General features: G+C 51.6%; 45 protein-coding genes and 5 pseudogenes (2 of these 50 only partly in view). 15 read left to right on the top strand and 35 right to left on the bottom strand.

Features of this window, described 5'->3' with window-relative positions; translation table 11 throughout:
* Positions 1-49 (top strand): annotated as a pseudogene (locus JMJ16_RS11115) (IS6 family transposase) (its annotated part extends 272 nt beyond the left edge of the window); the annotation flags it as partial.
* 191 nt (positions 50-240) lie between these two features.
* Here JMJ16_RS11115 and JMJ16_RS11120 read toward each other — a convergent pair.
* The 5 genes and pseudogenes from JMJ16_RS11120 to JMJ16_RS11145 all read right to left on the bottom strand — a co-directional run bounded on the left by JMJ16_RS11120 (position 241) and on the right by JMJ16_RS11145 (position 5301).
* On the bottom strand, positions 241-834 hold the full coding sequence (locus tag JMJ16_RS11120; RefSeq protein WP_236601402.1) for a WD40 repeat domain-containing protein: 594 nt from the start codon (positions 832-834) through the stop codon (positions 241-243).
* A 185-nt stretch (positions 835-1019) separates the two neighbouring features.
* A pseudogene (locus JMJ16_RS54025) lies at positions 1020-2321 on the bottom strand (protein kinase); the annotation flags it as partial.
* Entirely contained in the window at positions 2279-3055 is a 777-nt protein-coding gene (locus tag JMJ16_RS11135) for a ubiquinone/menaquinone biosynthesis methyltransferase (protein ID WP_201381195.1), read from the bottom strand. The gene JMJ16_RS11135 and the pseudogene JMJ16_RS54025, both read right to left, overlap by 43 nt.
* Positions 3043-3786, bottom strand: coding sequence for a hypothetical protein (locus JMJ16_RS11140; protein WP_201381196.1), 744 nt, complete (start codon positions 3784-3786; stop codon positions 3043-3045). The genes JMJ16_RS11135 and JMJ16_RS11140 overlap by 13 nt, the downstream gene beginning before the upstream one ends.
* Positions 3787-4578: 792 nt before the next feature.
* Positions 4579-5301 carry a TetR/AcrR family transcriptional regulator gene (locus JMJ16_RS11145; RefSeq protein WP_201381197.1) on the bottom strand — a complete coding sequence of 241 codons (723 nt, stop codon included), beginning with the start codon at positions 5299-5301 and terminating at the stop codon, positions 4579-4581.
* Between the two features lie 1216 nt (positions 5302-6517).
* Between JMJ16_RS11145 and JMJ16_RS11150 the strand changes: the two genes are divergently transcribed.
* The 3 genes from JMJ16_RS11150 (at position 6518) to JMJ16_RS11160 (ending at position 12353) form a co-directional block, all read left to right on the top strand.
* Positions 6518-7372 (top strand): hypothetical protein, encoded by an 855-nt coding sequence (locus JMJ16_RS11150; protein WP_201381198.1) that lies wholly within the window; start codon positions 6518-6520, stop codon positions 7370-7372.
* Between the two features lie 500 nt (positions 7373-7872).
* Positions 7873-8820 carry a hypothetical protein gene (locus JMJ16_RS11155; RefSeq protein ID WP_201381199.1) on the top strand — a complete coding sequence of 316 codons (948 nt, stop codon included), beginning with the start codon at positions 7873-7875 and terminating at the stop codon, positions 8818-8820.
* Positions 8821-10202: 1382 nt separating this feature from the next.
* Positions 10203-12353, top strand: coding sequence for a protein kinase (locus JMJ16_RS11160; protein ID WP_201381200.1), 2151 nt, complete (start codon positions 10203-10205; stop codon positions 12351-12353).
* 421 nt (positions 12354-12774) lie between these two features.
* On the opposite strand, the pseudogene JMJ16_RS11165 reads toward JMJ16_RS11160, so the two are convergent.
* From JMJ16_RS11165 to JMJ16_RS55955, 4 genes and pseudogenes are all read right to left on the bottom strand, one after another.
* Positions 12775-13492 (bottom strand): annotated as a pseudogene (locus JMJ16_RS11165) (IS6 family transposase).
* Between the two features lie 326 nt (positions 13493-13818).
* Positions 13819-14202, bottom strand: a complete 384-nt coding sequence (locus JMJ16_RS11170) for a cupin domain-containing protein (protein WP_201381201.1) — start codon at positions 14200-14202, stop codon at positions 13819-13821.
* Positions 14203-14239: 37 nt separating this feature from the next.
* Positions 14240-14623, bottom strand: a complete 384-nt coding sequence (locus tag JMJ16_RS11175) for a YbaK/EbsC family protein (RefSeq protein ID WP_236601561.1) — start codon at positions 14621-14623, stop codon at positions 14240-14242.
* 148 nt (positions 14624-14771) lie between these two features.
* Entirely contained in the window at positions 14772-14894 is a 123-nt protein-coding gene (locus JMJ16_RS55955) for a hypothetical protein (protein WP_255553177.1), read from the bottom strand.
* A 185-nt stretch (positions 14895-15079) separates the two neighbouring features.
* Here JMJ16_RS55955 and JMJ16_RS11180 point away from each other — a divergent pair, with 185 nt between their 5' ends.
* Together JMJ16_RS11180 and JMJ16_RS11185 are read left to right on the top strand one after the other, a co-directional pair.
* Positions 15080-16114, top strand: a complete 1035-nt coding sequence (locus JMJ16_RS11180; RefSeq protein WP_236601404.1) for a helix-turn-helix domain-containing protein — start codon at positions 15080-15082, stop codon at positions 16112-16114.
* 374 nt (positions 16115-16488) lie between these two features.
* Positions 16489-16683, top strand: a complete 195-nt coding sequence (locus JMJ16_RS11185) for a hypothetical protein (protein ID WP_201381203.1) — start codon at positions 16489-16491, stop codon at positions 16681-16683.
* Between the two features lie 58 nt (positions 16684-16741).
* Here the strand turns inward: JMJ16_RS11185 and JMJ16_RS11190 are convergent, their stop codons facing one another.
* The gene (locus JMJ16_RS11190) at positions 16742-17665 is read right to left on the bottom strand and encodes a carboxymuconolactone decarboxylase family protein (RefSeq protein ID WP_201381204.1); all 924 of its coding nucleotides are present in this window, start codon (positions 17663-17665) and stop codon (positions 16742-16744) included.
* Positions 17666-19320: 1655 nt separating this feature from the next.
* On the opposite strand from JMJ16_RS11190, the gene JMJ16_RS11195 reads away from it, so the two are divergent.
* Positions 19321-19932, top strand: a complete 612-nt coding sequence (locus JMJ16_RS11195) for a hypothetical protein (RefSeq protein ID WP_236601405.1) — start codon at positions 19321-19323, stop codon at positions 19930-19932.
* On the opposite strand, the gene JMJ16_RS11200 is transcribed toward JMJ16_RS11195, so the two are convergent.
* Positions 19925-20353 (bottom strand): hypothetical protein, encoded by a 429-nt coding sequence (locus JMJ16_RS11200; RefSeq protein ID WP_201381206.1) that lies wholly within the window; start codon positions 20351-20353, stop codon positions 19925-19927. The genes JMJ16_RS11195 and JMJ16_RS11200 overlap by 8 nt on opposite strands.
* Before the next feature lie 46 nt (positions 20354-20399).
* Between JMJ16_RS11200 and JMJ16_RS11205 the strand changes: the two genes are divergently transcribed.
* On the top strand, positions 20400-20756 hold the full coding sequence (locus JMJ16_RS11205) for a hypothetical protein (protein WP_201381208.1): 357 nt from the start codon (positions 20400-20402) through the stop codon (positions 20754-20756).
* Here JMJ16_RS11205 and JMJ16_RS11210 read toward each other — a convergent pair.
* From JMJ16_RS11210 to JMJ16_RS11260, 11 genes and pseudogenes are all read right to left on the bottom strand, one after another.
* Entirely contained in the window at positions 20753-21244 is a 492-nt protein-coding gene (locus JMJ16_RS11210; protein ID WP_201381210.1) for a hypothetical protein, read from the bottom strand. The genes JMJ16_RS11205 and JMJ16_RS11210 overlap by 4 nt on opposite strands.
* 90 nt (positions 21245-21334) lie before the next feature.
* The gene (locus JMJ16_RS11215) at positions 21335-21802 is read right to left on the bottom strand and encodes a hypothetical protein (protein ID WP_201381212.1); all 468 of its coding nucleotides are present in this window, start codon (positions 21800-21802) and stop codon (positions 21335-21337) included.
* A gap of 103 nt (positions 21803-21905) precedes the next feature.
* Positions 21906-22175 carry a hypothetical protein gene (locus tag JMJ16_RS11220; protein WP_201381214.1) on the bottom strand — a complete coding sequence of 90 codons (270 nt, stop codon included), beginning with the start codon at positions 22173-22175 and terminating at the stop codon, positions 21906-21908.
* 313 nt (positions 22176-22488) lie between these two features.
* Positions 22489-23943, bottom strand: a complete 1455-nt coding sequence (locus tag JMJ16_RS11225) for an ISKra4 family transposase (RefSeq protein ID WP_201381216.1) — start codon at positions 23941-23943, stop codon at positions 22489-22491.
* A 287-nt stretch (positions 23944-24230) separates the two neighbouring features.
* Positions 24231-24614, bottom strand: a complete 384-nt coding sequence (locus tag JMJ16_RS11230) for a hypothetical protein (protein WP_201381218.1) — start codon at positions 24612-24614, stop codon at positions 24231-24233.
* Positions 24615-25184: 570 nt separating this feature from the next.
* Positions 25185-25895 (bottom strand): annotated as a pseudogene (locus JMJ16_RS11235) (IS6 family transposase).
* 105 nt (positions 25896-26000) lie between these two features.
* A complete protein-coding gene (locus JMJ16_RS11240) occupies positions 26001-28517 on the bottom strand; it encodes an Hsp70 family protein (protein ID WP_201381219.1) in 2517 nt (838 codons plus the stop codon).
* Complete coding sequence (locus tag JMJ16_RS11245; RefSeq protein ID WP_201381221.1) at positions 28510-29073, bottom strand: hypothetical protein; 564 nt, start codon at positions 29071-29073, stop codon at positions 28510-28512. The genes JMJ16_RS11240 and JMJ16_RS11245 overlap by 8 nt, the downstream gene beginning before the upstream one ends.
* 20 nt (positions 29074-29093) lie before the next feature.
* Positions 29094-30755, bottom strand: coding sequence for a hypothetical protein (locus JMJ16_RS11250; protein ID WP_201381223.1), 1662 nt, complete (start codon positions 30753-30755; stop codon positions 29094-29096).
* Between the two features lie 116 nt (positions 30756-30871).
* Positions 30872-32614, bottom strand: coding sequence for a WD40 repeat domain-containing serine/threonine protein kinase (locus tag JMJ16_RS11255; protein WP_201381225.1), 1743 nt, complete (start codon positions 32612-32614; stop codon positions 30872-30874).
* A gap of 413 nt (positions 32615-33027) precedes the next feature.
* Entirely contained in the window at positions 33028-33903 is an 876-nt protein-coding gene (locus JMJ16_RS11260; protein WP_201381227.1) for a DUF6585 family protein, read from the bottom strand.
* Between the two features lie 372 nt (positions 33904-34275).
* Between JMJ16_RS11260 and JMJ16_RS11265 the strand changes: the two are divergent.
* Positions 34276-35086 (top strand): annotated as a pseudogene (locus JMJ16_RS11265) (IS6 family transposase).
* A gap of 88 nt (positions 35087-35174) precedes the next feature.
* Positions 35175-35534 (top strand): hypothetical protein, encoded by a 360-nt coding sequence (locus tag JMJ16_RS11270; RefSeq protein ID WP_201381228.1) that lies wholly within the window; start codon positions 35175-35177, stop codon positions 35532-35534.
* 310 nt (positions 35535-35844) lie between these two features.
* On the opposite strand, the gene JMJ16_RS56930 is transcribed toward JMJ16_RS11270, so the two are convergent.
* Positions 35845-36051, bottom strand: coding sequence for a VOC family protein (locus tag JMJ16_RS56930; RefSeq protein WP_201382829.1), 207 nt, complete (start codon positions 36049-36051; stop codon positions 35845-35847).
* Between the two features lie 101 nt (positions 36052-36152).
* On the opposite strand from JMJ16_RS56930, the gene JMJ16_RS11280 reads away from it, so the two are divergent.
* Positions 36153-37769, top strand: coding sequence for an ISL3 family transposase (locus JMJ16_RS11280; RefSeq protein WP_201381230.1), 1617 nt, complete (start codon positions 36153-36155; stop codon positions 37767-37769).
* On the opposite strand, the gene JMJ16_RS11285 is transcribed toward JMJ16_RS11280, so the two are convergent.
* The 8 genes from JMJ16_RS11285 to JMJ16_RS11320 form a co-directional block, all read right to left on the bottom strand.
* Entirely contained in the window at positions 37757-38449 is a 693-nt protein-coding gene (locus JMJ16_RS11285; RefSeq protein ID WP_201381232.1) for a hypothetical protein, read from the bottom strand. The two genes, JMJ16_RS11280 and JMJ16_RS11285, sit on opposite strands and share 13 nt — an antisense overlap.
* Positions 38450-38742: 293 nt before the next feature.
* Entirely contained in the window at positions 38743-39321 is a 579-nt protein-coding gene (locus JMJ16_RS11290; protein ID WP_201381234.1) for a recombinase family protein, read from the bottom strand.
* 260 nt (positions 39322-39581) lie between these two features.
* Positions 39582-39980, bottom strand: a complete 399-nt coding sequence (locus JMJ16_RS11295) for a YxiJ family protein (RefSeq protein ID WP_201381236.1) — start codon at positions 39978-39980, stop codon at positions 39582-39584.
* A gap of 72 nt (positions 39981-40052) precedes the next feature.
* Complete coding sequence (locus JMJ16_RS11300; protein ID WP_201381238.1) at positions 40053-40460, bottom strand: DUF6262 family protein; 408 nt, start codon at positions 40458-40460, stop codon at positions 40053-40055.
* A complete protein-coding gene (locus JMJ16_RS11305; protein ID WP_201381239.1) occupies positions 40457-40636 on the bottom strand; it encodes a hypothetical protein in 180 nt (59 codons plus the stop codon). Before JMJ16_RS11305 ends, JMJ16_RS11300 begins: the two co-directional genes overlap by 4 nt.
* A complete protein-coding gene (locus tag JMJ16_RS11310) occupies positions 40624-41661 on the bottom strand; it encodes a tyrosine-type recombinase/integrase (RefSeq protein WP_201381246.1) in 1038 nt (345 codons plus the stop codon). Before JMJ16_RS11310 ends, JMJ16_RS11305 begins: the two co-directional genes overlap by 13 nt.
* Before the next feature lie 335 nt (positions 41662-41996).
* Positions 41997-42629 carry a tyrosine-type recombinase/integrase gene (locus tag JMJ16_RS11315; RefSeq protein WP_201381252.1) on the bottom strand — a complete coding sequence of 211 codons (633 nt, stop codon included), beginning with the start codon at positions 42627-42629 and terminating at the stop codon, positions 41997-41999.
* A 3-nt stretch (positions 42630-42632) separates the two neighbouring features.
* A complete protein-coding gene (locus JMJ16_RS11320) occupies positions 42633-43124 on the bottom strand; it encodes a site-specific integrase (protein WP_201381254.1) in 492 nt (163 codons plus the stop codon).
* 365 nt (positions 43125-43489) lie between these two features.
* Here JMJ16_RS11320 and JMJ16_RS11325 point away from each other — a divergent pair, with 365 nt between their 5' ends.
* Positions 43490-44056: a dihydrofolate reductase family protein gene (locus JMJ16_RS11325; RefSeq protein ID WP_201381256.1), complete on the top strand. Its 567-nt coding sequence runs from the start codon at positions 43490-43492 to the stop codon at positions 44054-44056.
* Positions 44057-44257: 201 nt separating this feature from the next.
* Here the strand turns inward: JMJ16_RS11325 and JMJ16_RS11330 are convergent, their stop codons facing one another.
* Together JMJ16_RS11330 and JMJ16_RS11335 are read right to left on the bottom strand one after the other, a co-directional pair.
* Positions 44258-47338 (bottom strand): Tn3 family transposase, encoded by a 3081-nt coding sequence (locus JMJ16_RS11330; RefSeq protein ID WP_201381258.1) that lies wholly within the window; start codon positions 47336-47338, stop codon positions 44258-44260.
* 335 nt (positions 47339-47673) lie between these two features.
* Positions 47674-49521, bottom strand: coding sequence for a group II intron reverse transcriptase/maturase (locus JMJ16_RS11335; RefSeq protein WP_201378066.1), 1848 nt, complete (start codon positions 49519-49521; stop codon positions 47674-47676).
* Positions 49522-50184: 663 nt separating this feature from the next.
* Between JMJ16_RS11335 and JMJ16_RS11340 the strand changes: the two genes are divergently transcribed.
* Both JMJ16_RS11340 and JMJ16_RS11345 read left to right on the top strand, forming a co-directional pair.
* Complete coding sequence (locus JMJ16_RS11340) at positions 50185-51066, top strand: tyrosine-type recombinase/integrase (protein ID WP_201381260.1); 882 nt, start codon at positions 50185-50187, stop codon at positions 51064-51066.
* Between the two features lie 3 nt (positions 51067-51069).
* A complete protein-coding gene (locus tag JMJ16_RS11345; RefSeq protein WP_201381262.1) occupies positions 51070-52923 on the top strand; it encodes a DUF4158 domain-containing protein in 1854 nt (617 codons plus the stop codon).
* A gap of 39 nt (positions 52924-52962) precedes the next feature.
* Here the strand turns inward: JMJ16_RS11345 and JMJ16_RS11350 are convergent, their stop codons facing one another.
* On the bottom strand, positions 52963-55968 hold the full coding sequence (locus JMJ16_RS11350; protein ID WP_201381264.1) for a Tn3 family transposase: 3006 nt from the start codon (positions 55966-55968) through the stop codon (positions 52963-52965).
* 463 nt (positions 55969-56431) lie between these two features.
* Complete coding sequence (locus tag JMJ16_RS11355) at positions 56432-56701, bottom strand: hypothetical protein (protein WP_201381266.1); 270 nt, start codon at positions 56699-56701, stop codon at positions 56432-56434.
* Positions 56702-57425: 724 nt separating this feature from the next.
* On the opposite strand from JMJ16_RS11355, the gene JMJ16_RS11360 reads away from it, so the two are divergent.
* Positions 57426-57671 carry the 5' portion of a CU044_2847 family protein gene (locus JMJ16_RS11360; protein WP_201381268.1) on the top strand. It continues 66 nt past the right edge of the window, so only the first 246 of its 312 coding nucleotides appear in the window; the start codon lies at positions 57426-57428; its stop codon lies beyond the right edge, outside the window.

Genomic DNA, 57671 nt, shown 5'->3' on the forward strand with positions numbered 1-57671 from the left:
TTTTGCTCCCTTGCTTGCAGAACACTTGCGTACCAGGCGGCGGGGACAAATACTGAAAGTCCACAAAATGCTTGACAGACTCGCGACATTTGCACCCACTCATGCGCCGCTTGCGTCGCATGATGCAATCGGGATGTCAGGTCAATCGTCGAGCGGCTGAAGCCTGTCAGGCTTAACTGCTTCTCTCTGGCCTTGATTGGCTCTTAATTTAATGCACATGGGAAAATATGTCGAGACCCCTTATGGCGCATCCCAGATCTGCACTATTTTATCGGAGGTATAGGCCAAAGCGATGCGCTTGCTATCGGGTGACCAGGCTATGATGGTTTCCGTATTTCTCTGTTCAGGATAGGTAAAGACGTTTTCCCCCGTAGGTACATCCCAGACCTGGACATCCTTGCTTGCAGAGGCGATGTGCTTGCCGTCAGGCGACCAGGCTATAGCACTCACCCCGCCTTCCTGCCCGGGGTAAGTAAAGATACTTTGTCCAGCGGCTCTATCCCAGACCTGGACATCCCCGCTAGCCAAGGCGAGGTGTTTGCCATCAGGCGACCAGTCTACGTCAGTTACCCACCCTGGTATCTCCCGATAGGTAGCGATGTGTTTCCACGTCGTTGCATCCCAGACCTGGACATCTCCACTAGCCCAGGCGATGCATTTGCCATCAGGCGACCAGGTCACGGCACTCACGAACCCCGACTCTCCCGGGTGCGTCTGTACCAGGTAGGTAAAGACAAGTTTCCCTGTAGTTGCCTCCCTGACTTCTACTCTTGTCCCATAACAGGAGACCAAGGCAATGTGTTTGCCATCAGGCGACCAGACCACGGCACTCATCGAGCCTGGCTGCGTTTGACAGAGAAGGACAGGACTCCCGGTGACTGCATTCCAAACCTGCAGTGTCCCATTTGTGGAGCCTGATGCGACGTAGCGCCCGTCGGGCGACCAGGCCACATTCTTCTCCCCCCGAAAGATCCTTGGTAACTGCAGATTTGCCTGCCATTGACAGCATCCCAGACCTGCAGTGTCCCATCCTCAGAGGCTGAGGCAATACGCTTACTATCGGGCGACCAGGCCACGCCGATCACCTTCTCTCGATGTCCTCGATAGACGTAAGAGGAGGGATGGAAATCGAGACGGGGATGGGGATGGAACGTGTTTGCCCACCAGATACTACCGACCGCTCCGCCGGCGATCAGCGTCCCCAGGCCGATCAGAACCCTTCGCCGACCGGTGCGGTGATACGGCCAGGAAGTGGGGCGCTGGATCTGGTTGGATGGGTGGCTCCCTCCAGATGCAGGAAAGTCCTGAGGTGTTGGAGGCTGCCAGAGGCGGTCCATCTCCCGACCTGTACGCCGCTGGCGAATCATTTCCAGCTCGACAACGATATTGCCTACTGTGGCAGGTCGCTCGCAGGGATGAGGCGAGCACATACGCTGTACCAGGGCAGCGAGTTGGCTTCCGCCGACTTCCTGGTCGAGACGCAAGGGAGCAAGGTCTTGGAGGTATTCCGTAGGATCCTGCCCTGAGAGCACCTTGTATAAGATGATGCCCAGGCTGTAGATATCGGATTGCGGAGTCGTCTGCGCCCGACCGAACTGCTCGGGGGCAGCGTACCCCGGCGAGCCCAGCCGCCGGGTGTCACGGGCTTGGCCAGGGCGGAAGGTGCGTGCGATGCCGAAGTCAATCAGAGAGAGCTTGCCGCTCTGAGAGCGGATGATGTTGCTTGGCTTGAGGTCGCGGAAGATAATGGAAGGTTGGCGGGTGTGCAAGTACTCCAGCACAGAGCAGAGCTGAAACGCCAGGAAGAGCACCTCGTCGATCCGGAGCGGTTTGCCCTGGGTCATGTGTGTTTCCAGATACCTCTCCAGGGTAGATCCTTCGAGATATTGGAGCACGAGGTACAAATGGCCGTGATCACTGAAATGGTCAAAGAGCTGTGGTATCTGGGAATGGCACAATTGAGAGAGAAAGCTAACTTCGCGATTGAACATGTCAGTGACCTCAATCACCTCTTGCGCACTTCGTCCATGCAGGGGAATCTGCTTGATGGCGACGTTGCGCTCGGCTTCCAGATCACGCGCACGATAGACCATGCTGAAGCCGCCAGTACCAAGAATTGCGCCGAGCTGGTAGCGTTGGTGCAACAACGCTTCATCCTGTGTAGGCTCACCAGGCGTACTGGCTGTCAGGGGCTGTCCACAGGCAAAGCAGGAGGAGGAGTATGCTTGCTTGTTGTTTGCTGCACCGCACATCGGGCAGAAATCCGTTGAGATCATGGTCATGCTTCCTTTGCTTCGAGCACTGAATGGAATCCTGTACATCCTACTTCCCGTTTCGTCCCAAGATGAATAGCTACTAAGCCCCCATTGAGATGATGAAAGCAAACATCACTCCAGCCACACGCTTCCATCATCACCTTCAAGTGCGGCGCATCGGGGAAATGCTTGAGAGAAGCTGGCAGGTATCGGTAGGCTTCAAACCTCTGGCCGAGCAGCAGACCGAAGAAGGGCGCACAGGTGTAGAAGTAGCAATGAAACAGATGCCTGAAGAAGTTGCTAGGAGGATGACTGACTTCCAAGCAAACAACCCGACCACCAGGACGGACGACGCGTCGCATCTCCCAGAAACTTTGCGGAATATCTGCAAGATTACGTACGAGAAAGGCAGAGCAACACCCATCTACGCTGTTGTCTGGTACGTCAATGGAGGTAACATCACCTCTTCTGAGTTCGATCCGATCGTGGAGTGCTAACTGTCGTAGTTTCCGCTCTCCTCGTTCGAGCATCTCAGGGGCCTTGTCTATTGCGATCACATGAGCTCCCGGTTCTGAAGCTTGTATGATTGCGATGGCGAGGTCAGCTGTCCCTGTCCCGAGATCTAAGCCTGTTTCACCCGCTTTGAGAGCGAGATACCGTGCTGCTCGATCGCGCCAGAAACGAATCAAGCCAAAGCTGATGAGCAGGTTCATCCAGTCATAGATCGGTGCTATACAAGAGAAGATATTGGGGCCAGAGCAGCTTTGGCTCTCGCGTGGGGCATCTTCTACGGTAAACATGGATAGCAACTCCTTTCCACAAGGCCTTGATATGTCCACTTGTAAACTCCTCCCGTTGCCTGCACAGCACTATCAAAGATTAATCCCCTATGCTGCCAGAGATCATCCAGGAAGCTATACTCTACCGTGGCCTGGAGGGTCGTGTACTGCGTCTCACTTTTCTGCAGATCGACTCTGGCCAGTGCCCCTGGAACGGTCGCTAGGGTATAACTTGCCTCACCCAGGTTCATGAAACGAGCGAAAGTATCAAGGGAGTCAAAAACGTGTGAGTCCAGCACACAGGGAGAGAGGGATGGCTGGAATGAGGCCGAAAACAAGCATTGGCCATCGTGATGGACACCAATCGTACGAACAGTCCCATCTTGCGTAAGAGAAGCGCACACTTTAGCGATAGGGTCCGCAAATACCCATGGCCCAAGGGACGAGATCAGCGAACGGTCTGTATAGCGCCTAAGAATATAGACTGATGGCACAGGTTGCGTGTCGGTGATATCAATCACACCACACCGATAGGCGCAGGAGATGGTCTCCAAGCCAAGCCATGATGGCAACGGCACAAGTGTTACACGATCCAACTTCAGGATACAAAACGACACCACGCTCCATCCATGAAAGACCTGAGGACAGAGAGAAGTAACAGGCAAATGGCGAGTGAGCACTTCTGACCTCACCCGGAAGTTAAAGATGAAACGTTCGAGAAGGCGAGCTTTGACTGTACGTGGTCTGAGCATACCGTATGAATCCTCCCATACACGGTGATATATTCCCTTATTGCGCTCTGATGATTTCTCGCGGCCCATAGCGCCGCGTCAGTGTTCGCTGGAGATAGATGAGTAGCACTCCAGTTGCCCCTCCTATGGGAATGGTGAGCCATCCTGTAAGGATCAGGTCCCATATGACCAACGCAATTATGGTTGACGTCCCTGGTCGCAGCAGATGATCTCCAATCCAGGTCGGCCAGGGGAGCGCAGCTATGAGTGCAGCTTCAGGAACATGAGTGGCTGAGCAAGCACACTTCCTACTATTCTAACCAGGAAGCCACGTTTGAGGGTCGCGCGTCTGGGCCGCACGATCACGATCCACCAGAGTAGTCCCCCTGCGAGCAGGGCAGCAAGGGTTGCTTGAATAAAGAGAAAACTGGCGAGAGGAATGCACAAAGAAACAAGAAAAGTAGTAAGCCCTGAAGTAAGGACAACACATAGTCCAAACAAGAGCCAGAACACGCTAGGAGGTCGGACAAATGCTATTTCAGAGGTGACATTTGACATCATCGAATTCCCTTTCTCTTCTTCGTCGCAATAGTCATTCTTTCGCTGGTAATTGCTCAGTGTTTCTCCCAACCTCTTCGCAAGCAACTAGTAACTGCCCTTTTGTCAGAGCTGGAAAGACGACGAGAGCGCGGTTGGGAGAACCACGTGTCTGTAAGAAGATGCATTTTCGGCGGCGCTTCTCCAAAACTCGATACTCGTTCCGGCTATGGCTTTGCTTTGGCAAGAAGGGTTGCATGAGAACCACAGACGGGCTTAGGGGTTGTCATGTACTCCTTCTGCGGGTAGCATTGTCAGCCTCCCATCGCCAAGTATGGGGCCGAGAATGGCAACCAGCCGGGCCAGTGTCTGCCTGACGGGCGGGAGCCAGAGAAGCGGCTGCATCAATTTGAGCAGATCGCGGAGAAACGCGAGCAAAAGGTGTGTCCTGCCAGCTTGCTTGCTCTCATCAATGAGCCAGAAAAGCACCATGGCCAGGTGCATGCCATAGAGCACGGTGGCCAAATCCTCGCACTGGGACTTTTTTGGTGCATCTTTGGCCCCCAGAATGATCTCCAAATAGGTCTTTCTGCCACGACGGCGAATATCCGCCGTGCCCTCGCTAAACACCCCTGCGTTTGAGCGAGAATTGAGGGTGACACCAAAAAGAGCGCTGAGTGCTGCACGATGGGGGGCCATCAACTCCAACTGTCTGGCAACCATCGCGTGAAAACGCTCAGGCAGCGAGCCAGGAGCAAGCTCATGTGCATAGGCTTCCAGTTGCGCACACAGGTTGTGATAGAGCTCTAACACCAGTTCTTCTTTGCTTCTAAAGTACCGATACGTGAGCCCTGGTGAAGATCCCACTGCTGCCGCAATGTCTCGCATCGTGGTCTCTTCATATCCTTTGGACTCAAACAGAAGGAGAGCGCTTTCGAGAATGCGCTGGCGCGTCAGGTCGCCTTTTCGTGTCCTTTCCCCTTCTTGCTTCTCGTTCATGATTTCTCCCACTATCTTGGTCTCTTGCCAGCCCACAAAAGTGAATGTGTTTACTTTTTAGTAGTATAGTGCCTGGGCACAAGATTGTCAAGAGAAGTAAACACGTTTATGTGTGTGAGGGGATTGGCATCTTCCCTCTTTGGGGAAGCCAGGTATACGTAGGCTGAATTAGCGCTGTGGTGTGGTAATTTCTAGTGGCCTGCCTTGGCGCGGGTATTGTCAACTTGTTTGTAGTGCGCCCTTTAACGGATGAACGTGTTGCCTGAAAAGGCCCATTTGGATACCAATCCGAGGGGAAGCGGCATGCGTCGGAAGATGGCATCTTCCGGGGTGTGAAGCCCGCTGATAATGTACCGACCTCTTTGAGCCAAACAAAGAGAAGGGCTACCCCTGTGATCTATGCTGACGAGAGGAACCTGTGTTTGAAGCGTCGTAAAGTTGAACAAGTGAAATGGCTGATACACTTGGCCCAAAAGGGAAGGTGCCTTTGCCTCGTTGCTTACGAATCAACGAGGGGTATCTCATACGTGCACCCGGCGTACAGCAGGCAGCTACGGATCGCTGGAACATGTTCACACGGAACTGGGGAACTCTGATACCGCTTTCCCGAAAGGGGTGCGAGAATGCCAGCACGCGGGACAGAGGGCGGCGGCGGCGTAGTAATCAAATGGCACGCTGTAATGGCGTGGACATAGTGAAGATCCGCCAGGGAAAGACACTTGACGAGGGGAAAAATGGACGAAGTGAGGAAAGCAGATGACAGTTTGAGTAGTGACATCATGTTCTCCAGCATAGTGGAGGTTGTCACGCGACGGGTTGTGCTGTGCTCGAACTGGTGCGCCTCACTGGGGTAACCCAAATCCATCACCTCAAACGCAAGGGCCAAAAGGTCAAGTCGAGTACTGAAACGCCGGATGCGGTGAAAGTCGCATGTCCTGTGTGGATGCGGGGAAAGAGCGTAAGCTCCTACCTATGCATACGAAACGCAATGTATTGCTGAGTTATAACGAAGAATGCGTGCGGGAGGAGTCGATGAGAGACAGGGCGAGTGGTGGTTAGGCCGCTTGTTTGATTCCGGTTATCTCCTTCCACGCCTGGAATCGGCTCTGTAAAAGAACAAGATATTCCTGTGCATGCAAACGTTGTCCCCGTAGTTGAAAATGCCCTGTGATGGGACCGAATGCCGAACGGTTTCCATACGCTTCAAGGAGATATTATGGTCTTCTTGCTTGTGATTGTTGTGCCTCTGGGGGGCCTTCTCTGCTTCCTTGGAGGTGTCCTGCTTGTGATTGGATGGGTGATGGAGCACCACAAGAAACCTCCAACGGTTGTGGATGAGGATCGAGACAGACAGAAAAGTAGTTCGAAGAACAGGGAGCGGCAGCAATCTGGTGATGCCCGTCAGCTTCTCGAGGGCATTGGTGCAAGCATACAGATTGTCTTGCTGACGATTGGAGGGGTGGTTGCGTATGGCCTTCTTATGGATCAGGTAACAGCCCATCTCTGCGTTGAGTATTTTACCCTTGGTCACATCGATTACTGGAATCTGCAAGATCCTACGTTCCTCGCCTTGGAATGGGGTGTGATCGCTACGTGGTGGGCGGGATTATGTGCAAGCATTCCAGTGGTCCTAAGCGCGCGTCTTTTCCCACAACACCCCAGGCTTTTGGCCTCTCATCTGCTTCGGCCACTGCTGGTGATTCTCATAGGTATGGCAGGCATGACCCTTGTGGCAGGAGTGGTAGGATATTGCATGGCTCAAGGAGGGGGAGTCACTTTGAGGGAGCCATGGGCTTCGTTGGTACCGCCAACCCAAAAAGCGCTCTTTTTAGCGGACGAATGGGCCCATACGGCAGCCTATGGGAGTGGTGCTCTTGGATGCATCGTTCTTTGTTGCTGGTCATGGCGTAAGCGAGGGGTGTTACAATGTCTTGAAGCGATCCCTCATCCAGGGGATGAACAGCTTTCCAATCTGCCAGCACGGTGGGAAAAGTGCCTGGCCAGGGTTCTTATGGGAATTGGTAGTGGCGGGCTTGTGGTGGGGATCCTTTTTTCTCTGCGCTCTGAATAATGGCTAAGCTCACATGTGAACAGCGAAGAGAGGGGCACGGTGAGCTTGTCTTCTGCTTTATGGGGTGCTTCAACCCACGCGATACGCAACGAGATGACGAGAGAATACGTCAAGAGAAATAAACACGTTTATTTCTCTTGACATCCTGCTCAGAAGCTGTTAGACTCATAAAAGTAAACGCGTTTACTTTTATGAGTCTAACAGCTTCTGAGCAGGATGGTTATCTCCTGGCTACAGCTGGAAGAGAGGAGTAGTTGCTCCAGAAGTGGAGGTGGTGCAGAGATGGGCCAGAACGTTCCTGCCAGGAGAGAGATTTTTATTACCAGCCGCGAAATAAGCATGCGATACGTGCTGTTTTGTCAAATAGGTGAGGAACTATTCTGTTGATATATCGCGACTTCCTTTGCGGCTGATGGTAGCAATCTTCCATCTAGCCCTGTCAGAAGCAAAGGAAAAGCACCTCTCACCCCTCTTCGCGAGGGAAAGGAAGGAACGTATTCATGTCATTCTTCTACCCTGAAATGTCGTCTGTCCGCCCTCCAAGAATATTCTGGCCATTGCTTATTCTGGCCATTGTTCTGGCAGCAGAGACTGCTGCCGTCCTCGCTTACCACACCATCTCGGGCCAGGATATGAGCAATGGAATGGTGTTCTATATAGCTGCCCCGCTAGCCGCCTTACTCATCGGTTTGCCCTCCTGGTGGTTCTATGTGGTTGAACCCAGGCGAGTGACGGTCCTGCGTGGATTCACTGTTGGAGCACTTGGGAGTCTTGTGACGCTTCTCTTGGTTGGGATGCTATTCGGGCCATTTTGGTACATAGCCGTCTTCCTGGCAGGATGGGCTACCACGCCAATCGGTGGGATAGCTGGTATCATCCTTGTCTATCTGCAGCGTACACTGACACACTTCTGGCCCTTGCCAACGGTTCCTCAACAGGACGATACCCCTTGCCAGGAGCGCGTGAGCAAGCATTCCCAGACATCGGTTGCGCGACCACACTGGGTTTTCTGGTTGCTCCTGGGGCTGGGCTACGGCCTGCTCTCAGAAGTGACCGCTCTGCTCTTTAGCCACTTTGTGACCCCCCAAAGCCTGTACTACCTGGCGATCGCTGGTCCCCTGGCATCCCTGCCGATTGGTGTACTCATCTGGTGGCGTTTCATGGTGAGATCCGGACGAGCGACCATCTGGCGCGGCATATTCACAGGGGTTTTAGGGAATACAGCCGCGTATCCTTTCATTGGGACATGCTATATATTGTCTTCACAGCCATCCTCAGGCAACAGCTTAATATATATGCTCACATCTCTACTCTTTATGCTTTGGGAGAGCCTGATCCTGTTAGGATGGATCACAGCGCCGATTGGTGGAATAGCTGGTGGACTGTTCTTCTACCTCCAACGTGTACTGACTTCTTCTCAAGGAGAGAATAGCTTGTTACGGGAATAGCAAAGGGGCATATGGAGCAAATTGGAGAGTTGGCGACTGGGTCGTCAGAGTATCGGGAGCCAAGTATGAACGGACCAGGCATATTCATGGCATGAAAGCACAAATTTGATAGATATGATGGGCTTGTTGCTCACGGTTGTCGTTTATGTTGCTTCCATCTAAGATCGAGATGGGGCCACGCTAGGGTTAATCAAAGGGACAAGACACTTGATCCGCTTGGCTCGTGTTTGGGCAGATGGTGCATACGCTGGTGAACGCTTTGAAGCTCTGCCTGGAGATGGCGCACGAACGAGAGTCTGAGACAATACCCAATCTGGCTCTGATATATTTCACGTGGGTCAAAAGAAATGAGAATGTTTCAGAAGGATTTGATGATGGAAAAGAGTCATACTACAGAATCGCGGTTCCCAATTGGCATCATTCTTCTCTTTGAGTTGCTGATTGAGACAATAGCTATAATAGGAGCAGTGTCGGCTGGCATTGTTCCTTACTATTTCCTCGGACAATATCGTGGATTGCTTGACGCAGGGGAAAGGTTCAGTCTGAACGTCGCAACAGTTCTGTGGCTGCATCCTCTCCGGTTTTTTTCTCATCATTTTCATGGCGATGGTGGATTTCTTTACAGCGAAACCTCACTTTCGTCAAGGAGTTCGCCTTCGTGTGCTCATAGAGCTGGTATCCTTTGGCATTCTGGCAGTCCTTTTCCTTCTCTGTGCTATTGGGCCTGCTGCGCCTTCCCCAGACACCATCTGCCTTTAAGAGGCCATTGAAGAAATTGAGGAGCGAAAGGGTGTCTTTATCAATTCTCGATACTCGTTTTTCGTTTAATAGTCTGTATTACTTTTTACTCCTTTCTATCAACTTGACATTTCTTCAGGGTAGGATAGCTGAAACGATAGGGGGTGTAGATCCGGTGCTAGCACTTCGTTTTTTGCTGTTGTTGGTGGTAAGAGCGAAGAGTTGACAGATTTTAGGGTAAAGAGTGATCAAGCGATGCAAACAGTAATCAATGGTACAGATGTCCCTGGAAAACCCACTTCTCATCCGGTATGCTTCTTGTGAAGAGTGTAAATTGCGTCCTATAGGGGTCCCGATCGAACCCAAGCGTTTTTTGGACAGTGGTATCGCGCTGATCGAATGCCCGGACTGCGCAAGGGCGAGCACGCTTTCCCCACGCAATGGAGTCCTCCGGTTTCCGTCTCATGACAAATGCAAAATCAATACTCCCAATACGGAGCAATGGTGGGCTATGGAAGAAACGACCTGGGGCATGGTTGGAGGATAGAACAAAGCCAGGGAGCAGATCTATCATAACGGAAAATATGATTCGTCAAAAGATTTCTTTCTTGTGAAAAAGGACATGTGCAAAACAGGGAGGGTTTATGACACTCGTAGGGAAACGGTTCAGTCACTATTGTATTCTCCAATTAATCGGAAGAGGCGGTATGGGTGAGGTCTACGTTATTGAAGATGTCCGCGTCCGGCGGCAAGTCGCAGCCAAGTTCATTCGGATGGAGATGATCCAGTCGGACCAGCAATCTACAAGTAATGCCCTACGCCTCTTCTGGCGGGAAGCGACCGCCATTGCTCAGCTCGATCACCCCGCGATCCTGCCATTGTATGACCACGGCGAGGAGATCATCGATGATGCTCACGTTGCGTATCTGGTTATGCCCTATCGTCCTGAAGGTTCCTTAACTGCCTGGCTCAGAAAACGAGCGCAAACGAGACAAACCCCACCTCTGACGCTCAAGCAAATCGCGCATCTCATCCAGCAAGCTGGACAATCTCTGCAATATGCCCACGATCATCAGGTCATGCATCTGGATGTCAAGCCCGCCAACTTCTTGATCCAGAGCAAGTCGGCAACCGACGACTACCCTCATCTGCTGCTCTGCGATTTTGGTATTGCGCGCTTAGCAAGCGCAACCTCCAATGCGAGCCAGCATGTGCGTGGCACTCCCCTCTATATGGCCCCAGAGCAATGGGCCAATCAGCCAGGCTTTGCCAGCGATCAGTATGCTCTTGCGATCATGGCCTACGAGCTGCTCACTGGCAGTCCCCCCTTTCAGGGAGCCCCCCTGAATGTGATGTTTGCCCATCTTCAGGAGCAGCCTCCATCCGCTCGCGAACGCAATCCTCTGCTACCATCAGCCGTTGACCTTGTTTTGCAACGTGCCCTGGCGAAAAAGCCGGAGGAACGCTTCCCTTCGATCACTGAGTTTGCCCAGGTTTTGCAGGAAGCCTTGCAGGAAGTGCGGAAAGAGAGCACGTTTCCCGCTCCCACGACACTCGACGCATCTTCGGCGTATGCTCCTGCGGCCAACAACGGAGCCGCATCCTCTAGCAACATGCAGCTTGCTCAATCCCTTCCTCCTATGTCAGTTGTTGTCCCTGTGCAGGAGAAGGTCACGCTTTCTTCGAGCGTCTCTGCTGAGGCAGCTAGGGTCACGGCTCCTCGTTCCCTGATTATGTCTACGCAGCCTGCCAGTGCATCTCCGAGTTCAGCTACACGTTCTCCGTCAGTATCTGTGCGTCCCACCAAGCGACGCTCTCCCCTTCTTGTTGGGGCCTTGCTTCTCCTGATCCTCGTCTTTATCGCTGGAGGGAGCTTTAGCATATGGCGTGTAGCCACTGCGACTACTCAAGCCAATGGGAAGGCCACTGCGACTACTCAAGCCAATCCTGGCAGGACGTGGCATGTCCAGACTTCTAATACTGATGCTCCCCTTCAAGATGTAGCGTGGTCCGGCTCGCAGTTTGTTGCTGTAGGGCATGACACAATTCTCACTTCATCTGATGGGCACACCTGGATAGCCCAGAACTCAGGAACTTCGCAAGAAGACCTTAATGATGTGGCCTGGTTAGACTCGCAGTTTATCGCTGTGGGGTGGAATGGGCAGGGGAGTATGATTCTTACTTCGCCTGATGGGCGCACCTGGACGACCCAGTACTTGGGTCCTCCGACGAACCTTTTGGGTGTAGCGTGGTCCGGCTCACAGTTTGTCGTTGTAGGAGGTGCGGGGGACAGCGGCACGATTCTCACCTCGCCTGATGGGCACACCTGGACGACCCAAAGCTTTGATCTTCGGCAAAATATTTGGGGTGTAGCGTGGTCCGGCTCGCAGTTTGTCGCCGTCGGAACATCTGGCACGCTTCTCACCTCACCCAATGGACACACCTGGATAGCCCAGAACTCAGGAACTTCGCAAGACCTTCAGGGTGTGGCCTGGTTAGATTCGCAGTTCATCGCAGTGGGAAAGTTCGGTACAATCCTTACCTCACCCGACGGCCACACCTGGACAGTCCAGAACTCAGAAACTCCGCGAGACCTTACTAGCGTAGCGTGGTCCGGTTCGCAGTTTGTCGCCGTGGGGTGGTCTGGAACCATGGGAGAGTCCGGTACAATCCTTACCTCATCCAACGGACACACCTGGATAGCCCAGAACTCAGGACCTCTTACTAGCGTGGTCTGGTCCGGCTCGCAGTTTGTCGCCGTGGGAGATCTTGGCTTGATCTTTACCTCGCCCTAAGCCATTTGCAGAAATATATTCTCAGTAACGCGATCTCCCGAACGCACGAATTATTTACAACATTCGGTACTGATGCCCCAGAAGGTTGAGCAGCACAACCATTGGTATTGTCAACTTATCCATCGAGGAGGATCATGTTGCTCAAACGACGCTTTTTGAAAGGAAAAGGATGGGAATAACTGGGAAAATGTTCTGATTATGCAGCGTTGTCTCCGTTGGTGATCTCACCCCAACTCCCAGATCGCTCCTGTAGAAGGGCACGATACTCCGAGGCTTTGAGATGATGTCTTCGCGGTCGGAAGTGATCTGAAATGAGGCCAAAGGGTACTGTCAACTTAACCAGAAAAATGAAGAGTATTGCTGAGGTATGGCGAAGAAAGATGCTGATGGGTCATGGAAAATGGGGAGGGGATACCTATGGTTATGCGACTCGTTTTGCTCCAGTCACTTCTTTCCATGTTTGCAATCGGTCCTGTAAAAGGGTACGATATTCCCCGGCAGTCAAACGGTGACGTCGCGGTTGGAAATGCCCAGCAATGGGGCCGAAAGCAGAGAGAAAGCGTTGGGCCTGTTTGGCTGATTTGAACCGCCGCATCTTCTTTTCACGCAGCCGCGTGGGTTGGTGGGAGTTTTCCGCTCGATTGTTTGAGCCCTTTGTGCTGGCGATGCTCCACACCAGGCAGGATCTCACGTTTCGCTGCTCCATAACTCTTCAGTTTATCTGTGATGATCACACGCGGGACGTACTGAAGCCCTTTGAGTAGCTTCCGAAAGAAGCGTTTCGCCGCTTGTTTTTTCCGTCGGCTTTGGACAAGGATATCGAGCACGTTGCCATCCTGGTCCACGGCCCTCCAGAGATAGTGCGTTTTCCCGTTGATCTTGAGGTATACTTTATCCAGGTGCCACTTGTCTCCCGTTTTCGGGCGACGATGTTTCAGCTCATTGGCGTACGTCTGGCCAAATTTCAAACACCACTGTCTAACAGTTTCGTAGGTCAACACGACCCCACGCTCTGCCATAATCTCTTCGACATCACGGAAACTCAAGGAAAAGCGGAAATACAACCAGATGCAGTGGCCGATAATCTCAGATGGGAAGCGAAAGCCTTTGGAGAGGGATGCAGATGCCTGTGTTTTCATGGCTATTAGTCTACCAGAAAGTTTAGCCGTTCAGCAAGTTGACAATACCGGTGACTGAGAGAGGAACCAAACGATGAAGAGGAAAGGCATCTGAATCATGATGGGGTCTTGCCATAACAAGAGAATCCTCCTTTGGAGAGGGCTGAGGCCTTTGACGTCGAGATCTCTCCTCAGCCTTTTCCAGAACAGACCATGAGGTGCTAATTCCTCTCACCCTTCTCATTCGAGCAGTTTCGTGGCTATTAAAAAAACGGTGCATAGAAAAGCCCGTCATGTCAGCCATTGCCATGGCAATGGTGGTAACGACAGCAAGAGCTTTGCCATGTTCAGTCGCCGGTTGGGATGACTCCAGCTCCCTCTATCATGAGAATCACTGTGCGCTCTGGGGCTTGTGTCCGATGCATCACCCCTTTGGGGATCGTGAATCCCTGTTGTGGCGCGAGTTCAACCGTTTGGCCCTCTAACTCAATGAGGAAACGTCCTTCGAGGACAAAAAAGAATTCATCTTCCATCTCATGCTTATGCCAGTGAAAGACTCCCTGCATAATTCCGAGTCGCACGACGCAATCATTAATCCGACTGAGAGTCTGGTTGTACCAGGAGTCTTGACAAGCGTTCACAAGTGTCTGAATGTCAATGCGTTCCAAAGGAGCATAGTGTGTATTTACATTGATCGCATAAGATGCGTGTGCTTCATGTGTATTCATCATGGCCTCCTGGCTGATCTCGTAAGAAGAAAACGTGTTTTCATGACAAAGCCGTCCTCTCTAGAGAAGAAACTCCTTCCGATAGGGTTCTTCGATCCAGGATAAGGCGTCCCAGACGAGGTTTGGCTACCGTGATATAGTCACTGGTTCTCAACACCATTGAGCGGTCTAAGCGCGCCGCATTGAAGTAGATCTCATCGTTTTCGAGCAGCGAGGGATCGACGACCACCTCTAATTCTGGGCTGAAGGAGAACGGAAGGATCGTTCCTGTCACACTGCCTGCGAGCCGTTCAGCGATATCCGATGAGGCGAATGCCACGTAGGTTCCCTTCATTAACGTTTTGACTGCTGGTAAGTCTACCCTTGCATCACCTGGGATAACAGCCAAAACGTACCTGGTGACTTTTTTGCCGAGTTTCACCATCAAGATAATGCACTTTGCGGCCTGGGAGAGTCTATTCCCCCGCATGGTACTGACGAGTTCTGTACGCCCTTCGGGCGCGTGGTCGATAAGCTGATAGGGTATCCCTGTTGATCGAGCAGGGCAAGGAGACGTGTGTAGGTATCTTCCATCAGATCCATACCTCAGCGATCCTCTCTCGCTCGCCCAGCGAAAGCTTAGGCAGTTCGGTCACGCCAAGAGCAGCGCACGCGTGCTCCCCAGCCTCCCCAAGAGTCGTGTCTAAAAATGACATACATGGAACTCCTTTTGTCTCTTCATTCGACTTTCGTCTGTTCGTTTTCCTGACTGGGATCTCCCCCACGCTCACGACTCTAGCAGTTTTCACGCACAGCCTCTGGGGGCGGGAAAATGCTCCCACGTGATCCCGTTATTTGGCAGAAAACGATGGACATGTTATGATTTTGCCAGAAAGAAAACATGTCTGCCAGTGGCAGAAAAGACAAGGAGCATCAAAAAACTGCCATGCATACCGTCGCGACCATTGTGTACGATGCTGTCAATCCCTTTGAGTTGGCTGTGGCAACAGAAGTCTTTGGATTTGAGCGCCCCGAACTGGGAGTCCCTTGGTATCGCTTCATGATCACAGCTTCGGAGCCGCGACCTATTCGTACCTCTATTGGCATCTTGCTCACGACGCCGTATTCCCTTGAGCACGTAGCCTCGGCAGATACGATCATTGTTCCCAGTTCGCGCCCTGGGATTGTTCCAGTTTCAGAGACGCTTCTAGAGACCTTACGCCAGTCCTATCAACGAGGGGCTCGCTTGATTGCGTTCTGTACGGGAACCTTTCTGCTGGCTGCCGCCGGGCTGCTGGATGGTCGTCGCGTCACCACGCACTGGGCGTGGGCAGCAGAATTGGCAGCGCGCTATCCTCAAGTACAGGTCGATCCGCAAAGACTCTACATTGATGAGGGCCAGGTGCTGACCTCTGCCGGAACGGCTGCGGCGATTGACCTCTCGCTCCATGTGGTCCGCCAGGATTACGGTGCTGAGGTCGCGGCAGCAGTAGCCAGGAGGATGGTTGTTCCTCTGCATCGTGATGGTGGTCAGGCACAGTACATCGAGACGCCTCTGCTGCCTGTGTTTGATGAGGGTGAACCGTTCGGTGCAACGCTTGCGTGGATGGCAGCCCACCTGCAGGAAGATCTCACGGTGGAGCAGATGGCAACTCGATCAGCGATGAGTCCGCGAACCTTTGCGCGCCGCTTTCATGCAACCGTTGGAACAACCCCTTATCAATGGCTCCTCCAGCAACGTATTGTGCTGGCTCAGCGCTTTTTGGAAACGACAAGCGAAACCATTGAGCGAGTAGCGACCATCTGCGGCTTCAGTTCAGCAGCCACGTTTCGTTTGCATTTTCAACGCACCCTGCACATCTCGCCACAGGCCTATCGCAACGCCTTTCACCGAGAGAACAGAAAAGAAACAGCATCATCTGATCATGACAGATGAGGAACAGCAGGAGATGTCGTGTACCATTTCTTTTTGGCCTTTTCCTCACTGCTTTCCCAGAGAAAAATGCGGCCCTAGGAAAAAAAGGGAACTATGAGGAGAGGGAACAAAGGCGAGTGCTAAGGAAGGAGGCCATCGGTAAAATTGCAATATGTATATAGAAATGCATCGAAATAGAGAAAGCGATACAATGGGTTGCCAATGCCCACTGGTTTTCCCATGCTGGCATGGTGGCCCCTGGTGTTTTTCCTCTGCTCTGCTGTGTTCCCCCTCGCTGCTTCCTGCGCCCTGCTGATTACCCCAAGAGGACTCCTTTTCCCTGTTGCGCTGGTGGTAAATAGCGCGAATGTTCGGCGATTTTTAAGGCGAATGGTATGAAATCGGCGCGAAACATGGGAATCGACCCGGAAGATACTGGAGAAACGGCTCCCCATCTGGGGGATCAGCGTGCAATGGTGTCAATACATCGCCAGCGATCTCGCCTGCTGGTCATTGACCTGAAAGGTGGTTCTTCTCACGGGTTGCCCAACCTATGGGATAGTGCGCACATGGCCAGTGAATGCCATTGACATCCCATCGTTTACTGGTTGTCATCTCGTCGGGCAACGCCTTCTCCGTGCCGCGGATTTACGCTGTCTTCTGAGCCTCCTCCAACACGCCCAGCCCTCGCCAAAAACGATGCAGACCAGCCCCCAGAGCCGCTGCCATCATCAGTTCAAAAGCCGCCTTCTCACTTCCTGCCTGTTCGACGACCTTTGCCACCTGCTCATCGGTGACCTTGTAGGCGGCCTCTCCGATCTGTCGTGCGAGCTCGTCGTAGGGTGCCGAAAGCGGCGGGCCTCCGATTGCTCGCTCTGCCATCGCTTGGCGAAGGAGGGCATCGGTCTTCCCCGGCCCAAAAAGGATGCGCTGGCGTACGGCGTCGGCCAGGACACGATGATCGGGATGTGGGGGAGTCTTCCCCTTCCCAAATGCATAGCCCTGGACCAAGAGCTGCTTGGCAGCTCGATCGAAGTCTTTCTCTGAGAGCATCTGGTAATCGAGGGTATCCGCGCAACGGGTCGTGATGTGAAAGAGGGCACAGACCGCGATGGCATCCTCCAGGGCTTGGGAGGTGACCCCCTTGCAAAGGACGGCCCAGGCATCCTCCGGTGTCAGTTCGCCAGGTCTGCGAGTTAAGATCTCTAGGAAGACGAGGATTGCCTGGAGGTTGGGGGACAGCTCCACCTGCCGGAAATTCTCAAGGGTGGAGAGCACCTGTGGCCTTCCCAGCGCTCGCGCCGCGATAGCGCCATGAGCTCCAATACAGAAAGGGCACGAATTCCACCTGGCGGTTATGGCCGCCATCAGTTCCCGCTCTCCGACGCTCCAGGCGCTTTCCCCGCGCATGGCCGCATGCGTCCAAGCACTCATGGAGTCGCCACTGAACTGTTTGTGGTAAAAGGCGACCCGCGCTGCATCGGGCAGGCGCATCCCTGACATGAGGGAGAGAAAGCGGATGAGGATCTGTGAGAGAAGACTATCGCCGCGTTCGACCTCGTGAAGTCTCATAGGTTTTCCTTTCGTTCTTTACGAGCATTCCGTCCGGGCTAGTGCGAGCGAGGGGATGGCGTCGTGATGATGCCTCAAGGAGGAAGCGGAGTTGCATGAGTACAGAGATATCTGAAGTTTCAAGGTATGCAAGAAATGCTTGCTCTGTGCGAGGCAAACGGATATATTGTTCCTTGTTGCAGCGTCTTTTCTCCCTACTTTACCGGACGTGGTTTGAAGAGTGCGTCGATGTCCTCTGCCCAGCAGTACCGCTCGTTACCGAAGCCAAGTTGAAATCGCTCAATGTTGTTTTTTCTCAGAACGTTCTCCATTGCTGTGTACGAGAGAGAACCGGCTGTCCTTGCACGTCCTAAGAGCAACTGCACTTGTTTGAGTGAGTAGGCATTTCTGCCACTAATAACCACTGGCTTAATTTCAGCGCCCATAACGAATCTCCAATGTAGAAAAGCTTCTTTCTAAAGAGGGTACAATATTGCGCAACATTTGTAAACATTGGGAGTTATTAGCAGCAGTTGAGCAAGGCCCTGCCAGGGGGAGGACGTGCCCATGGTTGTGTGCGTAAAAGCGTGCGATATCGTAGAGATTTATGTGTGTTCTGTCTGAGGGTGGGCGCGCGAGGGCTCCCTTTTCCAGCATGAGGTGTGAAAGAGGTGTGTGTGTAGAGGAATGGAGTGGAGAGAGGAGTGGGCCAGGGTGTAGTGGGGTGCTGGCGCGCTGGTGAGATGTGCTATGAGGGCGTGAGTGGAAGGCTTCTGCAGGAGGTGCTTGATTGATGCTGGTGCGCTATACAAGTGTGTTGAAGTGTTTTATACTACAGATCAAACCCCACACCTATGTTGGGTGTGATCCATGTTTTTGGCGAAAGAGTGAGTCCTTGTGACTTGCTCTTTTTTTCTCGGAGCGCTTTTTCCTGGGGAAAGCGGGTCACTCTTCTGGTAATTTGCGTGAATGTTGAGCCAAAATCGGCGCGAAATGTGGGATTTTGGCGCGAATGTTGAGCAGCACAGCCATTGGTAACGAATCAAGCCGCTCCACAAGCAGATGACTGCAAATCGTTTTTGTAAATTCGGTTGCTCATTGATACATCTTTTGCTCGATGTATCTTACCAAGCCCCCGTGAAAATATGGGGCGAAGGGTCGGACATATGATCGTTCTCTTGCCAAAAATTGGTTGAAATCGGGTTACTTCTGTCCAGAATTCGAGCAATTCAAGCATGTTTCCTTTCCTGAATTTACAGCTTTCGAGAATCGTGAGCCGCTTCCGAGGCGGGTTCTCGCCCGACCAATGGTTGAGGTGCTTAATATTCGCGCCGAATTCCCATGTTTCGCGCTGAAAAGTGCTTAACATTCGTGCTATTTACCACGAACGTCCTTCATTGCTGTTATGCTTTCTGTGAAGAAGTGACATTCCCCCCTCTTGTCAACAAGCAAATGCTGTGGCTAAGATGGCTTCTGAAGCCGTTTCGCACTCTACCAACTGTATGCTGCTGCAATCTCGTTGTGCAATCCGTGGGTTCAGCGCGTTCAAGTACATACCCAATTAGGGGGAAGTATGTCCCACTATAATTGAAATATAGAGGTTATCTAAACTTCTCCGGGATAGCACCGTGCGTCCCGTTTCATGTTCCTTACACGACCACACGAAAGGAGCAGATATGTCCTATCTTTTACATTACATACGACAAACCATCATGTCCGCTCGTCAACATCATAGGCAACTGCACATACGACGAACCATTATGTTTGCTCGTCAACATCATAGACAACTGCAGGGAATGCTCCTCATCGTTGCTCTCCTGGCCAGCATGATCCTGCTTGCCCACTCCCTCGCTATCACCCAGCAAACGGCAACGCACTATGCACCCTCGTTACATCCATCTATCGGCTATCCACATGGTGCTAGTTCCCCCGCTGCCGTTCCGCAGAACTCGACCCCCCAGGTCGTCTACTCGGATGGCGCTAGCTCCCCGCTGCCGTTCCGCATAACTCGACCCCCCAGGTCGCCTACTCGCATGGTGTTAGCTCCCCTGCTGCCGTTCCGCATAACTCGACCCCCAGGTCGCCTACCCGCATGGCGCTGGCCTCCTCAATATGACCTATCCTGGGTGGACTCGCTCCTATCATCGTCTATCCTGGCGACAGCCCATCCATCGCCTATCCTGGCGACAGCTCATCCATCGTCTATCCTGGCGACAGCTCATCCATCGCCTATCCTGGCGACAGCTCATCCATCGTCTATCCATCTAGCGGCCCTTCCGCTCAGCTGAAATAGCAACCTGTCACGCAGTGTTGTTGGAAAGACGCAGAATCCCGTCGGTTCCGTTGCGACCAGTGAATTGTCACAAGCAGTTCACTGGTTTCTTTGTCTTCAAAGACCCCTTTGAGCATACCCACATTGGGCACGAATGCCAGGCGGGGTTTGAGTGCAGGAATCATTTTCAGTTCGGTATCGTAGTAGAACCCCTCTGGCCCCATCTGGATGTCCAGATGTTGACGGTGGAGACGCAAACAGGTCCGTCGAAGGTTTCGTCTGCTCCAGTCTCGCCAGAGCAGCGGAGCCGATCCCACCGGCAGAGGATGAAGCAGGAGGCTCATCTGGCGCGGTTTGGTCGTGGTGCTGCCGTTGCATTGGCACTGTTCGCGCAAGGAACACGGACGGCAATCGTGAATGCTGGCCCCATAGACCACGCGCAGGGTGCCATCGGCTTTGCGGCGGTGTTCGTGCGGGAGGAGTGTGCTGCAGCCAGGGAGGGAGACGATCGGTGTACTGGTTCATGTGGAGCGCTGTTATCTGTATGTGCAAGGGCATGTGGTGATTGAAGAGGGGAGTCAGCTCTGCGAGATTCTCGGCTGGGCTAGTGTGGTTGGTCCGGACGAGGAATTGGATGTGCTTATTTTAGGAGATGCAGCCGCGGAAGATGAACGAGCCTGGCGCTGGGTTTGTCCAACACCGGGCTCTGTTTTGCTTTTGTCCACGCATCCGCTGGCCGAGGAGAGGCATTTTCTTAAGGAATGTTCATCCAGGGCCAGGTCTGACGCTTCTGGTGTTCTGGCGCGCCGGATCCGTAGCTATAACGATCCCTCTTCTTAGAAACGGGTGGCAGGGAGAACGCTTTCTTTAGATGCCATAGGGGGTCTAGACTCAGAAGCCTTTTCTATCAGCTGCTGGCGTGTCCATGTGGCCAGTTGCTCGCGGAAATGGGAGAAGTCAGAAAGGTTCGAGGCGATGGCCAGGGCAAGCTCGAAGGCATCCTGCCGTCTTTCGTGCTCAACGAATGTCATCAGGCGATCTAGGCGGGCAACAACGAATTCTGTCTGCCACTCGGGGTGTTTCTTCACCCATTCAGCAAACTGGAGAAGATTATGCTGGTATTGGAGTGTATTGACAACGCGAAGAAGTTGCAGGATGGCGGCGTATTCTCCGCTATGAGTTGAGGAGAAGTCAGTTGTTCCCAGCCAGGTGATTAACTCATCTAATGTCTCCAATTGCTCGACACTGGCGGGATATCCCGTCAGGTTGTGGTAGCTGCAGAGACTGAGGATCTCAGATTTGAGGAGTTCTGCTATGTTTCTCTCCATCGTGTGTCTTCAACTTTCTTTTAGGTAAAATGCGTTGGGAGGCTGTTGCCGAGGGGGAGCCTCCCGGCTTTTGTTTCAGGTGTGGGCAGGTTACTGTCTCTCGTGAGTGCTGAGCGCCTCCTGGAGGAGAATACCTTCAATGGAATCAGAAGAGTAGAGGTACCATTGGCCTGTGCGAAACACATAGGTCCAGGGCGTGTCTTGCTGCTGATTCAGCAGCAGCAGCAAATCAAGGCTCCCGAGCTCCTGCGCCTGCTCATCTGTTGGCTGGCTCCGGCGGCGATCGTAGTCCCGACGTTTAAACTGACACCAGTTTTGGGTTTTCAGCCGCAGTTCGGGGTTGTGTTGTGCCTCAAAGAAATCGTGGGATTTCCCCAACTCAGGTCTCAGTCGATAGAGATTCCCTCCATCCAGCAGTTGTTGAACGCGCTCCAGTGTCTGGAAGTGCTGGAGCAGGATCTGGCCAGCAAAGGCTGGGTAGCCATCCTGGCTGAGGTAGATACAATGGACGGTCCCGTCTTGGTGAGCAATGCAGGCAGGTGTACCGATGTCTCTCAAGCTCCTTTTTGCTAAGCCGAATGCTGTCTTGCTTCGGCATGCTCATGATGTTGAGAAGCCGTGAGAGGGTGATGATCCCTCTCCATACTCTCTGCTCTGGGGGTTAGTGCATCCACCACTGCATTCTTGTCGTTTTTGTTTGGTTTGCCTGGACGAGGCCCTTGTTAATAGCTTGCTGGGCCCTGGCCTGTCCGGCGCGTCCATACCGGCCACGCAGGTAGGCTTCAACGCTCGAGTAGTCAACATCTTCTGTCAACTGTGGATCATTGATGCTTGATGTTCCCTGGCTGCAGGTGTGAATGAGAGGCATCATGCAGTCGCATGTGCTACACCAGGACCAGGAGGACGCGCGGCTTTCAATCTCGGCTGACATGGGGAATCTCGCTTTCTAATGAAAGATCTCATGAACAAATGGGCTCGTCTCGCCGACGGTGGTAGTGTCGGTAGGTTTGGTACCAAACTCACTTTCGAACCCTCTCATGACATCGCCATACAATTTGTAGTCATCCATGTTTCTACCCTACATCGCCATACAATTTGTAGTCATCCATGTTTCTACCCTACATCGCCATACAATTTGTAGTCATCCGTGTTGTTGTCGCTAAGGAGGCAAGGTCGCCAATTGGCAGAACATGCTAAAGTGGTAGGGAGAACCGCCTGCGGGTGTAGGAAAAAGTTGTAGGTCATCAAACCGCCTCACGGCAAGCTTGCCAGGACTGATCAAACTCCTGGTTGAGTGCAGCGGTGCGCAAAGCGAGAATGGCATCAAGGCCCTGGGGAGTCCAACGCATCCCAGAACGTTTGGTTCGCGTGGCGACCACGGTTTTGCACGCCGCCTCCGCGATCCCGCTGCCCAGATGGATGCCTTGCGCTCGAAAAACCGGGTAGCGCATGCGAGACATGTTCGTGCGGAAATAGTCAGCTTCTGTTTCCCGAAGGCTGCGGGTTTTGCCTGGTTCAGGCGCCAGAGGAGGCAACTGTTCGATGGCCGCAATCACCTGTTCGACCTTTCCCTCACTGAGGTAGTCGATGGCGGCTTGTGCCCAGGAGTCGCGCAGATCAGGTTCAGCCGCGAAGGCAGCCCGCGCGACATCCCAGACATGCTCACGGGCATGATATTCATCGACGATCTGGAGGGCTCCAGGAAACTGCTCCTCGGCCAGGTTCCAGATCCATTTGGCCCCGTCGCCCAAAATGACGACTTGCCGCGCCCGCGAGAGGCCGTGGTGGCGAGCCAGCGCATACAGCTGAGGTGCAAACTCCTCTGCCGTCGTTCGTCGGGCCACATACTTGATGCTCACCGGACGATCGATCAAGACTCCTGGAACCAGGTCTGAGCGCTCCGGTCCTGGCTCGCCCACAAACACGGCTCCCACTTTCACTTCGCGATACGCATCTCCCTCACGCTGCTGTTCGTGCGCTTCCATCGGCACACTTCCCCGGCGGAGTCGGGCCATCACCCCATCCATTTCGACATACAGCCGCCGGATTGGCTCTCCGTGTTCTTCCTGGCGTTCTTTTTCACTCCGGTGTTTTTCTGCTCCTTGCGTGAGCAGCTTCTGCACCTGCTGGTCTTCGAACTGCCGAAATGCTTCGCCAGCAGGCTGGATCACGTGGCCCACTTGCCGGGTGGAGATCGCCAGAGGAAGCAGCCGAGCCAGCGTTTCAGCCACTTCTTCGTGCGTCAGGCGGGCGGACAGAAAGCTCACCAGACGGCGCACTCCTGGACTGCTTCGGCGCCCAACGAGCCCCCACCGCTGATCAAAGGGGGCGACTCCGGGGCAGGCCGGCAACGGGTTCTGTCTCCCAGCAAGGCGCTTGGGTTCCTGACAATGGTAATAGGCTCGTCGGATGGTCAGAGGTCCCATGACAGTGTTCACTTGCTTCTCTCGGTAGCTCACCAGCCGTAGCGTATGCCCATAGCTTCCTTCGATCGGGCTGGCGGCTTCCTCTTCACGAGCTTTCTGCCTGAGGAGTTCCTCCAGGGCTGTTCGCCCAAACTCCATGATCGCTTTGAACACCGTTTGCTCCAACTGATCCAGATCCCCCTCTTTTAGGTCTTCGATATGACCCACCAGCTCCTCGACCGCTTTCTCTGCCAGGTCCAACAACGCCTCTTTGATCTCTTCATTCGTTTTCATTCTGAGAGCATCCTTCTCGTGTTTTTGAGTTGAGGTGAGTGTAGATCACGGCGCTTTGTGGGCCCAAATTGGATAATTAAATGGGTGGCAAGACAGGTAAAAGAGGTATATTCAGCACTTAAAAAAGAACTCATCTCGCCCTACTGGCCGTTTCAGTCGCCTAGGCACGCACCCATCGAATTGTCCAAATTTGGCCCACGAAGCAAATTTATTTACACACACTAAAGCCCGCCAACGTTCGCTTTTTCATATCCTGCTCACATATTATTCAATCAGGGATGAGCTTTCTATTTGGGGTTCTCAGCGAGCCATTGTTGATATGCTGCCCAAATCTCTTCTGACATTTGCTTGTAGAGAGATCTTGTACGTTTCGGGCGTTTCTCCAATTTTGAGTCAAGAACACCACCAAACCAGGAGCGGAACTCCTCGTAGAGAATACTTAATACTGTATCTGGTGACTTTGCTTCATCTAGCACACGTGCGAGAATAGTTCCCACTTCTAAATAATAATCAGTGCGTGATGGATTGCCCAAAGTAAGGCCCATTGGATCACGATGAGCCAGTATATGAGATACCCTTGTAAATAACCAATTATATTCTTGCTCAAGTCGCGTTGCTAAAGCCCAATGACGCCTTGATTTTTCCTGTTTACTTTCCTCTTTTTTATCCACCTGCCACAATTTCCTTTCAAATTTGTAAAGTCCTGTAAGGTACAAGTACTAGAGAAATCTAGCACTTGTACCAAAGAGAGATTGATTACAATACGGGGAATGCTGTGATTAATCTTCCAGTCCTGTAGATCACGGCGCTTTGTGGGCCCAAATTGGATAATTAAATGGGTGGCAAGACAGGTAAAAGAGGTATATTCAGCACTTAAAAAAGAACTCATCTCGCTCTACTGGCCGTTTCAGTCGCCTGGGCACACACCCATCGAATTGTCCAATTTTGGCCCACAAAGCAAATTTATTTACAAGTTGAGGATACTCTCTTTTTGCCCCCTTGCCTACAACTTTTTCCTACACCCACCGCCTGACTGCCTGCTCTTCTCTTGACAACGTGCTTCTTTCTCATTACAATACGAATATGATATGCAACCAAAGGTTGCACAAATGGGCTCGACTATAGAAGCGTTGGACATGTGACATGACGTCAGGAGAATTTCAATGACCGAGAAGATCGGGCTGTGTTGCAAAGATTTACGAGGGAAGACGATGGGCGTGAAGTCTCATTTCTTGTTGCGCTTAGGCAACCAGTCCAAACAGGCTGGCAATGAAGGAAATCTGTCCAGGAATGTTCCCTTTTTCCACCCCATGCATCTGTCCCTTGCGAATCATATGCATACTCTCGTATCCCTGTAAGGTATGCCATGCTGTTTCAAAAGAAAAGAAGCCCAATCCCGGTTTCACCAGCCGTTTGATGAACTGGTGATCTTGTTCAATCAGGTTGTTGAGATACTTGCTCTGCCGCAGTTCACAAGGACCTGCAAGGGTCCCCGCTGCTTTCAATTCGTTGAAGGCCTTGGGATAGGCCGCGTTTTTGTCAACGGTGATGACGCGGGGAATTACCGTATAGGAGGCTCCGAGCGCTTTCGCGAAAAAGCTCTTGGCGGCTGGTGCATCGCGGGTAACACTCAGATGGAACTCCAACGTATTTCCCTGAGAATCCACCGCGCGGTACAGGTACATCCAAATACCTTTGACCTTCACATACGTCTCATCTACCCGCTAGGAATCATTGCTGGGTTTGAGATGAGGCCGACAGCGCTTCTCCAGTTCGGGAGCATACCTCTGCACCCACCGATAGATTGTGGTGTGGTCTACCTGGAGACCCCGCTCCCGCATCATCTCCTCCAGATCCCGATAGCTTAACGCGTATCGTACATACCAGCGGACGCAGAGCAAAATAATCTCCGCCTCAAAGTGACGCCATTTGAAGGGCTGCTGTTCTGCCATGGTGGACGCTCTTGTGTTCTTTTTCCCACCATTCTGACAGATCAGCTTTCTTTTTGCAACACAGCCGCTTACACAGGCGTCGCAGTTGCGCAAAAAAACCTCTCACTAACGTGTCAGCGTGCTAATATCGGTAGGAGGCAGAGACAAGGGAAGCAGTATTTTTAGTTGTTGATTAATAGATCTCAAGGCAGGAATGTTCTTTGTTTGTAGGGCTCGCAACCCTTCATCTATCAACTTTTGGGCTTGTACCTGGTTACGCATGTTATTCTTCATGCCACACAATTGCTCAAACCACATTTGAGGCAGAATATCATGTTTATCAAGTACATACGTGAGTAGTTCGCGTAATTTTCCAACACGTTGTTGTAATACATCAGCATTCTGTGTATATATCGCCTTGTGGATATCGTCTTCGCATTGCTGGAAATGCTGCTTATCCTCTCGAGAGCCATACTCATCCATAATTTCTTGCGCTCTGGCGAGGAGGCGGTTTGTCTCCTGAATGAGATTCGGCCATTCAAGAGCAGTCTCGGCTTGATCAAGTACCATTTTCAAGTCACTCAGTCGTTTGTCACATGCATCTAGAGACTCAGGATCAGTCTGTGCTGCGGCAAGGGCACTCTCAACTTCACGTACCACCTGTTCATTTTCAATTTGTTGCAGGAATGCCGATACTTCTTCTGTATCTTTTTCTAATAGTGCTTTTTCTTGCGTTTTTAGTTTGCTCAGGCGTCTCTTTTGTTCTGCTAAATCCTGCTGGAGATGGGCGATGTCCCGTGTGATATTTTGTCCGCCCAGATGCAAGACTTCTTCAAACTCTTCATCAAGCAGTGGAATATTGGCCTTTGTTCGTAGTAAGCGGGACGTATCAATATCGATGGTAATGCCCACTTCGGCACCAACGGGGACCGTGCGTCGCACCTGTTGCGCTGTAACCTCTAATCTACCAATGATGCGATTGCGATCCGCGCGCGGGCTTTCTCCTTCGACTACTGGAATTCTAATAACACCACCTGCTTGTCCCTGGCTCACTTCAAAAGCAGTGCGCAATGTTTTCTGGCTACGAGCTGGCAGAGATTGTCCCTTCACGAGAAACCATTCTACCTCGTTATTCGCTAAGGCGACTCCGATAGAGTGAGTCAGCGGAATATTGGCAATTACTATGCCCTGAGTATAGCTTAACTTTTGAGGATCTGTGACACTTGGGCAAATCCGCCCGACGGAGTCACGCAATTCAACACTATATGTATTTGTTTCACCGCTCTTCACCCACAATGAGGCAATGAAAGAGCCACTAGCGTCCACGGGAATTTGGCCGCTACGCCAGGGGGGGCGTATGTTCGAGTTGATAAATTCAACTGTGTAGCCTTGAAAACGCTGACTCACCTCACCTTTGATCATGCCACCAACGGTTGTTTCGCTATCGCTACCCTGGAATGCCCACCCTGGGAAAGAAATTGTGTAAGCCCCTTTTGGACGAATGTGTTTCAAGCGAGCTTCATCCTGAATAAGGCGCTGGGTCCCGGCAAAGATAGCAGCCCCCCGTGCAACCACGGTGAGTGGATCAATGCTAAATTCGAGGGGAATGCCCAATCCCTTTTGTTTGTCTGCCAGCCGTTCGCGCAGATAAGGCGTTAGCGTTGGGCCTCCGACCAGCAGGATATTTTCAATCGAGTTCGCTGTCAGGTTTTTTTCTGTGAGGACCTTCTTACAAATATTGATGGAGCGCAAGATAAATGGTTCCATCAACTGTTCCACATCGCTTCTTTTGAGTTCATACTCGAAAGAAATAGGGTGTTTTTGCTCATCGAGGCCCAGAAAGGGAATATGTATCCACAACGACTGATGGTCAGACAGCCGAATTTTGGCCTGTTCTGCCTCAGCCTTCAGCTTGGCAATAGCTGAAATCCAGGCAGGGTTTCCCCGTTGGAAGCCCTTTAACTTGTATTGCTGGGTAAGTGTAGGAATAAAGAGATTTTCGACAATCGCCCAGTCAATTAATTTGCCACCCAGATGATTGTCTCCTCCATGGTTTACTACTCTGATTTCACCATCACGTACCTGGATAACAGCGGCGTCAAATGTGCCTCCTCCCAGATCGTAGACCAGCCAGAAAATCTTGTCGCTCTTACTTTGAAAGCCATATGCCAGCGCCGCTGCCACTGGCTCTTGTAGTAGTGGGCTGGGTGTCAGGCCTGCTAATTCGGCTGCTTGCCTGGTTGCCTTGTTCTGATGCAACTCAAATGCCGCTGGCACCGTAATGACCGCAGCTTTTACATCTTCTTGAGTCCGCTGCATCACGCTTGCTTTGAGGGATTTAAGCACTTCAGCAGAAAGCTCTTCTGGCTTCATCTCTCGTCCACTGAGGGCAAAGCGGTACGTTGTCGAGGTTCCCATTTGCAGTTTGAATTCACTGAAAGCATTATCGGGATCGGACTCAATGCGCTCCCTTGCAGTTCTCCCCACAAAGAGGTGATTATTGCGATCGATCCAGACAGCAGAAGGGGTATATTCCAGGTTCTCATTGTTTTTGAAAACATGAGTATCTCTGCCTTGCAAGACTGCAATGGCACTATTGGTTGTCCCGAGATCTATACCAAAATCAATAGTGTCTCTATTCATGAAGAGTATCTCCTTGTTCGTTTGTAATGGGTGTATCTACGCTTTCTTCGTTTGCAAGAACTGATGTTTCTGGCGTCCCCACAATCACTTCACCAGGCTGTACCATCCGCTGTCTGTAGTAAATAGTGGGCCTGATTGTTTCAAGAACTGTTTCCTCGACAATGCCAGGGGTAGGTTGGAAAGCCAGTACATGGAGGAATAATCCTGAATGGAAGGAATCTCCAGTATGATCAAGTATTTCCAGGCCAGCTTCTAACAGGGTATACCATGCAGCTTCAAAGGGACGGAAGGCCTGGCGCATTTCTTCCAATGGCTGATCTGTGCCTGGTTGAAGCATCTTCTGCCGCAACCGCCAGAGATGTGTAGCCATGTCGAGCAGCAGTTGCATAGGAATCGCTTCATCGGAAGCAGGCGAGGGTGCCTTTTCAGTAGTAGACGAGGCACGTCCCTGGTTGGGTAAGGCGCGCGATATTTTAAGCAACCATACAAGAGGCTTGAGACGAAACTTCCTCAGAGAATACCATTGTCTCGGATGAGTATCGAATAGATCCAACATATCGCTTTCTTTCATACATACTATTGGTAGGGGTTACGTTCAGGGGTGTAATAATATGTGAGGTCCTTCCTTGAAAAGAACGGTTTGGAGCCAATTGCCCACCGTCGTTTGAGCCAGTATTCGACAGGGGGAAAGGACCTGATATCTCTCTCCGCAAACACCTCCCTGGGTTTCAAGAACAACTGTGTGGCAAGTTTGTTTCCCAGTACTATTCCCAGCACTAGTGCGATCCAAATAGGGATGAGCAAAGTAAATAGAGCAAACAGCCAGAATTCTCTGCTCCACAATGAATGCGTCATATATGCAAAGATAAACAATGACGTGAGTGTCAGGGAGAGCCCCAGGAAGGCTCCAAGAAAATCAAAAATTCGGACTTTATTGTGCAATTGTTGGCATTCTCGACAACGGCTCACGGGGATAGTCAGTTTTTGCCACGTAATATGCTTTGTTCTGAGGGCAACAGAATCTATTCTTACGTTTCCAAACATGCGTACATTATGGGCAGCTTCTTTCACAGCTGGGCGAATATCACAATACCAGCAGATCAGATTATCTAAAAGGAGATCAACTGCTTCATCATTCTCCTCAATGCGTGCCAGTGTCAGGTCACCAACCGCTATAGGTTCGATACGGTCCACAAGGGGAGGATAGGCGAGCCAGTCACCGGTTGCGTTCCCATATCGGATTACGCCAGTGAGAGCAAGATCAGCAATTTCATCATGCATTCCATCACGGACGATATTGCCTTCCGGCAACACCAGATCAAGCACACGAAGCATCGGCAAAGCTTGATCTAAAAACGCTGTGACGGTTCTGTTGGCTTTGGAGGGCCGGGCTGAGGTTTGCGTATCTACTGTTTTACATTGCGTCTTGAGGCGCTCCTGAATGGGGTGTATAGCCCCAAACAAGGCGGCATCCACTACCTGGTGCGCAAATTGTGAACTGGACAGGAGGCCTACGTGTCGTTGACAATCATGGACGCTCTCTTGTTCAGCGGCAGTCACGGCTAAGCTGGCATTGATTGAGAGCAATGCCCTTGGCAAGCTGGCACGCAACTGCTGCCCTACCTCCTGGGTCAAACGAGGATCATCAACCATCTTGATTCTTGCACTTACCCGTCGCCAAAATGCCTCATGCTCGGACAAGGCCTTCCAGTAGGCCAGGGCTTCCTGCCAGCGTGTGTCTCGCTCTTGCTGCTCCTGGTTCGTTAACTCTCTCTTGTGAGCGCTGTTTTCCCAATCCAGGGCCAATACATGACAAAGAACCGCCAGGTTATGAAGTCCAATGCCCTCATCCTCGGGTTTCTCTCGCAATTGCTGCCAATGGGAAAAGACCATATTTATTTCCCCACGTTGCAAGGTGAGCAGGGCCTCGTCTGAGCGGCTCTGTCCCCATTGATGAGGCCAGAACCAGAATATCTCATCAATGAGACGTTGGATGGGATCTTTCAAACGGTTGATGACTGCGTCAAATGAAGCAGGTTCCGGCCCCTTGTTCAAGGGAAGAATACGTCCGGCACCAGGAGGAATTGGCATCGAAATATCGAGCGCCTGCTTCATTATTGCCTGTCTCCTGGCTATCTCACGGGCTTCTGCATCGATTGGCAGTTCGATAATACGAAAAACGTTGTTGAGATAGAGTTCAGGACCTATGCTCTTACGTAGGGTCTCTTCAATTGCCATGGGTTTCCTTCTTTGCTATGCTCTTGTACGCTGATTATCTTCACCTAAAGGGCCCCGTGCCGCCTGCGGTGATGGGGAAAGGGGCATCAGCCCCCTACACGCTTCGCCTCTCCTCTTCATAAGCGTACTTGCCAGATATGCACAGTTTTGTCCGCTGATGCTGAAGCAATATAATCACCATCAGGAGACCAGGAGAGTGACATCAACCAGTGCGTATGAGAGGTATAGGTGTGTAGATGCTCTCCTGTGAAAGCGTCCCACATGTGCACTAAACCATCTCGTGCTCCCGAGGCAATGTATCGACCATTGGGCGACCAGGCAAGCGTGTTCACTCCTGCCGAATGACCGAAATACGTCATCAAATTCTCACCAGTGTGAACATGCCATACCTGGACAGTCCCATCAAGAGAACCAGAGGCGACAAATTGCCCATCTGGCGACCAGCTAACTGTGTTCACACTTTTGCTGTGCCCTGTGTATATAAGGATGGTTTCTTGTGCACGTATATCCCATATGTGCGCGGTCTTATCAGCTGAGCCTGAGGCGATGGAGTGACCATCTGGAGACCACGCTAAGCCCCTTATCTCATCAATATGGCTGCAATGAGTGGACAACAATTCTCCAGTGGCAGCATCCCATAGCTGAACACTTCCATCAAAAGTCCCAGAGGCAAGATATCTGCCATCGAAAGGCCAGGCCACGGTTCTGACCCAACTCGGATGTTTAAGGTATGGGAAAAGTACATTCCCCGTTGTGGCGTTCCATATTTGTACCGTCTGATCAAGCGAAGCTGAAGCAAGCCACTGGCTATCAGGGGACCAGGTAAGCGCACTGATACTGTTTGTATGTCCCTCATAGATAGTGGTAGCTTCAATGAAGGCAGTTTGTCTGTTGCTCCACGTAGGACGCCAGACCTGTGCAATTCCGTCAGCCGAACCAGAGGCGATGTAGAGTCCATTGGGAGACCAGGCCACTGTTCTAACCTCATCCTTATGATTGGCATACACCAGAAGTGTTGTCCCAATGGATGATTTGACTCTAGATGCTTCCTCTAATGCGTTGGCAAACGCTATGACATTGACAAAGCGATCCTTCGGACTTTTGGCCAGAGCCTTTGCGATCACCTGCTCTACCTCTGGTGAAAGGTCAGGAACCTTCTCACACAAGGAAGGAATGGGAGCTGTATAATGTTGCACCGCAATCTCTATTGCATCACCCTGGAAAGGGCATTCTCCACACAACCATTCGTAGGTCATAATACCTAATGCATATTGATCGCTCGCGGGCACTGGCTTTCCCTGGATCTGTTCTGGCGCCATATAAGGAATGGTTCCAGCTTTATCCTGGGTCGTGGCGGAATGCGTACTATGTGCAACAGTAGCAATGCCAAAGTCACTGAGCAAGATCGACTTGTGGGAGTTCACCAGTATATTTCTGGGTTTCACATCTCGATGGATTAAGCGGTGCTCATGAGCATAGTGCAAAGCATCAGCGATTTGTTTGACATATTCAACAACAGTTGTGAGCGGTACGCGAGTATGACGGGGATGACGATGGCGAAGTGTGCCGTTAGATGCATAATCCATAACGATAAAAGGAAGATCATCCTCACCTATGCCAAAATCAAGCACCCGGATGATATTAGGATGGGCAAGCCGTATGGTACGAGCTTCATTAATAAAACTTTTGACATCATTGCGATCGGTCAATTGGATATGCAGTACTTTGACTGCGGCGACACTTGCATCATTGATATGCTTTCCGAGATAGACATCACCAAAACTGCCCCGACCTAAGAATTGCGTCAAGCTATATTCACCAAATTGTTGCCCTACTCGATCTGTTTTGCTTTCAACCATCTATATCTCACTCAATAGATTCAGAATAGCCAATCATGTTCAAGCTTCTGGACAAGCCAGCATCTTTGTCAGAAAAAGGATATGGATTTATAACTCAACAAGCTTTCGGCGAATAAATAATCCTTCCTTTATAGGTAATGCTCAAAAGCATTAATTAGCCATTACTATACATAAAAAAACCATCCCTGACAATGAAGCATTTCACTTTTTGAGAGATGTTCCATTCTTTGAGGCACGCGCAAATTGGTTGGCATAGGTAGAATATCTGCTTCATACATAGCAGACGCATCAACAACCTATATACGACGTTTTAAGGTAAAAATGTGTTTGAGCAAGAGGGCAACGCCAGTCCCTCCGAGTAAGAGCAGGCAAGTCACTATGACAAAACTTTTGATGCAAATATGCTCTTCGATTTAAGAGACCTCGCACATTTGGTCGATAACAGCCAGAATGAGTTCTATATTTGGTTGATCCTTAGTAGAGATGCTTAGGGTCGGAAAAGAAACTTCTTCCCTTGTATAGATGCGTATAAACCGCTCAGTTTCTTCAGCGTGGTCTATCTCCTGCCATGATAGGAATCTCTTGCCTTCAGCTGCGCTTCCAGTGATACCTCTTTTGTCTATGCGCGTGGAATCCGTCAGAAACAATTCCTTTCCTGCTCCAAATCTATGCAAGATGCGTGGAAGCTGGGTGTTGGTAATGCCTTCAGAGCAGAATGCGCCGAACTCATCCACGTTCTCTGTAATACGAGATGAGAGGCGAATTGCTGTTCCATCTGTGCAATCGAGGAGACACCGGTAATCAGGCCTAGTGAGGATTCCCCCAAGAAGACGCCCAAGAAGACCGTAATATCTATAAAAGTTTGCAGGCAAACGGTATTCTCGTAGCTCCTGAACCTCTTCCCAGGGATAGCATCTGAACTGTCCATAATGTGAGAGTACAAATCCTCCCTTATGCAGATAAATGCGTCGGCCTACGCCAATGAGCATATCCTTCCACACAAGAAAGAGCAGGAACATAAAAAAGAGAGCAAAGATACCGAAAATGAGAATAAACATAAAAAGAGAAAAAGGATCTCGATAACCATCATACCGCATACTCATAGTAATCTCTGAGAGAAGCATAAAACCTATCAAAGCGACCAGGGGCAATAGTATGATCGTTACGAGGATTGCCCTGGTAACTAACCAAGCAATCCGTGAAGGATATTCCGCCACAAATGCCCCTAGATTGTAGTCAGTTGCCATTTGTTGTATTCGTTGCGGAATGCCAGATGTGGAAGTCTCCATCAACATAATTTCCTTTCATTCTTCAAAAGATCTGTAGGTCAGCTAAGCAGTGATGTACGTGACTTCTCGTGCCTACGGCGCTCGCCTGAGAGTGGGTGTGGAGCACCTCATTGACAGAATTGTGTTTTTTATGTACAGTAATGATTATACAACGTTTTTGGTCATTACATTCCATAAAGGAAGGGTTATTTATTCGCCGAAAACTTGTTGAGCCATAAATCCATCCCTTTTTCTGATGCGTTGATGACTACCATCTGATCTCCGACTCGACCATCCATGAGTCCCTGCTCTTCTTGCTCGATCATCGGTTGTGTTGCAAAGATGACGCCAATGCGATAAGCTTGGGCTTATTTTCTGAAGAGAGGCCCTGTCATGGAAAATGCCAAACTGTTCAAATGGCGTCATGCGCGAAGCGGAGCTCATTTTGCTCTGTGTTCGTTGGTATCTTCGGTATGCTTTAAGCTACCGAGATCTCGAGGAGATGATGCGGGAGCGGGGCCTATCCATCGACCATACGACCATCTATCGCTGGGTTCAGCACTCTGCTCCAGAATTGGAAAAACGCTGTCGGCTTCACCTGAAAGCCTGGAATGATTCGTGGAAAGTCGATGAGACGTACATCAAAGTCAAGAAAGTCTGGATGTACCTCTATCGCGCAGTGGATTCTGAAGGAAATACGCTCGAGTTTCTCCTGAGCCCAACGCGGGATGCCGAGGCTGCCAAAGGCTTCTTCCTCAAAGCCTTGCAACGCACAACGTGTTCTCCCCCTCAAGACCGTTTGCCCCTGGAGCTCATGAAAGATCCCTCGGCAGAGGATGCGGTTCAACCCACCGCTTCTGCTCGTTTTGAGGTCCGCAGAATGATCCCAAGAGTGATCAATGTCGATAAGAACGCAGCCTATCCCAAAGCGATTGCTGGGCTTAAAGCAGCCGGAGTGCTGCCTGAACACGTGGAACTGCGGCAAGTGAAATACCTCAACAATCTGATCGAGCAAGACCACCGGTTCATCAAACGCTTGACCAAGCCAGGAATGGGCTTTTTCTCCTTCGAAACAGCCTGGCGAACCGTACAAGGCTTCGAGGTGATGAATATGCTGAGGAAGGGGCAGGTACAAGGAGTGAACAAAGGCGATGTACAAAGGCAGGCCGCACTAGTCACCAGACTCTTTGGAGTTGTTGTCTAAGCTGAACAAGGAGAGGCATTCCACGCTCATCTTGTTTCTTCTCATTTCTTGCAACACAACCCTTATTCGCGCCTCTGTAGAGATGGGTTTGGCCTCGATTGAGGGTGACGAGGATATGACCCCGATGTTTAATAATCCCATCAGCATAATTGTTCTTGACACGAAAACAATCGAGGAAGCCCGCGCAACAGTCCAGAAGGTCATTCAATCTGGGACGATTGAGCGTGGTGTGCTGATCTATAATGGCCGTGTGACACTTCCTACCGGTGAAAGGCATCGCTTGCTACTCCTGGAAGGTTATGAGAGCGGTCAGGATACCATTGTCCGCTTTAATCAATACTATCGACCACCCGTCAAAGCGGGTTTCTTTGGCAAAAAACGCCCCCTGGAGAGGATTGGCCGCTTGAAGTTCATGCCTGCTTCAATAAAGGTGAAGGAAATCCAGTAGATATTAGCGACACAGATTCGGAAGTGCTTATAAATGGCGCGCCTATCCTCATAACGAGGGCAGGCGCGTTGTTTAGCTTATATTGCTTAGTGAGCGGGCGTTGACCAGCTATTGTTGGCTGCAGCGTGGGGCGAGTCCGGGGCGATCTGCATGATCTCGATGCGGTGCCATCGGGATCGGTCAGCCAGTACTGCCAGTTGTTGTCCAGGCCACGGGTAGGCTCGCCGCTGATGGGGAGGCCACGCGTCTCCAGTTCTTTGAGTGTCGTTGCCATGTCCTCGACAAGAAGGCAGAAATGGTTGTCGCCGACCTAGGAGGACTTGTTCTCGCCAGTTGTGCCTGGGAAGAGTTCAATGAAGTGTCCTGGGGCGATCTGGAGATAGACAATCCAGGGCGAGGGCGTCCCCTCGCGATCCAGACGGAAGGCCTCACGCAGACCCAGCTTATTGCAATAGAAGTCCAGCGAGTGCTCCAGGTTACTGATGGTAATTTGCGCGAATGTTGAGCACTTTTTGATGGGTCATGCTCACTTTAGTTAGAGCTTGCTTGCTTCTACCAACGAGGGATGCTACATTAATTCCATCGATGGTCTCTTCATCCAGCACAGGAGTGCTTCATATGGTCTGGACGGATCTTCTCCCGCACTTTCCCCATCTTCAGATGGACTCTATCCACCAGGAAGGCCTGCTGGTTCTCATCACGCTAATTTCGACCCGTGAGACTGATGTATGTCCCACCTGTCAAACCCACTCGCGAGCGGGGCACGGCTGGTTTACTCGTCGCATTCACAGTCTTCCGTGTTCAGGCCGGGCAGTGGTTTTCCTGGTTCAAGCGCGGCGCTTTCGTTGCACCAACCCAACTTGCCCTCGCAAGACGTTTCGAGAAGATCTCTCCGCCCTTGCCAACCGCTATCAGCGCCGCACGCAAGCGGCAACACATCTCTTGTATAGCTTAGCAGCAATTGCTGGTGGTAAGGCTGGCGCCTGTTTAGCGAGGCAGATCCAGTTTCCCGCGAGTCGTTCCACGCTGCTTCGCTGTCTCCTTCGCCAGGCCGCGTCCTCATCCAGTGGCCCGAAGGTGGTTGGCGTCGACGACTTTGCCTGGACGAAACGGCGCCGATATGGCACCATTCTGGTGGATCTTGAAACACACCGGCTGCTGGCGCTCTTAGCCGACTGTGAAGGAGACACAGTAGCTGCGTGGTTTCGCCAGCATCCCAGCGTCCAGATTGTGACGCGCGACCGCAGCCCAAATTTTGCTGAGGCGATTCGACGGGGAGCACCCCACGCGCTTCATATTGCTGATCGCTTTCATTTGCATATGAATGCGATGACCTGCCTAGAAACGGTCCTGACGAGAGAGCAGGCCACCCTCTGCCGGGTAACGGCCGCCTTGCGTGCTGAATATCAAAAGGTAGAACCTACACCTGAGCCCTCGCTTTCGGTCTCTGAGCAGCAACGGGCCATGCGGCGCGCTCGTCGGTACGCGCGCTATGAGCAGGTCGTCCAGCTCAGTTCACAAGGCTGGTCCCAGCGTGCAATTGCGCAAGAAGTTGGGATTCATCCTCAGACAGTGGCTATCTATCTCAAAGCGGGGCAGTTTCCCGAACGTGCTCCTCACCCTCCACGCTCTCTCGCGATCCAGCCATATCTGGAGTATTTGCGGCAACGTTGGGAACAGGGAGAGCACAACGGACGCATCTTGTTCAAGGAAATCCGAGCGCAAGGATACTCTGCAGGACTGACGGGAGTCTATGTCGCCATTCAGCCTTGGCGCACGCATGGGCCAACAGCCAGCTTGGCTCGTGCGAAGGTCGTACAATTGTATCCGTCATATTCTCCAAAACAGATGCTTTGGCTCTTGTTCAAGGAGAAGCCAACTGTTGAAGAACAACGCTTTGTGCAGAGTGTGCTGGAGCAGAGCAAGACGATTGCCTGTGCGTATGAATATGTGCGCCGGTTTCGCCAGATCCTCACTGAGCGTGATGAGACTGCTTTGCATCCATGGGCATACGAAGCGGAGGCGAGTCAGGTTCCCGAACTTGCACGTTTTGTCCAGGGGCTGTGTCAGGATTGGGAAGCGGTCGAAAATGCTCTGCTGTTTGTCAGTAGCCAAGGCCAAGTTGAAGGCCAGGTAAATCGCTTGAAGGTCTTCAAACGACAAGGCTATGGGCGAGCCAATCCTGCCCTCTTACAGGCCCAGTTGATGGGAGCAAGCGAGCTCTACCGAACGTGATCAGGCTTGGCACCCTCTTGAGAAAAATGTCTTCTTCGTATCTTCTCCTGAATGGCGGCATCCCGTTGAGCCCGGATAGGTTGATATTCTTGCTCGGCTTCTGGCGTAAAAAAAGGAAAAGTGCATCGCTGAAAGGCCGCATCACACTCAATATCTCGCCAGTATTGTTCCAACGTACAAGCACCAATCAGTTGGATCGTCCGTTGGAACTCACGCCGGAACAAGAAAGGGACAAGCACCGTTGCTGCATCAATTTCGCTCTCTTCCCCTCCAAGAAAGCGGTGAAAATGATCAAGAAATAAGACGAAGGAGCCTGCTGACTCATGCATGGCGTTGAAGATCGAACGAAGCCGTTGTTCAAAGGGCTCCTTCTTATTGGGAAGATCAGCCAGCAACGCTTCATAATCCAGAGCAATCACCTGCCGTTGGGGTAATGGATCGGGAGCATCTCCTACGGCCATCCGACGAATCGCTTCTGCCACTACCTTCCAACGTCTGGCCTCACCATCATCTAAGAGAAGAGGATGGCGCTTTTTGTCCTCGCGCAAAAGAATCTGAAAGAGCTTGCTCACTGTGGCATCCTGGCCTTGAAGAGGAGCAAAGCTTCCTTGCCGTGCCAACACCGTCAAATTGTGTCCATAGCGCTCCAGTGGAAAAATTTTACTTTGGAAAGGTGGCATACAGATCCTCCTTGAGGCTGAGAAGGTGCATGTTCTCCGCTCGCCCTGTTTCTCTCCTGCAGTATCGCACAATTGCAAGGAAACGAGCAAATCTTCAAGTGGAAGTGGAAATGGAACTTGCACATTGGGAAAGCAAATGCGATCACAAGCAGCGATAGTGGATGAATCGGCTACATTGCGTCTTTTCCCTTCCCTTCCTAAGATTTGTTGAGGTTTTCCACTGAAAGTGGGCAAGAGCCGCAAAATCAGTTAGCCCTTCGCTTAATTTACCAGGTGTGACTGCCGATCTCCTGTCACGCTTGCGGATTCTGTTTCTCAGCATCCACCACATATTTGTAAAAGGTGGCCCGGCTCTTAAAACCAGTCAGGGCCATAATCTCAGGGACGGTGTTCTTCCTGGCTGCGTAGAGCTGACGTGCGCGCTCTAGCTGGTCGGGGCGTATCTTCGCCTTTGGCCTGCCCCCCTTCCGGCCTCTGGCCCTGGCGGCCTCAAGTCCCGCCTGGGTGCGCTCGCTAATAATGTCGCGCTCAAACTCAGCCAGCGCTCCGATGATGTGAAACATGAGCTTCCCCGTGGGGGTCGAGGTATCAATGTTCTCCTTCAAACTCTTTAACTCAACGCCGCGCCCTGAGAGTGTGTTCACGGTCTCGATTAGCTCTTTAAGCGAGCGTCCCAGTCTATCAAGTCTCCATACCACAATCACGTCTCCAGGGCGCGCAATATCGAGCATACGCAAAAATTCCGGGCGGTCGAACCGCTTGCCACTCATCTTATCCGTAAAGGTTCTATCGCACTGCTCGCACTTCATGGCATCTTCTTGCAGAGCAGTCGTTTGCTTGTCACGACTGACGCGAATATAGCCTAACTTCATCCTGGTTGGCTCCTTCCTGCCTACTGATGACTTTATAGTACAGTAACTCATCTCTGCCTAACTATTCTTAGACATTGTTTTGCAGACGGAAATACAGACACTATTGTAGCACATTTAGGTGGTTTCGGGGTGCGTTTCTGGCGGTGTGGGAAGTGTCTGTAAAACGTTCGTTATCTAAAGTTTAGTCTCAAAATAAGCACGTGCCACATAAAAGATATGTCCTGAATGATCACAAATAACATCAAACAATATCAATTTACTCACAACTCATCCTCAGTGAGGAGCAAGGAGAGCACGATCTCCTGCATCTTTTTTGTGCTCCCATACATGTGAGCGAATTGTGGAAATTGCTCCCATTCATCTTCAAGGAAACAATACATTGGGAAAATGGCAAAAAAATCTCCACGTGCTAACCAGTGAATGGCTGTCGTTGGTGCATCTTCTGCATTCCCTGTTAAAAGACGAGAAGCAAGTCCGTGGATAGCCATAAAATAGGTATTGAGATCCGCTGATAACTGATCATCGTCTCCCAACATCTTGAAGTGAGAAGTGAGCCTCTTGGTTTCTCGCATTTTTCGCAGATCATCATAAGGGAATGGACCCTGTATCCCTTGAGAGAGATCGTGTAGTTCCTGTAATAAGAATTCTCTGGTTCTCACCTTTTTTCCTCCGTCTCAATAAACCGTACCTTGAACGCGCCGAGGTGCTTGAGAAGAGATCCAACCCTCCTTTTACACCCGTTCATACAATTTTCCACGAGCGACTTTTAACTCTTCCTTGAGCTTGCGATTTTCTTCTTCCAGGGCCTTGATTCGCCGATCCTTGGCGGCGAGCAACACTTCTTTCGTTTTGTCTGTGCGAGCCTGATGAAGCCTTCGTTCTGCCCATCGTTGTTCCACACGCTCCTGGCCTTGCTGTGTTCGTAGCGCTTCGATACGCTCTCGCACGTCGGCATGCGCATACAAATAGCTCTTCGTCACCTGTGCTATCTTCGCAACCGTGTTGAAATTCACGACTGCTTGTTCCCGCAGCAGTTGGTCAATGGCCTGGTGGACACGCTGCTGAGTTTCCATTGTTTTACGCTGCGCATATGCAAGGAGACCACGCGTGTTTGGCTGAACCGACGTTTTGTTTCTCATGCTCGCTTTGCCCTTTCTTCTGGCGTGTATTCACGGAGGGCCTTGCCAGCCGGATGGTGCAGATTCCCATTTCGCAGGACCTGGATCACCGGAAGCAGTCTGCCCATTTTCTGAGTGTTCCGCTCAACCCAAATCTCACTCCCGGCTTTCTTCCCCAGTTCAATCAGCTCACGCATCTCGCGTTCTTCCCGCTCAAATTGGGGAGAAAATCGGGCGTTGTGCAAAAATGGTGGCAGGTGTAACAAGGAGTTTCCTGTGTTGGGCAATTCGCCTTCTTTGGTTTGAAACAATATCCATTGGGAAGACGAACAGCATCGAGGTTGTGCCGGATGTGCTCCCATTCGATCTCTTGCTCCTTCACCAATTGCTCAGGATCGACTGACTTTGGGACTCCCGCAGGGTCAATGCGCACCGCTCCTTTCGCAAATGCCTCTTCCCAGGCTCGTCGCATGGTAGGATCAAGGAGTTTAGCATACACCATCGTCATGTGCGGTGAAAGGTGAGCCATCCATTTCTGCACATAGAATAGGCTCATCCCATTGTTGATCAATTCGACGGCTTTGGTATGACGAAAGGCATGCGCCTTGAGGCGAAAGGGCTTTCCCGCATCATCAGTCAGTTCAGCTTTCTTGCTGAAGGAAGTGAGCACATACCTAAAATCATCGGCACTTTGAGCCAGCCCAGTTCGGTCTTCTTTTTGCGCTGGGAAAAGATACTTGCGAGGGTTTCTCTCAGGAGGAATATGCTCCTCCACATATTTTTGCTGGGTCGTCACCAGCGCTGCGATCTCGTTAGAGATCGGTACTCTGTGGTTGAGTACATTGGTTTTGCGAATGTCGCCGCAAAGCCACCATCCACTCGGAGAATGTTCCAGACAGGTATCACATCGTAAATTAAGCACATCTGAGATGCGCCAGCCCGACGCCCGTAACAGAATAAAGACAGGCAAATGCTCTGCTGGAAACAGATGGATCTGCTGATCAATTTGTTGCAAGACGCTTTCTGGGATATATTTTACCGTCTCGCCATTGTAGTAATTGGCTTTCCTGCCCACATCATCGGGCCAAATGAGTTTCCCAATCGGCTGGTGAGGTGCTTCAAACGCTGATCGTTGTTGGAGGTATTCCAAAAATTGCTTGAGTGTCGAAAGCGCATAAATCATCTCTTGCTCACTCCAGTGTTTCCCATGATCGGTTCTCAAATAGACCAGATATGCTTCTGTGTCTGCACGATCTAACTGCTGAAAATGGGTAGCGTCTGGGTGCCGCGATATGAAGAAATCGAGAAAGGTCTCAAGATGACGGATCTTGTTTCTACAATGATCGACTGAGTATTTCATGAGCGTCAGCTGGATATGCCTCTTCACGACAGGGCGAAATGCTGGAGCAATGTACGTGAAATTTAGGAAGAAAACGCTTCTGCAAGGGGAATAGCGGGTTCCCGGAATGCAGCGGGCATCCCAAATGTCTTTGGCAAACTCTGCTTCAACCGGATCAGGAAAAGGAAACGGAGAAACGTGGGAATGCGATGCTGGCATTACCTTTCCTCCTGTCCTGGTTGGCTCAAACGAAGCCGTTCCTGCGTTTGTTCCCACGCCTCTCGTAACTCCTCGTCGTCTGGGTGTACATAGAGTTGGTAGGTCGAGGAGATCTGGGTATGTCCGGCTCGTTCTCGGAGCAACTCTGGTCGCCATCCATGTTTAGCCAAGCTGGTTAAAGAGCTGTGACGAAGCAGATGAGCATGAGCATCAATTCCCGTTTTCTTTTTCAACCTCTGAAACAGATCGTTGACATCGGCGTACTCCAGGGGCTGACCAGAGCGTCTACCGTGCAACTTAATGAACACGTGATTGGTTTCCACCTCCTCGGTATGAACAACCACGAGGTAATCCAAGATGGAATTGATCAATTCGCGTGAGACATCAACTTTTCGGCAACTCGCAGGTGTTTTGATTTCTGCTCTATTGATGAGCTGGCCCCGGTCACGAACTGAGATCTGACAGCGCTCAATATCAAGATCCTCAACCCAAAGAGCAAGGCACTCTCCTATGCGAAGAGAACTCTCATACAGAAGCCGTAAGAGCAGTTTGTCACGCAGATTCTCACAGGCATTGATGAGTGTTTCAATTTGCAGCGTGGTCAGTGTCTTCGGCTTGTATTGTCTTGGCACCTGTTACTTGAGGAGGTTCTTCTCGACCAATTGGCTGTTAGTGATATGGTGCAAGAAACGTTTGTACGAGCGAGTTCTGGCGGGCAGGTAGCCGCGCGTTTGCTCGGTGAGATCAGTCGTGAGTTCATCACACCGCCACAGATAGTCGTAGAAGCCTGCAACTGCTGTAATACACTGATTAATGGTGGTATTCGTCCGGGCTTGCCTTACTGGCTGAACAGGAAGCACTTTCAAGGAACGGTAGGGATTTTTGAGCCAGAGAACAAAACCCGCCAAATCATCGAGCGTCACGCAAGCATGATCAAGGTGTTCTTGTGCGAGATACGTAAAGTACAAGGAGAGACTATGAGCATACGCACGGAGTGTATTCCGTGCGCGGCCAATGGCATGAAGATATTTGAGATAGCGCACGACAGGAATGATCAGATCTCCGCTCTCATCAACAAGGACATATCGGATCTCGTGGTCAACAGTTAGAATTTCTTGGACAGGCATGGGATTCCTCTTTCCACTTTCATCATCAACCTCGTTATTGTCCCATGTCATGGACGTTGAAGACTATCTTACAGGACCTGCGTTATATCGTCAATAGCCAGTGAAACAGAGCGTATTTCCTCTCATTAAAGACTATGAAGATGCTTCTCTTATTACCTTTAGATAACGGTCGTTTGTTGCGACGATGAAACTGGTGATGGAGCCAGATGAGCATTCCCTAACGGCACCGGCGAGTCTTTTGCGCATCACCTGGCACAATCACCCAAAAAGGGTGATTGTGCCAGCCCTCGTCGCTGTGCTATCCTTTGCCAGAGATGTCTGGTGAGAAGTTCCACCAGCGCAAGAGCGAGAACAGAGGAGGTCAAATGTCTAGATCAGTGCTCTACATGTCGATGTCCCTCGACGGCTACATCGCCGGTCCCAACGATACACCGGACAACCCGGGTGGCGACGGCTTCATGCGGTTGCATGAGTGGTACGGGGAGAACTTTCATCCGGAAGGGCCGGCCGGAGAAGTAGTAGACGAAGAGAGCTCTTACGGTGCGATCGTGGCGGGTCGGCGGACCGTGGAGCAGGTCGATCACTGGGGCGGAGAACGGAACGGTGTCCGCATCTTCGTGGTCAGCCATCGACCGCCCGGTCCCTCGGTGGCCAACTATCCGTTAGTGACGTATGTGACCGATATCGTCAGCGCGATGGCACAGGCCAAGGCCGAAGCCGGGGAGCGCAACGTACTGGTACATGGCGCCTACACAGCCCAACGGGCGCTCGAAGCCTCCGTGCTGGACGAGTTGCAGATCCATCTGATCCCGGTGCTCTTCGGCGGCGGCCGACGGCTCTTCGACGTGTTGCCGTCGCGCGTCGAGTTAGAGATCGTCAGGGTGGTCGATACGCCGCAGGCCACACACATCCGCTACCGCGTCCGGAGCTAACGCCGGTCGAGAGCGACCACATGGCGCGTGGTTGGTCGGGTGAGCCTCCCGGATCGAGAGCGGGTGAGAAGTCGCGACTTCTCGGATTCAGAAGCGTTGGTTTCTTGAGCTGTATGTCCCAGGAAATCAACGATTTTGATACTCAGCAGTTCATTTCACATAAACTGCTGAGTATGGCAAGAGATCGAGAAAGATACATCTTTAGGAATGAGAGAGGGTGCTACGATCTTCTTCAGCTTTCTCCTGTGTCTCTTGATTTTCCTGTTCTGGAAGCCGCAATGGTCGAAGATTGTTGAGAGAACGAGCCGATTGATGGCTAAAACTGTATTGGCCGATGAGATTGATATGTTCCCATCCCAGCGGGGTTATATGAGGAAGATACTCTTCAGGAACCGTTTCCCCCCGCTTTTTCAGCTCCTCAACAGCCTGGGAAAGGTAGACCGCATTCCAGGTGGCAATAGCCGCCATAATCAGATGGAGGCAGCTTGCGCGGTGCATCTGGTCCTCGAATGCTCGATCCCACAGTTCCCCATGTTTGCCTGAGAAGAGTTGTCGGGCCAATGCATGAAGTGCTTCCCCTTTGTTCAGGCCGATAAGGATACGGCGACGAAGTGCTTCGTCCTGAAAATAGTCGAGGAGGAAAGAAGTTCGCTCCAGTTTTCCTAGCTCAGTCAGCGCACTTGCTAGTCGATTTTGTCGGCTGTAGGCACGTAATCGGCGCATGAGTAGTGACGCCGAAACGGACCCATGACGAATCGATGAGGTGACACGTTGCATCTCTTCCCAATGCTCGATGATATATTTGGCCCGTACCGGAGAGGCAATCAGTTCGTTGAGGGGACCTTGATCAGAAACCGGTTGATAGATGTAGAGATTTCTATCGAGTGAGGAGCTGATACGGGGGGCAAACTTGAAACCCATTAAGGCCGTTAAAGCGAAGACGTGGTCGGTACTGCCTCCAGTATCAGTATAATGTTCGCGGATGTGCAGATCACTTTCATGATGACAGAGGGCATCGATCACATGTAAGGCTTCGCTCTCGTTCGTACTAATGACCTGCTGTTTTCCAAAAGGCATCCAGATATCGGCGGTATGAGAGTAGAAGGTGACGCCTTTTCCAAAGCCGAAATGGCGAGCATTTCGGACGGCATTGGGGGTCTTGACCACCGTTTCAATGCGCATCCCATCAGAAGATGAGCTGGTTCCGTCGCCCCACATCCGGGCAAATGGGAGATTCAGCACAAAATTATCCAGGGTTGCCAGGGCAGTCAGCAGAGTCTCCTCGCGGATATGCCAGTCAACCGACCAAGAGAGTTGATGATAGCTGTAGGGACAGGAATCTGCCATTTTGGAGAGGCCATAATTCATTCCCATCCCCATCAGCCCGGCGACCAAAATCAGCCGCTGAGAGCCTGTGGTCGCCATTCCTGTACTCAGATGGGTCAGGTGACGCAAAAAGCCAGTCCAGTTATCTACTTCAAGTAACAGATCCGCAAGAGGGATACGTGGCAGGAACGTTGACAAACGGCGGCTGTGATACTCTGCCTGCTCTGGGACTGCTTTTTCTAAAGATGGGAGTTGAAGCTTGCCATGCTCATCCAGGCGAAGACTCCCAGGCACCACACCAATCGACTTGCGCAGGAGTGAGAGCTTCTCGACAATTTCCTGCTGTTTTTGCTCCAAGTAGTGCTCGGCAGTTCCTTTTACCGCCAATCTCGTCTCCTTTTTCTCGATGAGCTGCGCAAATTCCTGTTTCGGCAAGAGGTAATCTTCAAAAGGCTGGTGCCGCCGCGACCCGCCAACCGCTACATCTCCAGAGTGAAGTCGAGCATTGAGCGCTTCAAAGGCCGCTGCTTCATACTGATTGGGCGCAATCTCGTCTCCAAGAATGACATGCTTCCTCCACTTGTCTGTGAGATGCGAGAGCGGGGTCGCCACTGTCTGCTTTCCCACCCGCTGCTCTACTCCTGTCACCCGTTTCCGAGATTTCTGCAAACGAGCAGCGTGATCCAGAGCCTGGATCGCAGGTGTCCCAGAGGGTCCTGGCTGGAAATCAAGCGCTTGATAGAGCGTGAATAAGCTTTTACGTATCGGCACATAGCGAGTCTCGATCAGATCCAGGGAGTCAAAGTCTTCTGGTCGTAGCAGCGCTTTGGCGGAGGTGACGGTTTGTTGAAGGACGCTGGCTGGCACCCGCGCCAGCACAGCCTCTTTGATGTCATTGCCCTCTTCACAGCTTTGCAAGAATGCTTCTGCCGCACGCGTAAGGACCGTGAGGTGTGCGTTGATTTTGCAAGCATTCACTCGTATATGCTTGTCCTGTTTTCTCTCACCCTTGCGTAACAGATCGGCGAGTAGTTTGTCAAACTGGTCCAGCGCTAAGTCTGTGAGATCTTGTGATAACTCATGTAAGTAGGTCAGTAACAAGCTATATCGCCGCTTCCTCGATGTTATTTTAAGCAAAGGCTGTGCGGAAAGCTTGCTGCATTTGCGTGCCAGATGCAGCACACGATTCTGATGCAGCGTGGTGGGTACTGAGGGCAGATCCAGTTCGCGAATGAAGAGAAGACGCTCAACGATTTTGTTGATACTCTTTGGGGAAGGATCTCCTGTAGTTGCTCTCAACCAGGCTAATCGGGTATGTCCCCCAAGCCTGGTTTCGTTTTGGAGAAGGGCATCTAGCCTGGTTTTGTGCTCTTGCGTAAGCCGTGAGGTGAGGACATTGTAGAGGTGATCTTCCGCCAAGCGCAGGACGACCCAGATCAACTTTTCCGTTTGGACCAATGTGGGTGGCAGGATACGCTCTTTGCGGAAAAACTCAAAGGCTTGTTCAATGAGGGGAACCGCTCGATCACTCTCTAACGCGTGAGGGAGAAGAAACCGGGCGCAGGCCCTATATTCTCGCCATCCACACCTGCGATAGCCACACTCCTTGCAAATCTCATCGATGTGTTCATAGAGTGTTCCAGGGCGATTTCCATACTCAGCAAAGGCGCTAATGGGCAGATGAATCTGTCCAGCAATACTGGTCAAGATCGGTCGCGGCACCTGCTTCTGATTGCTATATTCAGCTAAAGGACGACCTGGAAAATGCAGAAGGGCCAATTGAACAGCGAAACCAAAGCGATTGGCTGGCCGCCTACGGTGATTGACTAGCTCTAACTCTTCTGGGGTGAGGGTGTAATAACGAGCGAGATCTCGATCATCAAGGTCTGTTGGGATCTCCATCATGATCTGACGCTGCTCATCGGTCAGATAGGCCGGAACTTTTTTATGGGGCATGGGGACGCACTCCAAATCTATCAACAAGAATGTATCTTTCTTACTATACCCTCATGCCCCTGACAAGCTTAGCGGAATCCTTCAGGACTTTTTTACCGTTCGCTTTCCCTTAGCGGAATCTATCGGGGAAATTATGTCGGGACCCCAACTTTTGGTTCCTAGCGTGCTCAAACCCTCAGGACTCGTCTCGTTTTAGGCCTCCCAGTGTCATTTTGACGAAAGGAGTAGGGTAAGAGGCCGGGTCCTGGTTGCCCAGGAACACCAACCCCTCCCCTCCGAACAGTGCTTGCACGTTTCCGCGCACACTGCTCTCCAAGAGCCGCTACGATCAGTGTTCAGCGTGGAAGGTAGGCCAACTGAGAGAGTCTCAGTCCGTCATATTCTCCACGATGGATCTTTCGGTGGCAATCTGAGCAAACGGGAACTTGCTTTCGGTTCATCGCTCGCAAGAGACTGTTGAAACCGGTGGCTATCCGTTTGTTCGAGAGTTTGCGAATGTGTCGAACGTGGTGCATCTCGATCTGCCCTTTTGCTTCTCCACAGATGCAGCAGGGCTTTCCCAGCTTCGAGCGGGTTCTCAGGTGGATCACCGTTCGGATGACATCAACGTCGCGTTGTGTTCCGCCCTGAAAGGCGAGCTTATTCTTCGTCCAATCGCGATTGAGGTAGAAACTCACCTTCCGATCTGCTTTTCCTCTCTCGTCTTTAAGAGAGTAGGATAGTTCTTTTCCAAAGCGTTGAAAGACCCCGGGCACGGAAATCCGGTATTTCTGCGCCAGCGTTTTTGCGAGCGAGAATTTGAGAATGTACTGAATGCGGGACAGGTGTTTCCAGTTGTCCGTAAAGCGGTAATAGTTTTGGAGTCCGCGATTGACTCCGCTGTATAACTGGATGATCTGGTCCGCGTCCAGTTGAGTCCACAGTCGCTTGGGTGTAGGTTCTCCTGTTGCCGTGCAAAAGCCTCGGCTGTTCAGCCGCCCGATCAGCTTGTCGATGGGAGCTTTCATGATGGTTGCCCATCCCGTACTACGACGCTTGATCGTTTTCCCTTTGCTGGTCTTTTGCTGAACAACTTTCGCCTCGCCTCCGTTGCCGATGGAAAGACGTGTCCCCAGGAAGAAGGCTTCTTCGGTCCGAGCATGGGTAATGTGCGTTTTCTCTTCGTTGAGTGTCAGCTTGAGGTGATCTCTGAGGAAGCATTTCACAGCTTCCTTGATTTCCTCGGCTTGCGCGTGACTCCCACACAGACCGATCAGCCAGTCGTCGGCGTATCTCAGATATCTCAACCTGAGATAGTCTGGATCGTTGACGACTTTCGAGGGGGTTTTCCTGATCTGTTTCATCAGGCTTTTGAACGCTTTGGTTTTGGTTTCCTGGCGTGCTACCATCCGGTTCTTTTGATAGATGAGCTTGCTCCATTCAGGATTGTCTCGCTTAATGGCTCCTTTTTCTTGTTGTTCTTGCAGATGTTCGATGAAGACATCGAGTTCGTGCAAGTACACATTCGCGAGGATCGGGCTGAGAATGCTGCCCTGGGGGGAGCCCACGAGGCCTTCCTTCTTGGTCCCGTGCAGGTCCAGGTATCCTGCTTTCAGTAGTTTCCAGATGAGGTTGAGAAAGCGTTCATCCTGGATTTTCTTGCGCAGGAGTTGGACTAAGACATGATGGTCGATTTCATCGAAGTAGGCTCGAATGTCTCCCTCGATGTACCAGTTCACGGCTGTCCAATGGGTGCGGATTTCTCGCAGAGCTGTATGGCAACTATGGGCTGGTCGGAACCCATGACTCGTTCCCTGAAAGTAGGGAGCGGAGGGGCTATCGTAGATGGCTTCCAGGATCGTCTGCATGACTTCCTGGACGATCTTGTCTCTCACACAAGGAATGCCGAGTTTGCGCATCTTGCCGTTGGGCTTTGGGATAAATTGTTGCCGTACCGGTCGGAAGTGAAATTGTTCGGTTCTCATTTCTTGTATGATCTCTTGGATTGTGGCAAGAGAGAAGCCATCGAGCGTCTCGGCGTCTGTTCCGGGGGTCATATTGCCAGGTTTGGATTTGATCCGCTCGTAGGCAATGATGTAGAGATCTTCTCGATACATCATTCGATACAGATTGTGGTTGATCCACTCTTTCTTGCTGTTTAACTGTTGTAGGCGCTCCAATCGCGTGTTGGTCTTCTGGCTCATCCGGGCCAACCTCCTTTGATTGAAACTGACTCTCTGTAGAGTCCTTCCCCGTGTCCCTTCCATTACGAAGGGCGTTTGAGTACTATGACTCCTCCGTCGCCGTGCGCTTTGCAGCGTTTAGGCGATCCCCAAGTTACCCATGTGGGTCGCTCCGTCCGTAGGTGTCTCGTTCGTCATTTCCCATTCCCTATGGGCTGGCTCTGATGCAGGCTGGATGAGCGCATCGTACCTTTCGTTCATCCCATCAGATGTGGGCAGTAACGCCCTCCCACAGGACACGCATTGTCCGCCGTGACTGAGCTTCAAGCAGTTTCGCTTTCACCATAGACGGCCTGGCTGCCCGCCCTCTGGTCCCTGGCGCTAGGACTTCAGCGGGCTTTTGACTTCATGCTCTTGTTCCCCTGAGCCTTTCGGTTAGAGGTAAGAAGCTGCTTTACTCACCTCGCCTGAGTGAGGCTGCATTGGGTTTGCAGCAGACCTTCATGGGCCTCTTTGGGCGCACTACAACGTGCGATATAAGTAGCCGTTATATCGCACCTTCCCCTCTTTAACTCTGATCTCTTTGCCCGTTACCCCGCTTCTTTCCTAGCAAGAGTCCTTTCATGTTACTCTCGCTCTCACAGTGGAGTTTTAGTACTTATATCGCACACGAGAGGAAAAGGCATGAGTACCACTGGTGAATCCGCCGATCTCTACATAGCGAGTTTGCGTGCTCGTCATGTTCCTACCAATACTATCAAAGCGTATACCCATGATTTGCGCCACTTTGTGGCAGCCGTGCCCACTGATCTTGACCAGGTAACGGCCCCAGTGATCCAGCAGTTCTTAGAAGGAGATGGACATCTCAGCACGGCAACTCAGGCGCGGCGCTACTCAACCTTATGCGCGTTCTATCATTGGATTATTCGGCAAGAACTTTGCACGTCTAACCCGATGGAGCGCCTGGACCCGATCACCCAACCCAAACGAGAACCGCGTCCATTGGCGGATGCCGATGTCATGAAGATCTTTAAGGCAATTCCCACTTCCAACATCCGAGACCGGACGCTCTTTATGTTGCTGTATGAAACCGGCGTTCGGGTTGGAGAGATGCTGGCCCTCCAGGTCAGTGATGTCACGCTGGCCCAGGACGATGAGAAACTGCGCATTTTCGCCAAAGGACAGCGAGAACGAACGGTGATGTTGACGGCTGCCCCAGAAAGCATCCGTTTGCTGCGGCGACACTTCAAACAGAGCCATATTACCTCTGGCTCCGTCTTTCGAGGCGATCCCCGCTATGGAGGATCGCCACTTCCCCTCACCTATTCCGTTGTTCACAAAGCCTGGCAAAAATATTGCCAAGAAGCTGAAGTCTCGGCGACGATCCATCAGCTCCGCCATAGTCGCGCAACGCAACTGATTCAGGCTGGCGTCCCCGTGACGACGGTTCGCAAGCATCTGGGTCATCGCAATCTCCAAAGTACCTTGCGCTATGCAGAAGTAGATCAAAGCACGGTCAAGGCAGACTTACTAGAGTATCAACGACGAAAGGCACGAGAGCGATAGCCCATGACAAAAACCTATTCCTGGAGTACCAATCAGGAGGAGCTACGCCGTCTGTTTACCTTGACACCCAATGACCACCGTTTCCTTCTGCCCTTGCGGGCGGATGCGCAACGCCTCTATCGTGCGTTAGTCCTCGTCTGGGCGCGTGTGGAACGAGTGTTGCTCTCTGAGACCAACGGCATTCCCGATGAGGTGATTACCCATGTAAGTAAGCAACTCAATCTCAAGCCGAGTGTGCTCTCGGGGTGGCGCAATCATCCTTCCGCGCGCTCTGCTACCTTTGATGCCGTGCGAGCCCATCTGGAAGTCCGTGCCTGGCAAGAGTCGGATGCCGAAGCGTCGTCAGCCTATCTCATCGAAAAAGTGCCTCACACGGGGAACACTGCTGCACTCTTTGATGCTGCTACGGACTGGATGATTCGCATGGGGGTGTTACGTCCCCAGGGGGAGACCACCATTGACCGCCTCATCTATCGGGCACGCAATCAGGCAGAAGATGACTTGTTTGAGCAGATGCTGACACAACTTTCTCCTGAAGATCAGGCCAAACTGGATGCCTTACTGGATACATCACAGGGCGAGAGTCAACTGTCCTGGCTCTCTGCACCCCCGCGTGCGGCCTCAGTTCCGGTCATCAAAGAGGAATGCGCCCGACTGGTTCTTGTCCGAGCGTCGCTTCCAGCTCCTCTGAACTGGGGAAACATGACCACTAATCGCCTGCGCCAATGGGCTTCCGTTGTGAATAAGCATCGGGCACGCAATATCCGCAAATATCTGCCCGCCAAACGCTACACGCATATCTGCGCTTTTCTCGCCATCCGGGCAGAAGAACTGACAACCGTGATCGTAGAAATGTTTGATCAATTAGTCGGGCGTCTCTTCTCACGCACCGATGAAGATCTCTTGGTTGCTAAGGCCAAGCAGGATCAGGCCCACCAGGAGAGCGCGCGCTTATTTAAGAAAGTGGCTCAGGTTTTGCTTGATGCCTCCGTACCAGAAGAGCAAGTACGCGAGAAGGTGTTTCAACTGGTCCCGCGAGAGAAAGTCAGTTCTCTCGTCGGTCTCTCAGAAGAACTGGACAAGAGTGAAACAACTGCCTTTTTTGGCCTCCTGAATCGGCGCTATTCCCACATGCGCGACTTCGCCCCGCTCGTGTTACGAACGCTTCAGTTTGCTTCTCCTCGTGCCAACAATGTCTTGGTCGAGGGGATCTCGACGCTGACCGAGATGAACACGGCTGGGCGCAAATCCATGCCAGAGGAAGCCCCTGTTGACTTTGTCCCAAAGAAATGGGCGGGAGCAGTGACCAAAGATGGGGAGGTCAACAAGCATGCCTGGGAATTTGCGCTCCTGCATGAGGCGAGAGCCGCACTGCGAGCCGGAGATCTGACCGTGACCGGGAGCCAACGCTATGCCGCCTGGGATAGCGATCTCTACCAGGCAAAGGAATGGGCACAGCGGCGTGCATCCTGGTATGAAGAGAGCGGTCTGCCAGAAGATGGCAGTATCTACCTCCAGGAGCTGTTGAACGGACTGGACACCCTTTCCCGCCAGGTCGCACGACGGATTGCCCGCAACAAAAATCCTGATGTCCGTATTGACGGCGAGAAACTGGTGCTGACCGCCCTGGAAAAAATTGAGGTTCCCTCCGAGGTGCTGGAGACGCGTGAGAATTTGATCGCCTTCTTTCCCCCGACGGGCCTCCCTGAGCTCCTGATGGAAGTAGATACCTGGGTCAATATCACCGGAGAGTTTCTGCATTTGACCAGCCGACGTGAGCCAACGGAGCAAGCAACGGCGGAACTGCGCCCACAGTTACTGACCCAGCGCCGAGATACGTGTAAAAATAGGACATAGGGGATACAGGCAGAAACGGTAAAAAGTGTTTTATTTCTGTTATGCAAACAGCTCTTCCGAATCTCCGACCTTTTCCAAGAGTGCTTCTGTGAACGCCTTTTCGTGATTGGGAAGAGGGGCTACCGGTCGCAATCTGAGCGTATAGTCCCCGAAGCGTTGGAGATGCTCGGTGATGTACGCAGAAAGATGTGCAACATCTTCTGACTGGACGGGATAGCCATGTTGTTTCAATTGCTCTAACGCTTCTGTCAAATCAGCCACATTTTGCAGCATGAGCGCATTTGCGATGATATCCGTATAGCGAACAAGCTTTTGCTGTTCTTCAGGATCATTCTCCGCCATGAGTCCACCCACCGCAAAGCGAATCCACTGGCAAAACTGGTTGTAGCGTTCCACAATGTTGGTGGTCTTCGTAATCTGCTCACGCAAGGGAATATCAGAGATGTAACGGAGCAAAAAGATGGTGCGAATCACCCGTCCTAATTCTCGAAACGCCTGATAGAGGCGATTTTTCCGACTCTCATGTCCCAACTTCCGCAGCAAAATAGATGGTTGCAGCTTTCCTGCACGAATGGAGAGCGCCACCTGCATCAGGTCGGTCCAGTGTGTTTCCAATAGATCCCAATCGATGGTATCTTTGAAGAGCGTATCGATATGCCGATAGACGGTTTCTTTGCTCGGACGATAGAATTTGAGATCTTTCCAGTGGCGGATACGGGGCATCAGCTCAATCCCAAACAAATAGGAGAGGGCAAAGATCGCGGTCGATTGCCCCTGGGTGTCAGAGTGAATAACCTTCGGGTGGATATCGGACGTATTGCCGATCAATGCATCGATCAAAAAGTTCCCTTCCCACATTCCACAGTTCAGGAAGTGGCTGTATAAAGCGATATACAGAGAAGAGACGACATGATACGCAATACCTCCATACGACCCGTAGCGAATATGGTAGGAAGACAGCAGATTGTTCTCGTAGAGATCCACTTTCGTGCCATCAGCCGCAGCAATGTTTTCATCCCCCCAACTTTGGGGCAGATCATACTGGAAATAGCAATTAATCAGGTCAGCCCTGGCGGCCTCCAATTTGTCCACAGTCATATGGCGGCGGTTCACAAACGTAATGTCATGTTCGCTGACAATTCCCCGCATATGTTTGGCCATCTGAGCAGCTCCCATGTTCGTGCCGTAGGCGAAAGACGTGATGACATAGCGTTCATCAGCATGCGCCAATTTGGGATCAGAGCCAGAGATGGGTCCAAAATGCCTCGTCCAGTGAACATCTTCATTCGTGTCCCAGAGAATATCCAACACCGATCGATCGGGAAGATAGTGGCGCAGTGCTTCTTGAAGCGCGATCCGGCTGGCGGGCACGGCTTTTCCCTTAATGCGCTTGAGCACGGGTTCTCCTTTGGCGGTAATATCCAATGATTTATTGCCGGGAAACGCGGCATCCACCTCAGCGGCCACCTCTGTCAAGCGCTCACGCAACTGCGTCACAAACGTGTGCGCATCTGAGGGCAGGTCCAACTCCTGACAATACTCCGCGACCTGGGGTTCACACGTTGCCCAGGGCAGCAACTGGGCGCGATAGTCGGCAAAGCGTTCTGATCCTTCGACCGCCAGGTCCCCCGCTTTGAGCTCGTCGGCAACGATGGCAAAGATGCAGGCTTCCAGGTGCCGTCGAGCCAGTTTCGTGCGCTTTTTGTGCTTGACCCGGATCAGGTGTTGCCAGACCTCTGGGGCGAAGGAGAGATCGAGCGTGTCCGGGAAAAAGAGACTGCGACGATGTTCCTGCGACAAGGTGAAGTTCAGTGCCTTGATCAGCAATTGATCCTGGGTGGTAGAGCTGATGGGAAGGGAACGGACGAGCTGGAAGAGCGCTTTGCGATGACTTTTGTAGAACTGCCACATCAAGGGTTGGTACGCATCGGAGAGCGATGCTGCGACCTGTTGGCATTGTTCTAACACATGCTCCTGGCCTCCATGCTTCTCCAGGATATCGCGCAGGTGTTTGCCTGCGGTTGCATCATCCTGCTCTTTGTCTTCTACGGCTGTTTCCACCAGATCGGTGAGTGTCTCGACGAGCTGGGCCGTCGTTTTCTGCTGGGCGTCTCGCGCCTGTTGGAGAGCCTCTTTGGCCCGCACCTGGATGGTAGACATGCGCTTGAGGAACATCTCGATGCGATCATCCTGGGTACTCATCTGCGCGTGTTGAATGAGACACGCGACCAGGGTCAGGCGCTTCGCTGGAGTATAATCCTGGAGTTCGCTGGCATCCAGGGCGCGGGCCTCGGCGGCAAAATGCTTCACAATGGCCGGGGGAATATCCTTGAGGAGCGCGTCCATTGCTCCCAACTCCCTGAGCCAGGTCAGGCGATCTTGCCACGCTTTCAAGTGGGAAAGGGTGGGGCTTTGCGGAACGAGCTTGAGCTGGGAAAAAGCGGAGCGATGCGAAGGGAGTTGCACCTCAAAGAGCGTTTCCAGGCCGTGCTGGATTTCCGCAGTCATGCTGCGCTGCACAGATCGGCAGATACGTCCATAGACCAGCGCACGAACCCTGCCAGTGAGACGATCCAACGTACTAAACGCGGGTAATTCGTAGCGTTGTTTGATGAGTTCTTCCAGGGCCGCATTCAGCATATCCGCCGGGTTGTCCATGGTGCGAACGGCACGCAGGAGCGTCCGAAGCGCGACACGCCGAGCCTCTTTGCCATAGGGAACGATCTGGTAATACTCCCGCACCAACTGGTGATGACGGTAGAGTGTCCGATCATGGTCGTACCCAGGAACCACGTCTGCTGCCAGGTCAAGTGCCTTGCGAATGTGGTCCACGAGCGGAGCGGGAATCGCATCAAGCGCCGGAAAATAGCCCAGACACGGAAACAACTTGATCCAGAGCATGAGGTTCAATTGGTTCTGCACGGTTCGAGTCATCGTGCTCACAAAGCTACGTTCTTCTTTCGTTGGAGTATACGCTGCGATCAATTCTTTGGTGGTGTAACTGCGTTTCATCTGACGATAAATCGTTCGATCAATCGAGGTCATTGTATTACTCCCTTCCCACATAATTCATATACTTCCATCTCTCGATGTGATATACTGCCGCTAAGATACTTTAGCAGCAGCAAATGGCGCAAGAACCCAGGACTTTCATCTGCTAAGGTGGCTAACAACTGCCGTTTCTTTCATCTGCTAAGGTAAGGGGCGATGATCATAAGACGCACCAGCCCAACGGTGTTCTCTGAACCAGGAGAGCAGATTCTAACCAGATATGAACAACGGCTTCGCGTTGAAGAAGACCTGGCTCGTGCAACCTTTCGCAACTATCTCAGTGATCTGCGTCATTTTGCTGCTTGCTGCGAGTTCGTTTGGAAACAAGGGCGAGAAGCAGAACCTTCTTTCGCTCCTGAAGTAGTAACTACCTCGACTGTTGCCCGAATCAATAAATTCCTCTTTTCTGACTCATATAAATTTTCGTGATTCGCCTGGAAGCGCACTAGGAGCTCGTTTATGGCAGTTCGACGTTCAATGGCTCTGACGCAATTCTTTTCCAGGCAGCATTGAACCGTTTTTCTCGAACTCTTGTAGATCGGGTAAAAGAAAACGCATTGTTTTCTGACGCAATTCCTTTCGCTAGGTTCTCCGAGAGAGCTTCAGGAGCAGCGCCATCTCTGCCACAATACTTTTCGTGATTCTGGAAAAAAAGGTCTTTTGCGCGAGTCTCGCCTGCGAAAAATGGTTGCTCTGCCGCCTGGAAAAGAATTGCGTCAGGTTGCACCGAAAACGCGCCTTTTCTGCTTCTCGACTACCGAGATACACGAATGGTTATGGTTCAAAATGCGAAAAGACTTGATTCAAATGACAATCATACTTATGCTACACACAGGTCTACGAGCGCGAGAATTATGTGTTATCGCTCGCGGCTAGGTAGGTTTTGGCAAACGAAGCGGGACGCTTACTGTGCAAGGAAAGCGCAACAAATATCGAGAGATTCCACTTGCTCAGGGTAGGGCAGTTCTTTAAAGCAGAGCATTTAGAAGTCAGCTTACTTAAACACAGTTTGTAAAGGTAGTTCCTATTTTCTGAGAGGGAGAAATCATGAAAAAATGCCCTAATTGCGATGGAGGAGGAAAATATAGAGCAAGCTCTTCCTTCTCTCTCATAGGAAACATTTTAGAAAGTATAGCCGATGGATCACCTTGTACCCGCTGTAAAGGAACAGGGCGCGTGCGAGATGGTGACCATATATTCTACGTGACATGCCAGTCATGTGGCAGAAATAACTGGCTTTGCGATGATGCTCAAAAGCGTTGCAAATATTGCAGTGTGTGGTTTTCCTAATAGTTGAGCCAGAGAGGGTACTCGATGGCTTAACGTATGTTTCGCCTGGATTATTACCATGACCCCAGGACGTGGAGAAAACCTCTTGGGCGTAGTTGAAAAAAGTAACAAGAAATGTTTAATGTTAGTATAATGAATCGAGTTTAGAGAGGAAAGCAGCAATGGCTAACAGGCTTATTAAATTGGAAGATGGTACATTTGTGGAGGTAGAGGTGGCAGGAGATGAAGTACAACAGATCTCAGGTGGCTTCGCGGAGAAAGTTGACGCCACTCTTAACAAAATAAAGCCTGTGCTTCTTAAAACCTGTCAACCTATTGTGGCGGCGGTGAAAGAGTTGCGTGAAGATATAGATCTTGAACAGGTCGAGGTCGAAGTGGGATTAAGCTTTGACATTGAAGGCAATATC

Source organism: Ktedonobacter sp. SOSP1-52 (assembly GCF_016587395.1).

Excerpts from the sequence above, each read along its gene's own strand:
- JMJ16_RS11120 (WP_236601402.1), bottom strand. The coding sequence starts at position 834 with ATGAGTGCCGTGGTCTGGTCGCCTGATGGCAAACACATTGCCTTGGTC.
- JMJ16_RS11135 (WP_201381195.1), bottom strand. The coding sequence starts at position 3,055 with ATGTTTACCGTAGAAGATGCCCCACGCGAGAGCCAAAGCTGCTCTGGC.
- JMJ16_RS11140 (WP_201381196.1), bottom strand. The coding sequence starts at position 3,786 with ATGCTCAGACCACGTACAGTCAAAGCTCGCCTTCTCGAACGTTTCATC.
- JMJ16_RS11145 (WP_201381197.1), bottom strand. The coding sequence starts at position 5,301 with ATGAACGAGAAGCAAGAAGGGGAAAGGACACGAAAAGGCGACCTGACG.
- JMJ16_RS11150 (WP_201381198.1), top strand. The coding sequence starts at position 6,518 with ATGGTCTTCTTGCTTGTGATTGTTGTGCCTCTGGGGGGCCTTCTCTGC.
- JMJ16_RS11155 (WP_201381199.1), top strand. The coding sequence starts at position 7,873 with ATGTCATTCTTCTACCCTGAAATGTCGTCTGTCCGCCCTCCAAGAATA.
- JMJ16_RS11160 (WP_201381200.1), top strand. The coding sequence starts at position 10,203 with ATGACACTCGTAGGGAAACGGTTCAGTCACTATTGTATTCTCCAATTA.
- JMJ16_RS11170 (WP_201381201.1), bottom strand. The coding sequence starts at position 14,202 with ATGATGAATACACATGAAGCACACGCATCTTATGCGATCAATGTAAAT.
- JMJ16_RS11175 (WP_236601561.1), bottom strand. The coding sequence starts at position 14,623 with ATGGTGAAACTCGGCAAAAAAGTCACCAGGTACGTTTTGGCTGTTATC.
- JMJ16_RS55955 (WP_255553177.1), bottom strand. The coding sequence starts at position 14,894 with ATGTCATTTTTAGACACGACTCTTGGGGAGGCTGGGGAGCACGCGTGC.
- JMJ16_RS11180 (WP_236601404.1), top strand. The coding sequence starts at position 15,080 with ATGTCTGCCAGTGGCAGAAAAGACAAGGAGCATCAAAAAACTGCCATG.
- JMJ16_RS11185 (WP_201381203.1), top strand. The coding sequence starts at position 16,489 with ATGAAATCGGCGCGAAACATGGGAATCGACCCGGAAGATACTGGAGAA.
- JMJ16_RS11190 (WP_201381204.1), bottom strand. The coding sequence starts at position 17,665 with ATGAGACTTCACGAGGTCGAACGCGGCGATAGTCTTCTCTCACAGATC.
- JMJ16_RS11195 (WP_236601405.1), top strand. The coding sequence starts at position 19,321 with ATGTCCTATCTTTTACATTACATACGACAAACCATCATGTCCGCTCGT.
- JMJ16_RS11210 (WP_201381210.1), bottom strand. The coding sequence starts at position 21,244 with ATGGAGAGAAACATAGCAGAACTCCTCAAATCTGAGATCCTCAGTCTC.
- JMJ16_RS11220 (WP_201381214.1), bottom strand. The coding sequence starts at position 22,175 with ATGTCAGCCGAGATTGAAAGCCGCGCGTCCTCCTGGTCCTGGTGTAGC.
- JMJ16_RS11225 (WP_201381216.1), bottom strand. The coding sequence starts at position 23,943 with ATGAAAACGAATGAAGAGATCAAAGAGGCGTTGTTGGACCTGGCAGAG.
- JMJ16_RS11240 (WP_201381219.1), bottom strand. The coding sequence starts at position 28,517 with ATGAATAGAGACACTATTGATTTTGGTATAGATCTCGGGACAACCAAT.
- JMJ16_RS11245 (WP_201381221.1), bottom strand. The coding sequence starts at position 29,073 with ATGTTGGATCTATTCGATACTCATCCGAGACAATGGTATTCTCTGAGG.
- JMJ16_RS11250 (WP_201381223.1), bottom strand. The coding sequence starts at position 30,755 with ATGGCAATTGAAGAGACCCTACGTAAGAGCATAGGTCCTGAACTCTAT.
- JMJ16_RS11255 (WP_201381225.1), bottom strand. The coding sequence starts at position 32,614 with ATGGTTGAAAGCAAAACAGATCGAGTAGGGCAACAATTTGGTGAATAT.
- JMJ16_RS11260 (WP_201381227.1), bottom strand. The coding sequence starts at position 33,903 with ATGGAGACTTCCACATCTGGCATTCCGCAACGAATACAACAAATGGCA.
- JMJ16_RS11280 (WP_201381230.1), top strand. The coding sequence starts at position 36,153 with ATGGTCTGGACGGATCTTCTCCCGCACTTTCCCCATCTTCAGATGGAC.
- JMJ16_RS11285 (WP_201381232.1), bottom strand. The coding sequence starts at position 38,449 with ATGCCACCTTTCCAAAGTAAAATTTTTCCACTGGAGCGCTATGGACAC.
- JMJ16_RS11290 (WP_201381234.1), bottom strand. The coding sequence starts at position 39,321 with ATGAAGTTAGGCTATATTCGCGTCAGTCGTGACAAGCAAACGACTGCT.
- JMJ16_RS11300 (WP_201381238.1), bottom strand. The coding sequence starts at position 40,460 with ATGAGAAACAAAACGTCGGTTCAGCCAAACACGCGTGGTCTCCTTGCA.
- JMJ16_RS11305 (WP_201381239.1), bottom strand. The coding sequence starts at position 40,636 with ATGCGTGAGCTGATTGAACTGGGGAAGAAAGCCGGGAGTGAGATTTGG.
- JMJ16_RS11320 (WP_201381254.1), bottom strand. The coding sequence starts at position 43,124 with ATGCCTGTCCAAGAAATTCTAACTGTTGACCACGAGATCCGATATGTC.
- JMJ16_RS11325 (WP_201381256.1), top strand. The coding sequence starts at position 43,490 with ATGTCTAGATCAGTGCTCTACATGTCGATGTCCCTCGACGGCTACATC.
- JMJ16_RS11330 (WP_201381258.1), bottom strand. The coding sequence starts at position 47,338 with ATGCCCCATAAAAAAGTTCCGGCCTATCTGACCGATGAGCAGCGTCAG.
- JMJ16_RS11335 (WP_201378066.1), bottom strand. The coding sequence starts at position 49,521 with ATGAGCCAGAAGACCAACACGCGATTGGAGCGCCTACAACAGTTAAAC.
- JMJ16_RS11340 (WP_201381260.1), top strand. The coding sequence starts at position 50,185 with ATGAGTACCACTGGTGAATCCGCCGATCTCTACATAGCGAGTTTGCGT.
- JMJ16_RS11345 (WP_201381262.1), top strand. The coding sequence starts at position 51,070 with ATGACAAAAACCTATTCCTGGAGTACCAATCAGGAGGAGCTACGCCGT.
- JMJ16_RS11350 (WP_201381264.1), bottom strand. The coding sequence starts at position 55,968 with ATGACCTCGATTGATCGAACGATTTATCGTCAGATGAAACGCAGTTAC.